The sequence below is a fragment of the Bradyrhizobium sp. MOS003 genome, from assembly GCF_003020125.1.
Taxonomy (GTDB): Bacteria; Pseudomonadota; Alphaproteobacteria; order Rhizobiales; family Xanthobacteraceae; genus Bradyrhizobium.
On the sequence record NZ_PYFW01000002.1, the window covers coordinates 657,121 to 713,496 of the forward strand.

The 56,376-nt window shown below is 65.0% G+C and carries 51 protein-coding genes (2 of these 51 cut by a window edge); 29 read left to right on the plus strand and 22 right to left on the minus strand.

The window, feature by feature from the left end; genetic code table 11:
- Positions 1–892: the end of a translation elongation factor 4 gene (gene lepA / locus C7G42_RS13585; RefSeq protein WP_106949439.1), read on the plus strand. The gene continues 920 nt to the left of window position 1, outside the view; only the last 892 of its 1,812 coding nucleotides appear in the window; its start codon lies beyond the left edge, outside the window; it ends in the stop codon at positions 890–892.
- 317 nt (positions 893–1,209) lie between these two features.
- Here the strand turns inward: lepA and C7G42_RS13595 are convergent, their stop codons facing one another.
- Together C7G42_RS13595 and C7G42_RS13600 are read right to left on the minus strand one after the other, a co-directional pair.
- The gene (locus C7G42_RS13595) at positions 1,210–1,623 is read right to left on the minus strand and encodes an SRPBCC family protein (protein ID WP_106949441.1); all 414 of its coding nucleotides are present in this window, start codon (positions 1,621–1,623) and stop codon (positions 1,210–1,212) included.
- 145 nt (positions 1,624–1,768) lie between these two features.
- On the minus strand, positions 1,769–2,938 hold the full coding sequence (locus tag C7G42_RS13600; RefSeq protein WP_245427692.1) for a serine hydrolase domain-containing protein: 1,170 nt from the start codon (positions 2,936–2,938) through the stop codon (positions 1,769–1,771).
- A gap of 314 nt (positions 2,939–3,252) precedes the next feature.
- Between C7G42_RS13600 and C7G42_RS13605 the strand changes: the two genes are divergently transcribed.
- Both C7G42_RS13605 and C7G42_RS13610 read left to right on the plus strand, forming a co-directional pair.
- Positions 3,253–4,494, plus strand: a complete 1,242-nt coding sequence (locus C7G42_RS13605; protein ID WP_106949442.1) for an MFS transporter — start codon at positions 3,253–3,255, stop codon at positions 4,492–4,494.
- Between the two features lie 214 nt (positions 4,495–4,708).
- Positions 4,709–6,250: an FAD-dependent monooxygenase gene (locus tag C7G42_RS13610; RefSeq protein WP_106949443.1), complete on the plus strand. Its 1,542-nt coding sequence runs from the start codon at positions 4,709–4,711 to the stop codon at positions 6,248–6,250.
- A 52-nt stretch (positions 6,251–6,302) separates the two neighbouring features.
- On the opposite strand, the gene C7G42_RS13615 is transcribed toward C7G42_RS13610, so the two are convergent.
- A complete protein-coding gene (locus tag C7G42_RS13615; protein ID WP_106949444.1) occupies positions 6,303–7,049 on the minus strand; it encodes a hypothetical protein in 747 nt (248 codons plus the stop codon).
- 194 nt (positions 7,050–7,243) lie between these two features.
- Between C7G42_RS13615 and C7G42_RS13620 the strand changes: the two genes are divergently transcribed.
- Together C7G42_RS13620 and C7G42_RS13625 are read left to right on the plus strand one after the other, a co-directional pair.
- Positions 7,244–8,398 (plus strand): acyl-CoA dehydrogenase family protein, encoded by a 1,155-nt coding sequence (locus tag C7G42_RS13620; RefSeq protein WP_106949445.1) that lies wholly within the window; start codon positions 7,244–7,246, stop codon positions 8,396–8,398.
- 196 nt (positions 8,399–8,594) lie between these two features.
- The gene (locus C7G42_RS13625) at positions 8,595–10,559 is read left to right on the plus strand and encodes a methyl-accepting chemotaxis protein (protein WP_106949446.1); all 1,965 of its coding nucleotides are present in this window, start codon (positions 8,595–8,597) and stop codon (positions 10,557–10,559) included.
- Between the two features lie 188 nt (positions 10,560–10,747).
- Here C7G42_RS13625 and C7G42_RS13630 read toward each other — a convergent pair whose 3' ends face one another.
- Positions 10,748–12,916, minus strand: a complete 2,169-nt coding sequence (locus C7G42_RS13630) for an EAL domain-containing protein (protein WP_106949447.1) — start codon at positions 12,914–12,916, stop codon at positions 10,748–10,750.
- A 544-nt stretch (positions 12,917–13,460) separates the two neighbouring features.
- Here C7G42_RS13630 and mepA point away from each other — a divergent pair.
- The 4 genes from mepA to modC all read left to right on the plus strand — a co-directional run bounded on the left by mepA (position 13,461) and on the right by modC (position 16,800).
- The gene (mepA, locus tag C7G42_RS13640; RefSeq protein WP_106949449.1) at positions 13,461–14,408 is read left to right on the plus strand and encodes a penicillin-insensitive murein endopeptidase; all 948 of its coding nucleotides are present in this window, start codon (positions 13,461–13,463) and stop codon (positions 14,406–14,408) included.
- 232 nt (positions 14,409–14,640) lie between these two features.
- Positions 14,641–15,426, plus strand: coding sequence for a molybdate ABC transporter substrate-binding protein (modA, locus tag C7G42_RS13645; protein WP_106949450.1), 786 nt, complete (start codon positions 14,641–14,643; stop codon positions 15,424–15,426).
- A 13-nt stretch (positions 15,427–15,439) separates the two neighbouring features.
- Positions 15,440–16,135 carry a molybdate ABC transporter permease subunit gene (gene modB / locus C7G42_RS13650; RefSeq protein WP_106949451.1) on the plus strand — a complete coding sequence of 232 codons (696 nt, stop codon included), beginning with the start codon at positions 15,440–15,442 and terminating at the stop codon, positions 16,133–16,135.
- A gap of 2 nt (positions 16,136–16,137) precedes the next feature.
- Positions 16,138–16,800 carry a molybdenum ABC transporter ATP-binding protein gene (gene modC, locus C7G42_RS13655; RefSeq protein WP_106949452.1) on the plus strand — a complete coding sequence of 221 codons (663 nt, stop codon included), beginning with the start codon at positions 16,138–16,140 and terminating at the stop codon, positions 16,798–16,800.
- A gap of 156 nt (positions 16,801–16,956) precedes the next feature.
- Here the strand turns inward: modC and C7G42_RS13660 are convergent, their stop codons facing one another.
- Positions 16,957–17,697: a GntR family transcriptional regulator gene (locus C7G42_RS13660; RefSeq protein WP_106949453.1), complete on the minus strand. Its 741-nt coding sequence runs from the start codon at positions 17,695–17,697 to the stop codon at positions 16,957–16,959.
- A 197-nt stretch (positions 17,698–17,894) separates the two neighbouring features.
- On the opposite strand from C7G42_RS13660, the gene C7G42_RS13665 reads away from it, so the two are divergent.
- From C7G42_RS13665 to C7G42_RS13685, 5 genes are read left to right on the plus strand one after another with little or no spacing between them, the layout of a single operon-like run.
- Positions 17,895–18,929 (plus strand): extracellular solute-binding protein, encoded by a 1,035-nt coding sequence (locus C7G42_RS13665; RefSeq protein WP_106949454.1) that lies wholly within the window; start codon positions 17,895–17,897, stop codon positions 18,927–18,929.
- On the plus strand, positions 18,926–20,005 hold the full coding sequence (locus C7G42_RS13670; protein ID WP_106949455.1) for an ABC transporter ATP-binding protein: 1,080 nt from the start codon (positions 18,926–18,928) through the stop codon (positions 20,003–20,005). The genes C7G42_RS13665 and C7G42_RS13670 overlap by 4 nt, the downstream gene beginning before the upstream one ends.
- Positions 20,002–20,865, plus strand: a complete 864-nt coding sequence (locus C7G42_RS13675; protein ID WP_106949456.1) for an ABC transporter permease — start codon at positions 20,002–20,004, stop codon at positions 20,863–20,865. Before C7G42_RS13670 ends, C7G42_RS13675 begins: the two co-directional genes overlap by 4 nt.
- Positions 20,865–21,662, plus strand: a complete 798-nt coding sequence (locus C7G42_RS13680) for an ABC transporter permease (protein WP_106949457.1) — start codon at positions 20,865–20,867, stop codon at positions 21,660–21,662. Before C7G42_RS13675 ends, C7G42_RS13680 begins: the two co-directional genes overlap by 1 nt.
- Before the next feature lie 3 nt (positions 21,663–21,665).
- On the plus strand, positions 21,666–22,574 hold the full coding sequence (locus C7G42_RS13685; RefSeq protein ID WP_106949458.1) for a polysaccharide deacetylase family protein: 909 nt from the start codon (positions 21,666–21,668) through the stop codon (positions 22,572–22,574).
- 129 nt (positions 22,575–22,703) lie between these two features.
- Here C7G42_RS13685 and C7G42_RS13690 read toward each other — a convergent pair whose 3' ends face one another.
- On the minus strand, positions 22,704–24,497 hold the full coding sequence (locus C7G42_RS13690) for a potassium/proton antiporter (RefSeq protein WP_106949731.1): 1,794 nt from the start codon (positions 24,495–24,497) through the stop codon (positions 22,704–22,706).
- 208 nt (positions 24,498–24,705) lie between these two features.
- On the opposite strand from C7G42_RS13690, the gene C7G42_RS13695 reads away from it, so the two are divergent.
- The 3 genes from C7G42_RS13695 (at position 24,706) to radC (ending at position 27,832) form a co-directional block, all read left to right on the plus strand.
- Entirely contained in the window at positions 24,706–26,022 is a 1,317-nt protein-coding gene (locus tag C7G42_RS13695) for a mechanosensitive ion channel family protein (protein WP_106949459.1), read from the plus strand.
- A gap of 185 nt (positions 26,023–26,207) precedes the next feature.
- Positions 26,208–27,026: a type I methionyl aminopeptidase gene (gene map, locus C7G42_RS13700; protein WP_106949460.1), complete on the plus strand. Its 819-nt coding sequence runs from the start codon at positions 26,208–26,210 to the stop codon at positions 27,024–27,026.
- Between the two features lie 92 nt (positions 27,027–27,118).
- A complete protein-coding gene (gene radC, locus C7G42_RS13705; RefSeq protein ID WP_106949461.1) occupies positions 27,119–27,832 on the plus strand; it encodes a RadC family protein in 714 nt (237 codons plus the stop codon).
- Between the two features lie 6 nt (positions 27,833–27,838).
- Here the strand turns inward: radC and C7G42_RS13710 are convergent, their stop codons facing one another.
- From C7G42_RS13710 to C7G42_RS13735, 6 genes are all read right to left on the minus strand, one after another.
- Positions 27,839–28,543, minus strand: coding sequence for a tetratricopeptide repeat protein (locus C7G42_RS13710; protein WP_106949462.1), 705 nt, complete (start codon positions 28,541–28,543; stop codon positions 27,839–27,841).
- 164 nt (positions 28,544–28,707) lie between these two features.
- The gene (locus C7G42_RS13715) at positions 28,708–29,397 is read right to left on the minus strand and encodes an AprI/Inh family metalloprotease inhibitor (protein ID WP_106949463.1); all 690 of its coding nucleotides are present in this window, start codon (positions 29,395–29,397) and stop codon (positions 28,708–28,710) included.
- Positions 29,397–30,386, minus strand: a complete 990-nt coding sequence (locus C7G42_RS13720; protein ID WP_106949464.1) for a 2-hydroxyacid dehydrogenase — start codon at positions 30,384–30,386, stop codon at positions 29,397–29,399. Before C7G42_RS13720 ends, C7G42_RS13715 begins: the two co-directional genes overlap by 1 nt.
- Entirely contained in the window at positions 30,386–31,204 is an 819-nt protein-coding gene (locus C7G42_RS13725) for an ABC transporter permease (RefSeq protein ID WP_106949465.1), read from the minus strand. Before C7G42_RS13725 ends, C7G42_RS13720 begins: the two co-directional genes overlap by 1 nt.
- The gene (locus C7G42_RS13730; RefSeq protein WP_106949466.1) at positions 31,201–32,016 is read right to left on the minus strand and encodes an ABC transporter ATP-binding protein; all 816 of its coding nucleotides are present in this window, start codon (positions 32,014–32,016) and stop codon (positions 31,201–31,203) included. The genes C7G42_RS13725 and C7G42_RS13730 overlap by 4 nt, the downstream gene beginning before the upstream one ends.
- A gap of 10 nt (positions 32,017–32,026) precedes the next feature.
- On the minus strand, positions 32,027–33,049 hold the full coding sequence (locus C7G42_RS13735) for an ABC transporter substrate-binding protein (protein ID WP_106949467.1): 1,023 nt from the start codon (positions 33,047–33,049) through the stop codon (positions 32,027–32,029).
- 164 nt (positions 33,050–33,213) lie between these two features.
- On the opposite strand from C7G42_RS13735, the gene C7G42_RS13740 reads away from it, so the two are divergent.
- From C7G42_RS13740 to C7G42_RS13750, 3 genes are all read left to right on the plus strand, one after another.
- On the plus strand, positions 33,214–34,020 hold the full coding sequence (locus tag C7G42_RS13740) for a creatininase family protein (RefSeq protein ID WP_106949468.1): 807 nt from the start codon (positions 33,214–33,216) through the stop codon (positions 34,018–34,020).
- A gap of 139 nt (positions 34,021–34,159) precedes the next feature.
- On the plus strand, positions 34,160–34,423 hold the full coding sequence (locus tag C7G42_RS13745; protein ID WP_162308326.1) for a hypothetical protein: 264 nt from the start codon (positions 34,160–34,162) through the stop codon (positions 34,421–34,423).
- Between the two features lie 398 nt (positions 34,424–34,821).
- Positions 34,822–36,786, plus strand: coding sequence for a carbohydrate porin (locus C7G42_RS13750; RefSeq protein ID WP_199580884.1), 1,965 nt, complete (start codon positions 34,822–34,824; stop codon positions 36,784–36,786).
- A gap of 9 nt (positions 36,787–36,795) precedes the next feature.
- Here the strand turns inward: C7G42_RS13750 and C7G42_RS13755 are convergent, their stop codons facing one another.
- On the minus strand, positions 36,796–38,871 hold the full coding sequence (locus C7G42_RS13755; protein ID WP_106949471.1) for a methyl-accepting chemotaxis protein: 2,076 nt from the start codon (positions 38,869–38,871) through the stop codon (positions 36,796–36,798).
- Positions 38,872–39,101: 230 nt separating this feature from the next.
- Here C7G42_RS13755 and C7G42_RS13760 point away from each other — a divergent pair, with 230 nt between their 5' ends.
- A complete protein-coding gene (locus C7G42_RS13760; RefSeq protein ID WP_106949472.1) occupies positions 39,102–40,397 on the plus strand; it encodes a hemolysin family protein in 1,296 nt (431 codons plus the stop codon).
- Between the two features lie 36 nt (positions 40,398–40,433).
- Here C7G42_RS13760 and C7G42_RS13765 read toward each other — a convergent pair whose 3' ends face one another.
- From C7G42_RS13765 to C7G42_RS13775, 3 genes are all read right to left on the minus strand, one after another.
- On the minus strand, positions 40,434–40,673 hold the full coding sequence (locus C7G42_RS13765) for a PilZ domain-containing protein (RefSeq protein WP_106949473.1): 240 nt from the start codon (positions 40,671–40,673) through the stop codon (positions 40,434–40,436).
- Positions 40,674–40,777: 104 nt separating this feature from the next.
- Complete coding sequence (locus C7G42_RS13770) at positions 40,778–42,490, minus strand: FMN-binding glutamate synthase family protein (RefSeq protein ID WP_199580885.1); 1,713 nt, start codon at positions 42,488–42,490, stop codon at positions 40,778–40,780.
- 205 nt (positions 42,491–42,695) lie between these two features.
- Positions 42,696–43,469: a ferredoxin--NADP reductase gene (locus C7G42_RS13775; protein WP_106949474.1), complete on the minus strand. Its 774-nt coding sequence runs from the start codon at positions 43,467–43,469 to the stop codon at positions 42,696–42,698.
- Positions 43,470–43,852: 383 nt separating this feature from the next.
- Between C7G42_RS13775 and C7G42_RS13780 the strand changes: the two genes are divergently transcribed.
- Positions 43,853–44,656, plus strand: a complete 804-nt coding sequence (locus C7G42_RS13780; protein WP_106949475.1) for an ATP-grasp domain-containing protein — start codon at positions 43,853–43,855, stop codon at positions 44,654–44,656.
- Between the two features lie 98 nt (positions 44,657–44,754).
- On the opposite strand, the gene C7G42_RS13785 is transcribed toward C7G42_RS13780, so the two are convergent.
- On the minus strand, positions 44,755–45,696 hold the full coding sequence (locus C7G42_RS13785; protein ID WP_106949476.1) for an amino acid ABC transporter substrate-binding protein: 942 nt from the start codon (positions 45,694–45,696) through the stop codon (positions 44,755–44,757).
- A 9-nt stretch (positions 45,697–45,705) separates the two neighbouring features.
- Complete coding sequence (locus tag C7G42_RS13790; protein ID WP_106949477.1) at positions 45,706–47,004, minus strand: dicarboxylate/amino acid:cation symporter; 1,299 nt, start codon at positions 47,002–47,004, stop codon at positions 45,706–45,708.
- A 211-nt stretch (positions 47,005–47,215) separates the two neighbouring features.
- On the opposite strand from C7G42_RS13790, the gene C7G42_RS13795 reads away from it, so the two are divergent.
- The 6 genes from C7G42_RS13795 to C7G42_RS13820 all read left to right on the plus strand — a co-directional run bounded on the left by C7G42_RS13795 (position 47,216) and on the right by C7G42_RS13820 (position 52,783).
- Positions 47,216–48,217 carry an NADP-dependent oxidoreductase gene (locus C7G42_RS13795; protein ID WP_106949478.1) on the plus strand — a complete coding sequence of 334 codons (1,002 nt, stop codon included), beginning with the start codon at positions 47,216–47,218 and terminating at the stop codon, positions 48,215–48,217.
- Between the two features lie 157 nt (positions 48,218–48,374).
- Positions 48,375–49,217, plus strand: a complete 843-nt coding sequence (locus C7G42_RS13800; protein WP_106949479.1) for a cysteine rich repeat-containing protein — start codon at positions 48,375–48,377, stop codon at positions 49,215–49,217.
- Between the two features lie 16 nt (positions 49,218–49,233).
- Complete coding sequence (locus C7G42_RS13805; RefSeq protein WP_106949480.1) at positions 49,234–49,605, plus strand: hypothetical protein; 372 nt, start codon at positions 49,234–49,236, stop codon at positions 49,603–49,605.
- Positions 49,606–49,636: 31 nt separating this feature from the next.
- Positions 49,637–49,852 (plus strand): hypothetical protein, encoded by a 216-nt coding sequence (locus C7G42_RS13810; RefSeq protein ID WP_094973403.1) that lies wholly within the window; start codon positions 49,637–49,639, stop codon positions 49,850–49,852.
- A gap of 181 nt (positions 49,853–50,033) precedes the next feature.
- Complete coding sequence (locus C7G42_RS13815) at positions 50,034–51,173, plus strand: FAD-dependent monooxygenase (protein WP_199580886.1); 1,140 nt, start codon at positions 50,034–50,036, stop codon at positions 51,171–51,173.
- Complete coding sequence (locus C7G42_RS13820) at positions 51,170–52,783, plus strand: benzoate-CoA ligase family protein (protein WP_106949481.1); 1,614 nt, start codon at positions 51,170–51,172, stop codon at positions 52,781–52,783. Before C7G42_RS13815 ends, C7G42_RS13820 begins: the two co-directional genes overlap by 4 nt.
- A gap of 183 nt (positions 52,784–52,966) precedes the next feature.
- Here C7G42_RS13820 and C7G42_RS13825 read toward each other — a convergent pair whose 3' ends face one another.
- Together C7G42_RS13825 and maiA are read right to left on the minus strand one after the other, a co-directional pair.
- Positions 52,967–53,479: a MarR family winged helix-turn-helix transcriptional regulator gene (locus tag C7G42_RS13825; RefSeq protein ID WP_199580887.1), complete on the minus strand. Its 513-nt coding sequence runs from the start codon at positions 53,477–53,479 to the stop codon at positions 52,967–52,969.
- Positions 53,469–54,101, minus strand: a complete 633-nt coding sequence (maiA, locus tag C7G42_RS13830) for a maleylacetoacetate isomerase (RefSeq protein WP_106949483.1) — start codon at positions 54,099–54,101, stop codon at positions 53,469–53,471. Before maiA ends, C7G42_RS13825 begins: the two co-directional genes overlap by 11 nt.
- A 90-nt stretch (positions 54,102–54,191) precedes the next feature.
- Between maiA and gtdA the strand changes: the two genes are divergently transcribed.
- On the plus strand, positions 54,192–55,232 hold the full coding sequence (gene gtdA / locus C7G42_RS13835; RefSeq protein ID WP_106949484.1) for a gentisate 1,2-dioxygenase: 1,041 nt from the start codon (positions 54,192–54,194) through the stop codon (positions 55,230–55,232).
- Positions 55,233–55,353: 121 nt separating this feature from the next.
- Here gtdA and C7G42_RS13840 read toward each other — a convergent pair whose 3' ends face one another.
- Together C7G42_RS13840 and C7G42_RS13845 are read right to left on the minus strand one after the other, a co-directional pair.
- Complete coding sequence (locus tag C7G42_RS13840; protein ID WP_199580888.1) at positions 55,354–56,175, minus strand: ABC transporter permease; 822 nt, start codon at positions 56,173–56,175, stop codon at positions 55,354–55,356.
- On the minus strand, positions 56,168–56,376 hold the final stretch of the coding sequence (locus C7G42_RS13845; RefSeq protein WP_106949486.1) for an ABC transporter ATP-binding protein. 565 nt of this gene lie beyond the right edge of the window; the window shows 209 of its 774 coding nt (coding positions 566–774); the start codon falls outside the window, past its right edge; its stop codon occupies positions 56,168–56,170. The genes C7G42_RS13840 and C7G42_RS13845 overlap by 8 nt, the downstream gene beginning before the upstream one ends.

Sequence of the window (56,376 nt, forward strand, 5' to 3'; positions counted from 1 at the left end):
CCCGGTCGATGCCGACGACTTCGAGACGCTGCGCGCCGCGATGGGCAAGCTGCGCCTCAACGACGCCAGCTTCTCGTTCGAGATGGAAACCTCCGCCGCGCTCGGCTTCGGCTTCCGCTGCGGCTTCCTCGGCCTGCTGCATCTGGAGATCATCCAGGAGCGGCTGTCGCGCGAGTTCGATCTCAATCTGATCGCGACGGCGCCGAGCGTCATCTACAAGATGAAGCTCAACGACGGCACCGAGATCGAGATCCACAATCCGATCGACATGCCCGACGTGGTCAAGATCGCGGAGATCCAGGAGCCCTGGATCGAGGCCACGATCCTCACCCCCGACGAATATCTCGGCAGCGTGCTGAAGCTGTGCCAGGACCGCCGCGGTTCGCAGAAGGAGCTGACCTATGTCGGCTCGCGCGCGATGGTGAAATACGACCTGCCGCTCAACGAAGTGGTGTTCGACTTCTACGACCGCCTCAAATCGGTCTCCAAGGGCTACGCCTCGTTCGACTATCATCTCACCGACTACAAGCCGGCCGATCTGGTCAAGATGCAGATCCTCGTCAACAACGAGCCGGTCGACGCGCTCTCGATGCTGGTCCACCGCACACGTGCGGAGGGGCGCGGCCGCGCCATGGTCGAGAAGATGAAGGACCTGATCCCGCCGCACATGTTCCAGATCCCGATCCAGGCGGCGATCGGCGGCAAGGTGATCGCCCGCGAGACGGTTCGCGCGCTGCGCAAGGACGTCACCGCAAAGTGCTACGGCGGCGACATCACGCGCAAGCGCAAGCTTCTGGAGAAGCAGAAGGAAGGCAAGAAGAAGATGCGGCAGTTCGGCAAGGTCGACATCCCGCAGGAAGCTTTCATTGCCGCGCTGAAGGTGGATAGCTGAGGCAGGGCCTTCGATCGACAATCACCATCATGCCCGGGCTCGTCCCGGGCATTCACGTTTTGGGGCTTGTCGGAGACGTGGATGGCCGGGTCAAGCCCGGCCATGACGATGAAGCTGGATGGGTCCTGTCCGACCTGCTAGCCGCGGCCAAAGCAAAAATTGCGAAAACAACCCCATGCACAGTAGCCGACCCCTTGGCGGCATTCAGCTTTTTTGATCTTGCGAGGCCGGTTTGCACTGTCGGGCAAAACAGGGGGATGATGACATCGTCGCTGCGTGATTGATGCAGTCTCCGTCAGGTCAGCAGCTCGTTGCGATCACGCGCTCTGCTTCGCCTCGACGTATCGCTTGAAATTGTCGAGGATCGCCTGCCAGCCAGCCTGCTGCTGCTCGACCGAATGCGTCGCCTCGCCATCGAACACGACGCGGACCACGACAATGTTCGGGCCGGGCACGAACTCGACCTCGGCTTTGCGGTCGCCGAGCATATATTCAATCCGCTTATGCGTGACGATCTTCGTGTAGGTGCCCGCGAAGTCGAAACCCATGCTGCCGTCCTTGGCTTCCATCCGTGACGAGAAGGCGCCGCCTTCCCGCAGATCGACCGTCGCCCTGGTCGTATGCCAATCGTCGGAGGCCGCGTTCCATTTCACGATGTCGGCGGGCGTCGTGTAGGCCTGCCAGACCTGGTCGATCGGGGCTGCGACGCTGGTTTCGACGGTGATCCTCATGGGCATTGCTCCAATTCAATTTTTGGCGGTCGAGGCGACGGTCGGGGCCGTCCTCGCCCCTGCAGAACGTGTCCAACAAAGGACGATCAAAACCCGCCGGTGCCGACATGGTCCGTCGAATTTCCGGGCTTGGGGTGCCGTCAGATCATTTCCCGAGTTGTTGAAGCACGGCGGACCACAACGCGAGCGGTTCCCTGAGGCTTCCCGGCTCGGACGGCTTTTGGCGAACGGCGGTGTGCACCATGACGAGCCTGGAGACCGGATCGACCAGGATGACCTGACCGCGGATGCCGAGCAGGGCAAATCTGCGCTGCTCGCCCGGAAGGAGCCAAACCTGATAGCCGTAGCCAAAATAGGGTGTGGCCACGCGTGGCGCGAGATGATCATCCCCGGGTCTGACGGTCGTGGCATCGAGCAGCCATTGCCGGGGGATCAATTGACGACCTTCCCAGGCGCCGTCGTTTGCAAGCAAACGGCCCAACCGCGCATAGTCGCGCAAGGTGGCGTTGAAGCAGCAGAATGCAATCTCCTGCCCGCTGCCGTCGATCGCCCACGACGCATCCGCTTCGGTGCCGATGGCGCTCCAGATGCGATCGTGGAGATAGTGAGCCAGCGGCGCGCCGGTCGCCGAGCGCAGCACCAGGCCGAGGATCTCGGTCTCTACGCTGGCGTAGTGCCATTTGGTCCCCGGCGGCGTTGACCGCGTGTTGAATTGCGCGACGACGGATGCGGGGTCTTTCGGCTCACCGACGAACAGCGCGCGTCCAAGCCGGGCTATGTCGTCCCTGCCGTCGTAGACTTCAGAGAATTCCACGCCCGACGACATGTTCAACAAGGCGCGAATGGACGTGCCGCCATATTCCGTTCCTGCGAGGCCCGACACATAGGTGGAGACGGTATCGTCGATCGACTTGATCCGCCCCTCGGAGACCGCGATTCCCACCAGCATGGCCACAAGCGTCTTGGCCATGGACTGCGACAGGAAGCGGTCTCGGTCGGTCCGGGCATATTGATAATGCTCGTAGAGGATCGTGTCGTCCTTGGCGATCAACAATCCCGTCACCGGGTTGCGCTTGAGATAGTCCGCGATGCTCAGCCGCTGGTTATCGAAACTGTAGGCGATCGTCGGCTCCGGCGCGCGCTTGAACGACCAGGGCGTCGCGGCGCGGCCGACCCGGCGCGACGGATAGATGTCGCCGAAATGGCTGTAGGCCCCGACCAGCTTGTCGAGCTCGTTGGTCGCTCCCCGCGTGCCGGTCGGATAGCCGGACGCCTTGCCGTAGAGTTCGGCGTCGGGGCCGCTGTCCGAAAACACCGGCCCCGGCTCGTCGGGAGGGCTTCGGCTGTCCTGTGCGCCTGCAAGCGGCACTGCAACCGCGGCGGCGAAAATGACAGGGATGAAAAACCTGCAGCAAGCACGCAGTTTGCAGAGCGCTTCCAATGTCATTGGACTTGCTTCCTCACGCGTTGCTTTGCGTGTGCGCTTCAAGAGAACAACGTCGCAGAGCATGCTAGCATCGGAGCCAGACGGTGTCAGCATTCCGCCCGTCCCGCCTTGCCCTCCGCCGTCGGATGCGCCACCATCCCAGCGCGCACCATCAAAACATACCAAGAGCGCAGAGGAAACGCATGAGCAAGGCATCACGCTTCGACTATGGCTGGGTCGTGGTCGCCGCGGGCGCGCTGATGACCTGTGTCGGGTTCGGCACGATGCTGTCGCTGGCGGTGTTTCTGCAGCCGATCTCGGAATCGATGGGCTGGTCGCGCGCCGGCGTGTCGGCGGCGGCAACGCTGGATTTCCTTTGCATGGGCGTTGCCGCATTTTTTTGGGGCACGCTGTCGGACCGGTTTGGCACCCGCATCGTGGTCCTTTCGGGAAGCATCTTGCTGGGCCTCGGTCTCGTGGCCGCAAGCCAGGCCGCACACTTGTGGCAGTTCCAGCTTTTCTTCGGCACGCTTATCGGAATTGCCGCGGGCAGCTTCTATGCGCCGATGATGGCACTCGCCAGCGCCTGGATCGAAAAGAACCGCAGCCTTGCGGTGGCGCTGGTCTCGGCCGGCATGGGCGTGTCGCCGGTGACGATCGCGCCGACCGCAAGCTGGCTGATCACGGCCTATGACTGGCGCACCGCGATGCTGGTGATCGGCATCGCCGCATGGGCGCTGCTGATCCCCGCCTGCTTCCTGGTGCGTCCGGCACCGGCCGCACCAGGCAACGCGAATGCAGACGCCGCACCGGAAGTCGAACTGACTGCGGCGCAGGCGCTGCGCACGCCACAATTCATCGCGCTCGCGGCGGCGCATTTCGCCTGCTGCGCGGCGCATTCCGGTCCGATCTTCCACATGGTGTCCTATGCCATGGTGTGCGGCATCGCCCCGCTCACGGCGGTGACGGTCTACAGCGTCGCCGGCGTCTCAGGCCTCGGCGGCCGCCTGCTTCTGGGTGCGGCGGCCGATCGCATCGGCGCAAAGCCGGTGCTGGTCGGCGGACTGTTCGTGCAGGCGATGTGCATCGCGACCTATCTCGCCGTGGCGCAGCTCGGCGAATTCTATGCGCTGTCGGTGGTGTTCGGCCTCGCCTATGGCGGGGTGATGCCGCTCTATGCGGTGCTGGTTCGCGAATTCTTCGGCGCGCGCATCATGGGGACCGTGTTCGGCGCGGTGTCGGCATTCGCCAGCCTCGGCATGGCGCTCGGGCCCTGGGCCGGCGGACTCGTGTTCGACAATTTCCAGCGCTACACGTGGCTGCACGCCGGCTCGTTCGCGATCGGGCTCGCCGCCGTCGCGGTGGCGCTGAGCTTCCCGACCAGACGTGGGGTGTCATTCGGTTCCGGTCGCGAGCCGGAGTCATCGGCACTCCCCACCCGTTGACGAAGCCGCGATCCCGACGCTAAATGGCCGCGTCGGAAAAGGCAGACTTGGTCTGGTAAGCCCAAGTCCTTTCGGTAACGAAAGCTCTGGTCTTTGGCCTCGCGCCAGGGATCCCCACGACGAACAACGGTCGCTGTTCAAGCGGCCCATCGTTCGTCCGTGAGGCTCCCAGGTCGGGAAACGCTCCGGTCGAGTCTCGACAACGGAGCCGTTCATGCAAACCCCCGACCCTGCACTAGATCCCGTCCCTGTCCTTTATGACGTCATCGTCGCCGGCGCCGGTCCCGTCGGGCTTTTCCTGGCTTGCGAGTTACGGCTTGCGGGCTGTTCGGTGCTGGTGCTCGAGAAGGCGCAAGATCCGCACTCGCCGCTCAAGCGCCTGCCGTTCGGGCTGCGTGGTCTTTCGGTACCCACCATCGAGAGCTTCGACCGCCGCGATCTGCTGAATGATCTCAAGCTCCGTGTGCCCAGCCGTGACGTGCCGGCGGCTGCGCACTGGATGCAGGAGCAGCGCAACCCGGGCGGACATTTCGCCGGCATCCAGTTCTTCCAGGATCAGATCGACGGCACGCAATGGCCCCACCGCTTGACGGGCCAGATCGGCAGCGTCGCGGCCGACATGGCGAGCATCGAGACGGTGCTCGCGATCCGTGCCGCGGCGCTCGGCGTCGAGATCCGGCGCGGCTGCGGCGTGGAGTCTCTCGCGCAATCAGACGATGACGTCACCGTTGCCGCAGGCGGCGGAACGGTGCGAGGCCGCTGGCTCGTTGGCTGCGACGGCGGGCGCAGCCTTGTGCGAAAGACAGCCGGCATTGGTTTCATCGGCACCGATGCCGAGTTCACCGGCTATTCGGCGCAGATCGAGCTGGCCGATACGGCCGCGCTCAAACCAGGCCGCCATTACACGGCGTCGGGCATGTACACCTATGCGGCACCCGGCACGATCGCGATGGTCGATTTCGACGGCGGCATGGCTCACCGCAGCGAGCCGCAGCGCGACCAGATCGAGACGGTGCTGCGCAAGGTCTCGGGCCTCGATGTCACGGTGACGCGCCTGCTGCGCGCAACCACATGGACCGATCGCGCCTGTCAGGCGACCGACTACCGCGCGGGCCGCGTGTTGCTGGCCGGCGATGCCGCGCACATCCATTCGCCGCTGGGAGGCCAGGGCCTGAACCTCGGCCTCGGCGATGCCATGAACCTTGGCTGGAAGCTCGCCGCCACCGTTCGCGGCGACGCGCCGGCCGCCCTGCTCGACACCTATGCGGCCGAGCGGCGGCCGGTGGGCACACAAATCCTCGACTGGTCGCGCGCTCAGGTCGCCCTCATGCGGCCCAGCCGAAGCTCGCGCGCGCTCGAAGCCATCATCCGCGATCTCATCGACACGCGCGACGGCGCGACCTATTTCGCCGAGCGGGTCTGGGGCGTCTGTCTCCGCCATGACCTTGGCGAGCACCATCCACTGGTGGGGCGCAGCGTGCCCGACTTTGCATTGTTCGATGGAACGCGACCAAGCGAGTTGCTCAGGACAGGAAGAGGGCTGCTGCTGGACTTCGATGCCGGGCCGTCGCTTCAAGCCCTTGCGCGGCGCTGGCGCAAGCGGATCGATTATGTCGCGAGCGACGCGAGGGAGCGACTGGGCCTGACCGCCTTGCTCGTGCGCCCCGACGGCGTCGTCGGCTGGGTCAGCGAGGGGCACCCGGACATCGAGACAGCGGCTCGCGCAGCTGCGCGGTGGTTCGGCCAACCCGATTGAGGGTCGAATGCCTGCCAGGATCGATTACGGCCCGAGGCCGTGAAGATTTCACTCAATTCACCGCGCGTAGCGCGGCCGTGAACGCGGCGAGGTCGGTTCGTGCCGTCTCGTCCGGGGCCCATCTGGGAAGGTCGGCAAGCTGCGCGAGCACGCGGGAGCGGTCCTGCGGCAGCAGGAAGCTCGCCCAGACCTCGCTGGTGTCGCGGATGGCGGCGGCGACCAGGCGGGCGTTGGTGGATTTGCCCGCGCCCTGGATCGCCGCGCAGACGGTGGTCAGAATGAATTCGGCGGTGCTGCGGCGGAAGCCCGTAAACCCCTCCTCGCGGATGCGAGTGCGCTGCTCCGGCGCGAGGCTCGCCATGAACAACTCGCCCGCAACCGCCTCGCGCGCCATGCCGCGGATGACGAAGTTCATCGCCGCCGCGTACTGGTCGCCATAATCGGTCATGTTGCGCTGGAGCGTCGCAAGATCGGGCTGCGCCCCCGGCTGCGTACCATACAGCGCGAACAGCTTGCAGGTCGCGTTGGCCGCGTCCATCCAGTCCATCAGCCAGCCCATGTCGCTCGCCTGCGCCGGCGGCAGCGCCTGCAGAGCCTCGACATCGAAGACGCGGCCGAGCTGCGCGGCGGTCTCCGGCCGGGTCAGGTCGGGTCGACCTCCCTTTTTCGCCACGCCTTCGACATAGGCCCGGAACATCCGCGCGGCCTCGCCTGCGGCGGCCGCATCACGGGCGCCGTCATGTGCGAACGCCGGCGAAGCAAGCGCGAGCAGAACGATGAGGATTCGGACGATCGACATGGGCAACCTCATCCGGCGCGATACGCGGTGCCGTTGACGGCGACGGAGGTTGTTGGTCGCGCGGCGCGCCGCCAAGGTTCACGGGCGGGCCTTCACGCCGAGCGGGGGACGATGCCCGCACCTTGAACCGCTCCGCCAAATAGACCACCATCTCACTTCAGCGCTCACGACAGAAAGAAGGCGAGGACAGGCGAATGTCGGAGCTTCCCGGATCTGGTCTCGCGGAACGTGCCCGCGCCATCTCGCCGCTGATCGCGCGCGAAGCGGACGAGATCGAGCGGACGCGGCGGCTGACGCCTTCCGTCGTCGCGGCGCTGCTCGAGAACGGGCTGTATCGTGCGCTGCTGCCGCAGAGCCTCGGCGGCGCGGAAGCCGCGCCTGAAGCCTTCATGCAGATGCTGGAGGAGATCGCGAAGGCGGATGCATCAACGGCCTGGTGCCTCGGCCAGTGCACGGTCTGCGCGATGATCGCAGCCTCGCTCGACCACGACACCGCGCGCGAGATATTCAACACGTCGCCCGGCATCCTCGCATGGGGAGCGATCGCGCATGAGGCGCGCGCGGTCGAGGGCGGCTATCGCGTCACGGCACGCTGGGATTTCGCCTCGGGCTCGCGGCAGGCGAGCTGGCTGGGCGCGCATGTGCGCATCCTCAGGACCGACGGCACACCGCGCGTGAATGCCGACGGCTCGCCGGAGGTGCGCACGATTCTGTTTCCCGCCGCCAGCGCGACATTGCACGACGTCTGGCAGGCGATCGGGCTCGCCGGCACCGGCACCGATTCCTACGAGGTGAACGACCTCCTCATTCCCGAGCGCTTCACCGCTTTCCGCGACGTGCCATCCGGCTTGCGCGAGACCGGACCGCTCTACCGGATCGGCACCGGTGCAGCCTTCAGCCTCGGCTTTGCCGCGGTGTCGCTCGGCGTCGCGCGCGCCACGCTGGATGCGGCCATCGCGCTGGCGCGAGGAAAGCATCCCTCGCTAACGGCGAGTGCGATGCGCGACAACGGTGCGGTGCAGGGGCTGATCGGCCGCACCGAAGGCGATCTGCGCGCCGCGCGGGCCTATCTCTATACGACCGCCACGGCGATGTGGCGCGACCTGTCCGCGACGGGCGGGTTCAGCGCCGCGCACCGCCGCGCGGTACGGCTGGCCGCGACCTGGACCATCCATCAATCGGCGAAGGTGGTCGACACCGCCTATCACATGGCCGGCGCGACCGCGGTGTTCCGCCGCAACCCGTTCGAACGCCGGTTTCGCGACATGCACGCGATCGCCCAGCAAATCCAGGCGCGCGACACGCATTATGAGGACGTGGGAAAGGCGATCCTTGCCGAAACCCTCTAGTCGCCGGCGAGAACGGCTGCGACGCTTTGTCTATGCCCGCGACGAGCAACAGGCCCTCCATGCGCCGGCTGCATCGAGTCATGCAAAAGGATGGGGGCGACTCCGTTGAAACACGGTGGCGATCCCGCCCTTGTTGTTAAGCAATTTCTGGGACCTTTCCACCAAAGCAAGATTTGGAAATGCCTGGGAATTTTCGATGTTCAAACTCAAGTCGATTGCCGCCCGCCTGATTCTCGCGATCGCCCTCACCGTGGCAGTGGCATGCGCCATCGTCTCCGGCTTCTCGATCAGCCAGCAACGGGCGCTGACCCGGATGGCGCTCGATCAGCAGCTCAAGCTGCAATATGAGAGCGTGATCGCGGCGATCGACTATGAGGGACGCTCGGCACTGGCGGTCTCCGCCGTGATCGCGGCGCTGCCGCCGGTCGGCGACGCCATCGCCAAGGGCGACCGCGACAGCCTGGCCGCGCTGCTCGGCGAGGCCAACAAATCGCTGAAGGCGCAGGGTATCCCGCTCATCACCTTCCAGGTTCCGCCTGCCGTGGCGTTCTACCGCGTGCACGCTCCCAAAGTGTTCGGCGATGACGTCTCGGCGCGCCGCGAGACCGTGGTCGAGGCGATGAAGGGCGGCCGGCAGATCGTCGGCGTCGAGCCGGGCCGTGAAGCGCTCGGTATCTTCGGCATGACGCCGATCGTGCGCGACGGCAAGAGCATCGCCAACGTCGATATCGGCGCCGCCTTCGGCAAGGAGTTCGTCGACCGTGCCAAGAAACGCTTTGGCATCGACCTCGCGGTCTACTCGCTCGACGGCAAGAACCTGAACAAGCTGTCTTCGACGTTCGGCAGCACGGTCGTCACCACGATGGACCAATTGAAGAGCGCGATCGACGGTTCGGCGGTCCGGCACGAGGCCGAGCTCGACGGTCATCCGGTCGAGGTCTATGCCGGGCCGATCAAGAACTATGCGGGAGCGCCGGTCGGCGTGATCGAGATCATCAAGGACACGACCGAGTACGAGGCCGCGTTCGCCACGGCCGAGCGCAATTTGATCCTCGGCACGGTTGCCATCCTCGCCGTCGCGATCGTGCTGGCGCTGCTGCTCGGGCGCGGCCTGTCGCGGCCGCTCACCGCGATCACCGCGGTCATGAACCGACTGTCGAGCGGCGATACCAGTGTCACCATTCCCGGCAGCGAGCGCCCGGACGAACTCGGCACCATGGCCAAGGCGGTGGACGTGTTCCGCCGCAACATGCTCGAAGCAGGCACCATGCGCGAGGCGCAGGAGGCCGACAAGGCCAAGGCAGAGATCGAGAAGCAGGCTCTGCAGCGCCAGATGGCCGACCGCTTCGAAGCCGACGTCAAGGGCGTGGTGGCTGCCGTGGCCAGGGCGACCGAGGGCATGCAGAGCGTCGCCGGCGACATCACCAGCAGCGTCAACGGCACTTCGCAGCGGGCCTCCGCCGCAGCGACGGCCTCAGAGGAGGCCTCGACCAGCGTCAATGCGGTCGCAGCGGCGACCGAAGAGCTGGCATCGTCGGTCAGCGAGATCGGCCGCCAGGTCACCCATTCCAGCAAGGTCGCGAGCGATGCCGTGGGCAAGGCCGCGGAGACGACCGAGATGGTCACGAGCCTTGCCACCGCCGCCGAGCGCATCGGCGACGTGCTGCGTCTGATCAGCGAGATCGCGAGCCAGACCAATCTGCTTGCGCTCAACGCCACGATCGAGGCGGCGCGCGCGGGCGAAGCAGGCCGTGGCTTTGCCGTGGTCGCCTCCGAGGTGAAGGGGCTGGCGAGCCAGACCGCGAAGGCGACCGACGAGATCGCGAGCCAGGTCACCGCGATCCAGGCCGCCACCGGCAATTGCGTCACCGCGATTTCCGGGATCAGCGACACCATCCGCGAGATCAGCGGCATCGCTACCACGATCGCCGCCGCGGTCGAAGAGCAGGGCTCCGCGACGCGCGAGATCGCGCGCAGCGTGCAGCAGGCCTCGGCGGGCACGACGGACGTCTCGGCCAATGTCGCCGTCGCCAGCCAGGCCGCGGATCAATCGCGGGCGCTGGCAGGCAATGTCATGGCGGCCTCCGGCGAACTCGGGCAGCACGCCTCGGCGCTGATGCGAAGCGTGGATACGTTCCTGGCGGGGCTCCGGGCGGCGTAGGGTGATTTGATTTAGAAGGTTGAGCCCCAGACTCGGTTTACCTCTCCCGCTTCCGGGAGAGGTCGGCGCGAAGCGCCGGGTGAGGGTTCTATCCTCTTGGGGGTTCTCGATTGTGGAGATAACCCTCTCCCCAACCCTCTCCCGCAAGCGGGCGAGGGAGCGCACTGTCCTTGCGGCTCAGCCGGCGCTCACGCCACCAGCGCAGCGTCTTCTTCCTCGCCGTCGATCCCGCGCTGCGCCGCCAGCAGGCTCATGATCTCGGCATTGGGCCGGGCCTTGCTGAACAGGAAACCCTGGCCTTCGTCGCAGCCCTCGGTGCGCAGGCAGCTGAGCTCGGCCTCGGTCTCGACGCCTTCGGCGGTGATGGTGACGCCGAGGCCTTTGCCGAGGCTGACGATGGAGCGGATGATCGCCTGGGCCTCGCGGTTGGCGCCGAGATCGCGCACGAAGGACTGGTCGATCTTGATCTTGTCGAACGGAAAACTGCGCAAATAGCTGAGGCTGGAATAGCCGGTGCCGAAATCGTCCATCGAGATGCGCACCCCGAGCGCGCGCAAGGCGTGCAGCGTCGCCAGCACCTGCGCGCTCTTCTCCAGCAGCAGCGTCTCGGTGATCTCGAGCTCGAGCCGCCGCGGCGGCAGGCCGGAATGTCTCAAAGCGTCCGTCACGATCGAGAGCAGGTTGCCGCTGCGGAACTGCAGCGGCGACAGATTGACCGCGACGCGCACGTCGTCCGGCCAGGCGGCGGCGTCGAGGCAGGCCCGGCGCAGCATCAACCCGCCGAGCGGATTGATCAGGCCGGTGTCCTCGGCGACCGGAATGAACTCGGCCGGCGAGACCATGCCGCGCTCGGCATGCGGCCAGCGCACCAGCGCCTCGAAGCCGGTGATGCGGCCGCTCTGAAGGTCGATCAGCGGCTGGTAGTAGGGACGAAGCACGTCGTTCTGGATCGCGTCGCGCAGCTCGACCTCGATCTTGCGGCGGCTCTGCGCCTTGGCGTCGAGCGCGGCCTCGAAGAAGGCGAAGGTGCCGCGCGCGTCCAGCTTGGCGCGCGACAGCGCCATGTCGGCGCTCTTGAGCAGCTTTTCGGAATCATCGCCGTCGCCCGGCGCCATCGCGATGCCGATCGAGGCGCCGATCACCACGGAATGGCCGTCAAGCAGATAGGGATCGGCGATCGCCGCAAGCAGACGTTTGGCCAGCATCACCGCGTCCTCGGGACGCGCCAGGCCGCTCTGCACGATCGCGAACTCGTCGGAGTTGAGCCGCGCCAGCGCGTCTTCCTCGCGCAAGGTCGAGCGCAGCCGCTTGGCAACGCCGCGCAGCAGCTTGTCGCCGACCGCATGCCCGAGCGTGTCGTTGACCGACTTGAAACTGTCGAGCCCCAGCATCAGCAGCGCGACCTTCTCGGGGCTGCGCCGTGTGTGCAGCAGCATCTCGTCGACCTGCTGGCGCAGCAGGCTGCGGTTGGGCAGGCCGGTCAGGGTGTCGTGCTGAGCCATGAAGGCGAGCCGCGCCTCGGCGCGCTTGCGTTCGGTGATGTCCATCAGCGCCAGCAGCACCGCCGGCCGCTCGGCATAGGTCAATTCGCGGGAATAGATCGCAAGGTCGATCAGCCCGCCGTCGGCCTTGACATGCTTCCAGGTACGGCCGGCCTGCTCCTCGCAAGTCGGGTCCGCCATCCAGGGCGGTTCACTCTCGAAGGCCTGCAGGGAGCGGATCGTCAACCGCTCGAACTCGGCGCGGGTGTAGCCGTAATGCGCGACCGCGGCGTCGTTGACGCCGAGGATGCGCTCGTCGTCCAGCGCGCAGACGATCATGGGAACGGGATTGCCGTCGAACAGCAGGCGGAACGAGGCCTCGCGCTGCTTCAGTTCGGTGATGTCGACGCGCAGGCCGACCACGCCGCCATCGTCCGTCAGTCGCTCGTCGATCAGGATGACGCGGCCGTCCGACAGCTTCTGCTCGTGGCGGGCGCCGGGCTGATAGAGCCTCTGCAGGCGGTCGGCGATCCACTCGTCCTCGTGGCCGATGGCCTCGGGATAGTCGCCGCGGGTAACGCCGACGCGGAGCGTGTCTTCGAGACGCGCACCTTCCTCGAACAGATCGGCGGTCTTGCTGTAGATCTCGGCGTATTTCTTGTTCCAGAGGACGTAGCGGCCTTCCGCGTCGAGAAACACGATGCCCTGCGGCAGGATGTCGATGGCTTGGCGCAGCCGCTCATGGGATTTGCGCGCGTCCGCGATCGCAGCCTCCGCCTCGGCGCGGCTGCGCAGGACTTCCTCGCGTTCCGAAAGGGCGCGCGGGACGCGCGCGAAGCGCGGCTTGCGCGGCGGCTGGCCAGCCCGGGCAAGCACGCTTTGCTTTCGTCTTCCTGCTTTTCGAGACCCCAAACCCAACTTCACTCGTCCCAGTCACGCCCAACGGCGCAAGCTTTGGGGCAAGTGTCTGAAAGAAAAGTAATCTTGGGTGGCCGCGCCAGCCGAGGCGCCGCCTTGCGAGCATCGAGAACCCGGCGCGCGTGCCTGTTTACGAGGCGCAAGCAAGCCTTTTGGCGCATCAAAGCCGCGGCGTCGTCGCAATCGTCGAGCGAGATGATGCAAAAACGCCCGCTCTCCATGAATCAATTCCGCGCGCGGGTCCGATTGCATACGAGATGGAAACGAACCCGGCTCCGCGCACGAATTTTGGTCAATGCAGGATACGGTTATCGCACCGTTAAGAATACGGCTGGCCCCGTGAAAGAATCACGATTTTTGGACGACCTTGTTGAATACGGGGATCGTCATGCCAGGCGCGCCTTCGCGCCGGGGCAACGGCCGTCAAGACGCCGTGAGGTCGTCTGCCGCAGCACAGCCCGATTCTTAACCCCGACGCCGTGTTGGGCTATAAGGGCTGCGCATGAGTCTCCGCCGCCTCACCCCTCTCCTCCTCGTCATGACGCTCCTGGCCGCCGCCGGCGGCGCGCTGGCCCAGGACAAGGGCAGCGTCAACCCGAAGCCGCTGCCGCCGCTCGCCAATTCCAATGACCCAGACGTCGCCGCCAAGGAGCTGTTCGCCCGCAAGCTGCTGCCGTCGAAGGGGGCGACGCAAGTCATCGGTTCCTACACCAGGGGCTGCATCGCCGGTGCGGATCAGATGCCGGTCAACGGCGACCATTGGCAGGTGATGCGGCTGTCGCGCAATCGCAGCTATGGCCACCCCGACATGATCGCGCTGATCAAGCGGCTCGCGGCCAGGGCGCACAAGGACGCGGGATGGCCCGGCATCCTGGTCGGCGACATCGCCCAACCGCGCGGCGGCCCGGCGCTGTCGGGCCATGCCAGCCACCAGATCGGTCTCGATGCCGACATCTGGCTGACGCCGTCGCCGGACCGCCGCCTCTCGCGCGAGGAGCGCGAGGACATGTCGGCGGTGATGATGGTGCGCCAAGACCGACTCGACGTCGATCCGAAGGTGTTCACCCCGAGCCACGTCCTGGTGCTGCGCGACGCGGCGCGGGAGCCGGCGGTGCAGCGCATCTTCGTCAACGCCGCGATCAAGAAGGCGCTGTGCCGCGAAGCCAAGGGCGACCGCGCCTGGCTGTCGAAGATCCGCCCCTGGTGGGGCCACGACTACCACTTCCACATCCGCATGCGCTGCCCCGCAGGGGCCGGCGAATGCGAGGGCCAGCCGTCACAGGCCGAGGACGAAGGCTGCAAGCCCGCCGATCTCGCCTATTGGTTCTCCGACGCCGTGCTGCACCCCAAGCCACCGCCGGAGCCGCCGAAACCGAAGCCACCGATGACGCTGGCGCAGATGCCGGCGGCCTGCAAGGCGGTGCTGCATGCGGCGGATGCGAAGCCGTAGGGTATGTGGCCCGCGCTGACGGCCCACCCAGTGTGATTGAGCCGCGCTTTTAGGATGACGACCCAGGTTTGACCTCGGGCGCCAGCCTGCTATCTTCGCGATTGCGATATCCCTGCCGGCCGTAAGCCGCAGCCGGGCCCCGTGGACAGCGCTTCCACCCGTCGCGACCTGACCCACCAACGCCAGACCTGTGTGTGCAACTTGCGCGCGCGGACTCGCACGGAGCGCTCACATGCTACGTATTTCAGGATTTTTCACCGCCCTCGTGATGCTCGCAAGCGCGAGCCTCGCGCCGGCCGCCGCCGAGGACAAGACCATCACCGTGTTCGCCGCGGCCTCGATGAAGAACGCGCTCGACGAGATCGACGCCGCCTACACCGCCAAGACCGGTGTCAAGTTCTCGGTCAGCTATGCCGCCAGTTCGGTCCTCGCCAAACAGATCGAGCAGGGCGCGCCGGCCGACGTGTTCGTCTCCGCCGACACCGACTGGATGGACTACGCGATCTCCAGGAAGACCATCAACGAGGCTTCCAAAGTCAATCTGCTCGGCAACAGCATCGTGCTGATCGCGCCGAAGGATTCCAGGATCGACAACGTCACCATCGCGCAAGGTTTCGACCTGGCCAAACTCGCCGGCGACGGCAGGATCGCGACCGGGGACGTCAAGTCGGTGCCGGTGGGCAAATACGCCAAAGCGGCGCTTACGAGCCTCGGGGCATGGCAGGCCGCCGAGCCGAAATTCGCCATGGCCGAGAGCGTGCGTGCGGCCCTGACGCTGGTGGCGCGCGGCGAGGCCAATCTCGGCATCGTCTATTCCACCGACGCCAAGGTCGAGCCCGGCGTCAAGATCGTCGGCACATTCCCGGCGGAGTCGCATCCTGCAATCATCTACCCGGTTGCCGCGACTACGATTGCGAAGGACGGGACCAGCGGCTATCTCGCCTTCCTGCGCTCCTCCGCCGCCAAGACCATCTTCGAAAAATACGGCTTCAAGTTCCTGGTCAGCCCGACAATCTGATATTCACCACGTGATGTCGGACATCTCTCCCGCCGAATGGACCGCGATCCTGCTCTCGCTCAGGGTCGCGATCATCGCAACGCTGGTGGCGACGCCATTCGGCATCGCGCTGGCGTGGCTGCTGGCGCGGCGCGATTTCTGGGGCAAGTCGATGCTCGACGCCATCGTGCATCTGCCGCTGGTGCTGCCGCCGGTCGTCACCGGCTATCTGCTCCTGCTGACGTTCGGCCGCCGCGGCCTCGTCGGCGGCTTCCTCGCCGACCATCTCGGCATCGTGTTCTCGTTTCGCTGGACCGGCGCGGCGCTGGCCTGCGGCGTGATGTCGTTCCCGTTGCTGGTGCGGCCGATGCGGCTGTCGATCGAGGCGATCGACCGCCGGCTCGAGCAGGCCGCCGAGACGCTCGGCGCCGCACCCTGGAAGGTGTTCTTCACGGTGACGCTGCCGCTGGCGCTGCCCGGCGTGCTCGCCGGCATGGTGCTCGGCTTTGCCAAGGCGATCGGCGAGTTCGGCGCGACCATCACCTTCGTCTCCAATATTCCCGGCGAGACCCAGACGATTTCCTCGGCGATCTATTCGCTGATCCAGACGCCGGATGGCGACGCCGCGGCCGGCCGGCTCGTGATCGTCTCGATCGTGCTGGCGCTCGGCGCCCTGATCGCCGCCGAATGGTTCGCCCGCCGCGCGACGCAGCGCCTGCACGGGAATTGACCATGCTGCGCGTCGACGTCGAGAAGCAACTCGGTGAATTCTCGCTTCAGGCATCCTTCACCGGCGAAGGCCGCGTCATCGGCCTGTTCGGCGCTTCCGGCGCCGGCAAGACGTCGCTGGTCAACATGATCGCGGGGCTGCTGCGGCCCGACCGCGGCACCATCGTGCTCGACGGCGAAACCGTCGACGACACCGCGGCCGGGATTCATGTCCCGGCCTGGCGCCGCCGCATCGGTTACGTGTTCCAGGACGCGCGGCTATTCCCGCATCTCAACGTCGCGCAGAATCTCGACTATGGACGAAAGATGAACCGCCTGGCGCCGGATCCGGCGCAGCACGCACGCGTCATCGACCTGCTCGATATCGGCACCCTGCTCGACCGCCGCCCCGGAAAGCTCTCCGGCGGCGAGCGCCAGCGCGTCGCGCTCGGACGCGCGCTGCTGGCAAAGCCGCGGCTGCTGTTGCTCGACGAGCCGCTCGGCGCGCTCGACGAGGGCCGCAAGCTCGAGATCCTGCCCTATTTGGTGCGGCTGCGCGACGAGGCCAATGTCCCCATGGTCTATGTCAGCCACGATGCCGCCGAGCTGCGCCAGCTCGCGACGCAGATCGTGATGCTGAAGCAGGGGCGGGTGACGAGTCTTGGCGGGGTGAGGCTGCTGGCGTAGAGCCGTAGCCCGGATGGAGCGGAGCGTAATCCGGGGCTCTCGCGCGCAGAAACGGCGGCCCCGGATTACGCTCCGCTCCGTCCGGGCTACGAATTGCCGCATGAAAGAGCGACTATCGCGCCCCCCGTCGCTGCGCTCGCAACGACGGTGGAGGGTTCAGCGCTTCCGCCGCTTCGGCTTGATTGCGCCGAACACGCTCGCCAAATCCTCGTTTGCCGGCACCGCATCGTCATCCAGATGCAGACGGCTCTCCACGTGCAAGAAATGCTCACGCGACACCGCAATTGCGCGCGACACATCGCGGGCGCGTAACGCATCGACGATCGCGCCGTGCTCATCGACGGCGCAGATCGAATCGGTGGCGGGCTCGTAGACCGAGACCATGACCGAGGAGCGGCTCAGCAGATCGGAAAGGAAGCGCGTCAGCTCGGCATTGCCGAGTGCCTCCACGAGATGAACGTGGAACGCGCCGGACAGCCGCACCGACGCCGCGCGATCGCCGCGCGTGGCGGCGGCGCGCTCCTCGGCGAGATGCGCGGTCAGCTTGTCGATCAAGGCATCGTCGACAAGGCGGGCGAGCTGCGTCAGCACGCCGGCCTCAAGCACGCGATGCGCCTCGTAGACGCTGCGGACGTCGTCGAGCGTCGGGCGCGGTACGCGGGCCCCGCGGTTGGGGATCATCTCCAGCCGCCGCTCAGCACCCAGCCTGTGCAGGACCTTCCGGATGCGCTCGCGAGACACGCCGAAGATATCAGCGAGCGGCGGCTCGGCGAGCTTCACACCCGCCTTCAGCTTGCCCTCCAGCAACGCATGCAGGATGGCCTCATAGACCGCTTCGTCCTCGGCCGGATTGGCCTTGCCGTTTCTCTTCCCGTTTCGCCCGCGCTGCGTCGCCATGGCCCATAGCTAGGCCCAAAGGATGCGCAGCGTCACCTCCAAAAAATGTGCACATTTGCTTCGTGCCTGTGCAGGTACGGTCGACAATCCACCCTGACTCATCTGATATCATTATCAAATCTTGAAATGTGCACATTTGGCATGGTGCTTGCTGCTGCTTCGATGCAAGCCTTACGCACAACATACGGGACACGCCCATGCACACCCCCTCCCGACGCAGCGTTCTGACATCCGGCGCGGCGCTTGCCGCGGTTCTGGCGGCCCCGGCACGGCTCCGCGCCGCGCCCAGGGAGATCGTCATCGGCGGCCCCGCGGGCGCCGCGAAATATTTCAACGCCGACCTGTTTCCGGTGCTGGAAAAGAAACTCGACTGCAAGGTGCTGTACGAGGGCACCAACTCGCTGACCAATCTCCAGAAGATGCAGGCCGACAAGGCCGCCCCGAAGATCTCGGTGGTGATCATGGACGATCCGGTGATGCTTCCGGCTGCGACCGAAGGCCTGATCACGAAGATGTCGGCCTCGTCGATCGCCAATCTCGGCAAGCTCGTTGACGGCGCGGTGCACCAGGACGGCATGTGGGCGAACTATCAGCGGCCCTGGGCGGGCATCGCCTATTCGACCAAGCGCATGAAGACCGCGCCCACCAAGTGGGCCGACCTGTGGGATGCGAAGTACGCCTCCCGGGTGATCGTGCCGTCGCTGTCCAACACCGAAGGGTTCTGGACACTGCTCGCAGCCGCGCATCTCGAAACCGGCAAGCCCTACAAGGAGGCGCAATACGAGATCGACGCGGCCTTCAAGAAGGTGAAGGAGCTGAAGGCCAACCTGCTCAACGTCTATACCAACGCGCCGCAGGCCATCAATCTGATGGAGCAGGGCGAGGCCTGGATGATCGGCGGACAGTTCTCCGCCTACACGCTGATCCGCAAAGCGGAGGGATCACCGGTCGATCTCGCCGTGCCGCAGGACGGCGGCTTCGCGATGCCGTCGGGCATCGCCAAGGTGGCTGGCGCGCCGGCTGGCGATCTCGCCGATGCCGTGATCGACTTCTTCCTCAGCCCGGAAGCGCAGACCATCCTCGCCGACAAGGCGTTTGTCGCGCCGACCAACAAAGGCACGCCGACGCCGGCAGGCTTCCCCGCCCCCGCCTCGCTGTTCGCGCCGGACTGGGCGTTCGTCGCCAAGAACCGCGCCTCCTGGGTCGACCGCTGGAGCAAGGAGATGACATGAGCGAAGCCGCCCAGCATCTGGTCGTCCGCGGCGTCTCCAAGCGCTACGGGCCGACGACGGTTCTCGATCACATCGATCTGACCATTCGGCGCGGCGAGCTCGTCACGCTGCTCGGCCCCTCCGGCTGCGGCAAGACCACGCTGCTGCGCGCCATCGCGGGGCTGGCGCAGCCCGACACCGGCAAGGTCGAGCTCGCCGGGCGAGACATCACCAACGTGCCGCCGCACAAGCGAAATGTCGGAGTCGTGTTCCAGAGTTACGCGCTGTTTCCGCATCTGACCGTCGCCGGCAATGTCGCATTCGGGTTGAAAGTGCGCGGCGCCCCCAAGGGCGAGATCGACGCCGCGGTCGAGCGTGCGCTGGCGCTGGTCAAGCTCGGTCATCTCGCGGGCCGCCGCATCTCTGCGCTGTCGGGCGGCCAGCAGCAGAGGGTGGCGCTGGCGCGGGCGATTGCCGTCGAGCCTGACGTGCTACTGTTCGACGAGGCGCTCTCGGCGCTCGATCGCAAGCTGCGCGAGGAGATGCAGGTCGAACTGCGGCGCCTACTCCAGGACGTGAAGGCGACCGCGATCTTCGTGACGCACGACCAGGACGAGGCTCTGACCATGTCGGACCGCGCCGCCGTCATGAACAAGGGACGCATCGAGCAGCTTGCCGAGCCGCGCGAACTGTATTTGCGGCCTGCCAGCCTGTTCGCGCTCAACTTCGTCGGGCTGTCGACGCGGATTTCAGGCACCGTGCTGGCGGCAAATGACGGCAAGGTCGACGTCGAGACCAAGCTCGGCCGCATGTCCGCACTGGGCAATTTCCAGGCCGGCTCTCCCGTCATCGTCGCAGCGCGCCCCGAGCAGCTTCGCCTGGGCGAACAGGGCGAGGCCAACTCCGCGGCCGGCCGCGTCCGCTCCGTGGTGTTCCAGGGCTCGCGAACGTTGGTCGAGGTCGATGCCGGCGCCGGCGAAAGCCTGCTGGCCGAACTCTCCGGGCGGGATGGCACGATCCCCCGCGTGCATGACGAGATCCGCCTGAGCTGGCCCGTGGCCGAGACCTTTGCGTTTCCGATGGATGCGCAGGCATGACCGAGGCAGCCCTTCCCGCGCCAGTGACGGCGCCCGCCGCGGACCGCGAGCAGCTCGTGGCGATCGGCTTCGTGCTACCGTCCTTCGTCATCATCGCCGGCGTGTTCGCGCTGCCGCTGGTGCTGCTGCTCGGCGTCAGCATCGTCGATGCCAATGGGCTGACCTTCACACACTATAAGCGCCTGCTCGGCATGCCCTATTATCTCGGCGTGATCTGGAATTCGCTGCGGCTCGGGCTACTGACGACACTGATCGCCTTCCTGATCAGCTATCCCGCCGCCTTCGCGCTGGCGCGCGCCCGCGGGCCCTTGCGCTCCGTGCTGCTGGCGACGCTGTTCCTGCCGCTTGCGGCCAGCGTCATCGTCAAGGCGTTTGCCTGGACGATCCTCTTGCGCAGCGACGGAATCGTCAACGAAACGCTGATCGCGCTCGGCATCATCGAAGACCCGATCCGGATGATCTTTACCGAGACCGCGCTGATCGTCGGCGCCGTCAACATCTTCCTGCCCTTCATGATCCTGCCGATCTACGCCATCGTCGCCCAGCTCGATCCGCGCTATGCGGAAGCGGCTGCCACGCTCGGCGCCTCGCCGGTTGGAACGTTCTTCCGCGTCATCCTGCCGCTGACCTTGCCCGGAATCATCGCGGGCGTCGCGCTGGTGTTCTCGCTGTCCGTCTCGGCCTATGTGGTGCCGACGCTGCTGATCGGCGAAAAATATCCGACGCTCGCGACCACGATCGCAAAAGCCTATCTGCTGGCACGCGAGCCCGGCTTCGGTGCAGCCGCCGGCGTCGTGCTGCTGGGAATTGCGATCGCCGTCGTCACGCTGAGTGCGCGCCTGTCGCGGGAGCCGAAGTGATGAATCGCGCCGCAATCGTCGTCTGCTGGATCATGGCCATCGGGCTCGCATTGTTTCTGGTCATCCCGTTGCTGGTGATCGCCGCCGCAAGCTTCTCGCCGACACCGGTGTTCGATCTGCCGCTGACCGGCGCATCGACACGGTGGTATGGTCGGATCGGACGCCTCGACGGTTTCTGGCCGTCGCTGCTGCTCTCCCTCCAGATCGCGCTGTTGTCGACCGCGATCTCGCTGGTCTCGGGCACGCTCGCGGCCATCGCGATCGCGCGGGGAAAACTGCCGGGCGCGGGCATCTTCGCCACCGCCCTGGTCTCGCCGCTGATGATGCCGGGCCTCGTGCTCGGCATCGCGCTGCTGCAGGGCTTTCGCGCGGTCGGCTTCACCGCGCCCTGGGCCACACTGCTGGTCGCCCATCTCGTGATCACGCTGCCTTACGTCGCGCGTACGATGATCGCGGGACTGGCGCGGTTCGACTTCACCCTGATCGAGGCGGCGCGCACGCTTGGCTGCACCTATCCCGGCAGCGTTTTGCGGGTGATGGTGCCGGCGCTGGCGCCGTCGTTCCTGATCGCGGGGATCTTCTCGTTCCTGGCCTCGTTCGACAATTATCCCGTCTCGATCTTCCTCGCCGACGTCCGCACCAAGACGCTGCCGATCCGGATGCTGCAATATATCGAGGAGGCGCCCGACCCGACGCTGGCTGCACTCTCCACCCTCATCCTCCTGGGCACGGTGATCTTGCTGTTCGTCAGCGACCGCGTCGTCGGCCTGCACCGCATGGCCGGAACCTCGGACTGATCCATGAGCAACGAACCCAAATCGTCACAGCGCGACTTCGCCGGCTATCGTGGTAAGCCGCCAAACCCGCGCTGGCCCAGCGGCGCACGCGTCGCGGTGTCGCTGGTGGTGAATTTCGAGGAAGGCTCGGAGTTCTCCGTCAACGACGGCGATGCCGGCAACGAGGCGATCTACGAGGTCGTCCACAAACTGGACGGTCCGGATTCCTGCATCGACAGCCATTTCGAATACGGCACGCGCGCCGCGTGGTGGCGCATCATGGATCTGTTCGATGCCCACGGCGTGAAAGTGACGGTGAGTTCCTGCGGACGGGCTGTCGAGCGCTCGTCTGACCTCGCACGCGACGCCGTCGCGCGGGGCCACGAGGTATCGGCCCATGGCTGGCGCTGGCAGAGCCACGCCGACATGGACGAGGCGAGCGAGCGTGACGTCATCGCGAAGACGGTCGCCGCGATCGAACGCGTCACCGGACAGCGCCCGGTCGGCTGGCACACCCGCTCGGCGACCTCGCCGAACACGCGCCGTTTGCTGGTCGAGCACGGCGGCTTCCTCTACGACAGCGACGCCTACAACGACGATTTGCCCTATTACAGGGAGGTCGCCGGCAGGCAGCATCTGGTGTTGCCCTACGCGTTCGACACGAACGACATGCAATATTACAACGCCTCGCGCTTCAACGGTTCCGATTTCGCCGACTACGTCATCGATGCCTTCGAGTGGCTCAAGCGAGAGGGCGAGACGGCACCGAAGATGATGTCGGTCGGATTGCACCTGCGCATGATCGGCCGGCCCGGCCGGATCGGCGCGCTGGAGCGAATCCTGGCGCACATCACGGGAAGCGGCGCGGCCTGGGTGGCCCCGCGCGCGGCGATCGCTCGGCATTGGAAGGAGACGGTGCCAGCGGGGGTGTGACGCACACTCCGTGCCCGGGACGCGATGCAGCACGAAGTGATGCATCGCAGAGCCGGGGCCCACGGCGCCATGGGTCCCGGCTCTGCGGAGCAGCGTTGCACGCTGCACCGCGTCCGGGACACGAGAGCACTAAACCCCCGCCACCGACGTCCAGACGTCCGCGAGTTTCTTCCGCAGCGCTTGCCGGCGCGTCAATGGAAGCGGCGTCTCGTCGTCCTCCGGAAGGCGCAGGCCGACGACGCTGACGCGGCCGCCGGAGATGCTGCGCGCAACCAGCACGATCTCATCCAGCGGCAGCTCAGCGCCTTCCTTCGGCGCCTGGTCGAGATGGACGTCAAAATAGTCGGCCAAGGTCAGCTTGGCCTCGTCCTCGCCGATCTTCACGCCATAGATCTCGGTGAGCTCGGCGAGCGTGTGCTCGGCCGAGACCATGAAGTCGCCGAGCAGATGCGGATCGGGGATCGCGCTCGGCTGCATGTCGACGAAGAAGCGGTCGAGCGCCTCGGCTTTCTCCGGCGGCGCCAGCAGATAGATGTAGTCACCGGGCGCGATCGGATCGGCCTCCAGCGGCGTCAGGATGTTCTCGTTGCGGATCACTAGCGTCGGCTTGGACCAGGACGGGATCAGGCCGCGGCGGAAATACAGGCTCTTGGGCCGCACGGGATAACCGACCAGCTGCTGCTCGAGCTGGCCGGGCAGATCCAGTTCGACGCGGCGCGGACCGCGCTCGGCGCGCGGCAGCGCGACATGCAGCTTGCGCGCCGCGGGCGCCAGCGTCCAGCCTTGCAGCAGCAGCGAGATGATGACGACGACGAAGGCCACGTCGAAATAGAGATAGGCCTTGGACAGGCCGACCAGCATCGGGATCGAGGCCAGGAAGATCGCGACCGCGCCGCGCAGGCCGGTCCAGGCGATGAAGACCTTCTCGCGCCAGTTGAAGCGGAACGGCGCCAGGCACACGAACACCGCGATCGGCCGCGCCACCAGCATCAGCACGAAGGCGATCCCGACCGCCGGCAGTACGCTGCCGCCGAGCCGGCTCGGCGAGACCAGCAGGCCGAGCAGCACGAACATCACGATCTGCGCCAGCCAGGTCGCGGCATCGAGGAAGGTCACCACCGAATTATGCGCGCGGGTCGGCCGGTTGCCGATGATGATGCCGGCCAGATAGACCGCGAGAAAGCCGGAGGCGTGCATGATCTGCGAGCCGCCGAAGATCACGAGCGCCGCGGTCGTGACGAACGGCGCGTGCAGACCCTGCGGCAGCGCGACCTTGTTGAGGGCGAGCACGACCAGACGCCCGCCGATGATGCCCACGACGGCGCCCAGCACGGCTTCCTGGACGAACTCCATCAGAACATGGCCTGCGGAGCTCGATCCCAGCGAGATGTATTCGACCAGCATCAGGGTCAGGAAGATCGCGAAAGGATCGTTGGTCCCGGATTCGGCCTCCAGCGTCGCACCGACACGCGGGCGCAGGCGCAGGCCCTGGGTGTGCACCAGCAGGAACACCGCGGCGGCGTCGGTCGAGGCGACCACGGCGCCGACCAGGAACGACTCCGTCCAGTTGAGGTCGAGCGCGTATTTCGCGAACGGCGCCGTGATCAACGCGGTCAAGAGCACCCCGACGGTCGCGAGCACCACGGAGGGCGCGAGCACGGTGCGGATGCTTGCAAAGCGCGTCTTCAGGCCGCCGTCGAACAGGATCAGGGCCAGCGCGACAGAGCCGACCAGATAGGTGGTGCGGACGTCGTCGAACTGAAGCTGGCCGGGGCCGGAATCGCCCGCGAGCATACCGATCAAAAGGAACACGAGCAGCAAGGGCGCGCCGAAGCGCAGCGCAAGCAGGCTCGACAGGATACCGGCCATCACGAGGACGGCGCCGAGCAATATTGCGATGCTGACGGAGTCGAGGGAAGCCATCCACCTTCCGGGCAAAAACAGCTGGAATTGCATCCATATCGTCGCGACCGCGGCACGCCAACCCATTTCTCCCGCTCGCGGCAATCTGCCCGCGTTTTACGGCCTTAACGCCCATCACATGCCGGTGTATCGATGGCCCGGCCGCGGCCTTTGTGGGAATCTGCGGCTCCCTCGAATCAATTCCTCCCCCCGTTTGCCGACGAGACCAATGGACATGGACCTCAAGGACTTCATGGAGTTCGTGCAAACCACGGCGCGCAGCGTCGGGGCGGAAATCTCCTCGCCCTGGTTCTACCTGCAATTCGGTCTCATCCTGGCCGCGGCCGGCATCGCCTATGCCGCGGACGCCGCCATCCGCGCCCGGGTCGACATGACCACGCTGGCGATGCGCTGGCCGCTGCCGCTCCGGCACTTCGCCCGGGTGATGGTCTCCAGCGCCTCGACGGCGGTGTTCACGTTGCTCGTGATCGTCTCCCGTGTGGTGATGTACCACGCGACCTGGCCGAGCCGTTCCTACCTGCTGATGGTCGCAGCCAAGCTCGGCCTCGCCTGGCTCGTGATCCGGCTGGTGACGACGGTGCTGCGCAATGCCTTCATCGTCCGCCTGGTGTCGATCACGGCGTGGTTCGTCGCCGCGCTGTCCATTCTCGGCCAGCTCGATACGACCGTCGATCTGCTCGATGCCTACGCGATCGTGCTCGGTGGCCTCAGGCTGACCCCGCTGCTGGTCCTCAAGGCCGGCGCGCTGCTGCTGATCGCGCTCTGGGCCACCAACATCGCGAGCAATTTCGCCGAGAGCCGGATCAACGCAACCACCGATCTGACGCCGTCGGTGCAGGTGCTGCTGGTCAAGATCATCCGCATCGGGCTTCTTGCCATCGCAATCGTCATAGCGCTCGGCGCGGTCGGCATCGACCTGTCGGCGCTCGCGGTGTTCTCCGGAGCGGTCGGCGTCGGCATCGGCATAGGCCTGCAGAAGATCGTCGCCAATTTCATCTCTGGCATCATCCTGCTCGCCGACAAATCGGTGAAGCCCGGCGACCTCGTCACCATCGGCGACAATACCGGCCGCATCAGCGCGATGAAGACGCGTTATATTTCCGTCGCCGCCGGCGACGGCCGCGAATTCCTGATCCCGAACGAGGATCTGGTGACGCAGAAGGTCGTCAACTGGACCTATACCGACAAGAACACGCTGGTGAAGATCGCCTTCGGCACCAATTACGACGCCGACCCGAAGCTGGTCACCAGACTCGCCGCCGAGACCGCCGCCGCCCATCCCCGGGCCCAGAAGGGCAAGCCGCCGAACAGTATTCTGACCGAGTTCGCGGAGGCCGGGATGAAATTCTCGCTGACCTTCTGGATCGCCGATCCCGACGGCATGGACAACGTCAAAAGCGACGTGATGCTGGCGCTGTGGGACGCCTTCAAGCGCGAGGGCATCCGGGTTCCCTATCCGGTCCGCGAGATCCGCATCCGGGGCGGCGCGCTGCCGGTGGAAACCACCGTAGAAGTCCCGAATTAGGCCCGCTTTCGGGCGCAAGCCGCGGCCAGATTCCTGTTTTGACGCGTTTTCTTCACGCGAACCGGTAGCCACTTCGCTCGAAAACACTCTGCGTTGGCTTGCATGAAGGCCCGTGATCGTTAGATTAGGGCCTGAAATCAAGCCCTTCCGCCGACATCGACCCCTTTTCAGAAGATCGCGCCCGCATGAGCTACGTCGAAGCCTCCGATACCTCCCTGCGCAAGACCGGACAGATCAAGCTGCATGGACCGAGCGCGTTTGCCGGCATGCGCAAGGCCGGTGCACTGGTGGCGAAGTGCCTCGACGAACTCACCGACATCGTCGGCCCCGGCGTGCCGACCGACCGTATCGACCAGTTCGTCCGCGAGTTCGCCTTCAGCCACGGCGCCTTTCCGGCGACGCTGATGTATCGCGGCTATCGCTACTCGACCTGCACCTCGCTCAACCACGTGGTTTGCCACGGCATGCCCGGCGACCGGCCGCTCAAGGAAGGCGACATCGTCAACATCGACGTCACCTTCATCGTCGACGGCTGGTATGGCGATTCCAGCCGGATGTATGCGGTCGGCCCGATCGCACGCAAGGCCGAGCGGCTGATCGAGGTGACCTATGAGGCAATGATGCGCGGCATCGCCGCGGTGAAGCCCGGCGCCACCACCGGCGACATCGGTCACGCCATCCAGAGCTTCGTCGAGCCGCAGGGCATGAGCGTGGTGCGCGATTTCTGCGGCCACGGTCTGGGCCGCATGTTCCACGACGAGCCGAACATCATCCATATCGGCCGGCCCGGCGAAGGCGTGCAGCTCAAGCCCGGCATGTTCTTCACCATCGAGCCGATGATCAATCTCGGCAAGCCGCATGTGAAGATCCTCTCCGACGGTTGGACTGCCGTCACCCGCGACCGCTCGCTATCGGCACAGTTCGAGCACTCCGTCGGCGTGACGGCGACGGGCGTCGAGATTTTCACGCTGTCGGAGCGGCACGGCGAGAAGCAGGTCGGGTAAGCTCGCACAGGCTCGCTGGCGGGACGTAAACCGGATTTGTCTCCGCAATTGACGGTTGCAAAAACGCGGGTCCCCGGCAATGCTGGCGGCCGATGCCCGCCAAGCCGGACCACGACAAGAGCAAGCCTGACGACGAGCCGCATTATCTCGGTCATCGCGAGCGGCTGCGCGAGCGCTTCTACAGCGCGGGTGCGGATGCGCTCAGCGACTACGAACTGCTGGAGATGGCGTTGTTTCCGGCGCTGCCGCGGCGCGACACCAAGCCGCTGGCGAAAACGCTGATCAAGACCTTCGGCTCGTTCGCCGAGGTCGTGCACGCACCGGTCGCGCGACTGCGCGAGGTCGACGGCGTCGGCGACGCTGCGATCAACCAGATCAAGTTGCTTGCCGCAGCCGCGAGCCGCGTGGCCAAGGGCGAGGTCAACAGCCGCAACGCACTATCGTCCTGGAACGAGGTGATCGACTATTGCCGCTCCAGCATGGCCTTTGCCGACAAGGAGCAGTTTCGCCTGCTCTTCCTCGACAAGCGCAACCAGCTGATCGCCGACGAGGTGCAGCAGACCGGCACGGTCGACCACACCCCGGTCTATCCGCGCGAGGTGATCAAGCGCGCGCTGGAATTATCGGCGACCGCCTTGATCCTCGTCCACAACCATCCCTCAGGCGATCCCTCGCCCTCGCAGGCCGACATCCAGATGACGAAAGCGATCATCGACATCGCCAAGCCGCTCGGCATTGCCGTGCACGATCACATCATCGTCGGCAAAAGCGGGCACGCGAGTTTGCGCGGGATGCGGTTGATCTAGCATAGATCAGGTCGCCGGCTTCCTGGCGGCTTTGAGATGGTCTTCTGCAGCCGTGATGCCGGCGAACGCCTTGAGCGTCAGAGCAGTCGGCTGCGGCTTCCACCCGGAAACTATTTTCTCCGCATTCTCACGTTCCGATTTGGACAAAAGGCCGGCCATCTCATTCACGTTCTTGGCCGGCGCCACCTTCGAAAGTTTGAAGTACGCATATGACAGGGACAAATCCCTCGGCGTTCCCTTTCCTGCGGAATATGCCCGGGACAGGCTGAAGAGAGCCTCGGGCAGCCCTTGATCGCCGGCCATCTTCCACCATTTCAGCGCTTCTTCCGGATTGCCCCGCCGGTCGTACAGGAGGGCGACATCGTGCTCGGCGCGCGCATAGCCGGCCTTGGCGGACACAAGCTTGTATTTCAAGGCTTGATCCGGGTCGGCGGCGACGACGCCCGCACCTTGCCCGTCATAATAACAGCCGAGCTTGTAGGCGCCGAGCGGATCGTCGGCCGCAGCCGATTTCCGAAACCATTCGAATGCCTGGCTGCGATCCTGCTGCGTGCCGATGCCGTTATTGTACATCATGCCGACATGGTATTGCGCCTCGGCATCTCCCCGATGAGCCAAGGTCACCATTGCATTGAAGGTGCCCACATCGTCGGCATGGGCGGGCATCGCGAGAAGCAGCAGGCACGAAAAAGCCAGGGCAACGAATTTCATGTCAAAGCCCGATCGAGTTTTGAGCCGTCCTGTCTTGGTCACTCGACACGAAAGAAAAGTTCGAAACTGGCAAAAAACTGGGAAATCAGCGAATCCGGGCCTATCCGATTTTAACCTGTTCGGACTTGACCAGCGCTGCACGTCCTCGGCGGTATCGGCGCCGCCTACTGCCGCAGCATGATCAGGGGATCGGCAGTATCTGGGACACGCCGCCACTGCGCGTTGTCGTCGGCCTCGAACTGCCAGACGTCGCCCGATTTCGACATCAGGATGATCTGGCCGCGCTCGAGCCGCCATTGCGTCGGGTTGAACTGCGCGACGGCCGGGTCGCATTTCGGCTTGAGGAAGACCTGGAAATTGTCGGGGCTCGCTTCCGTGTTGGTCAGCGTCAGCCCGCAGACCGGCTGGCCGTTGCCGCGCACCATGGCCCAGTCGCCGATCATCTGGTCCATCGACTTGGCCATCGAGCGCGCGGCGGCGAGATCCTGCAGGATGTAGACGCCCTCGCCCTGACGCAGGCCCTCGAAGATGCCGGCCTCGACCTCGGTGAAGTCGATCACGGCTTCACCGGTCGCGTCCTGCAAGCGAACGATGTCGAGACCCCTGACGCTCCAGGCCACGATATCCTTGGTGAAGGGCAGTGCGGTCTTGCAGGCCGGCTCGAGTTCGAGCTTGAATCCTTGCGCGACCGGGTCGCCCTTGATCGTGACGACGCAAGTCTTGCTGCGTTCGGTGGTCGAGAGCTCCCACTGCCCAAGCATCTCCTTCTTCAGGGTCGTCGCATCCTGCGCATGCGCAATGCCGATCGCGGCCAAGGCCGCGACGGCGAATACGACGACCCGACGTGCGATCATCAGCGCCCCTTGAATGGCGTTTCGGCAACCGGCGTCAGCGGCGCCTTGCCTGAGAACCATGATTTGAGGTTGTCGACCACGAGCTGGTCCATGGCGTTGCGCGTCACCACCGAGGCCGAGCCGATATGCGGCAGCAGCACGACGTTCTGCATCGCCTTGAGCTCGTCCGGCACGGTCGGCTCGGCCGCGAACACGTCGAGACCGGCGGCGAGGATGGTGCCGGATTTCAGAGCCTGCACCAGCGCCGGCTCGTCGACCACGGAGCCGCGCGCGACGTTGATCAGCACGCCGCGCGGGCCGAGCGCCTTCAGCACCTCGGCATTGATCATCTTGTTCGTAGCCGCGCCGCCGGGCACGATCACCATCAGCGTGTCCACCGCCTTCGCCATCTCGATCAGATCGGGATAGTGCTTGTAGGAGACGTCCTTGGACGGATTGCGCGAGTGATAGACCACCGGCACCAGCGAGGCGTCGAGCCGGCGCGCGATGGCCTGGCCGATCCGGCCCATGCCGACAATGCCGACCTTGCGGTCGCGCAGCGAGCCGACGCTGAGCGGATAATTCTGGGTCTGCCAGAGCCCGGAGCGCACGTAACGGTCGGCCTTGATGAATTCGCGCAAGGTGGAGATCAGCAGGCCCATCGCGACGTCGGCGACCTCCTCGGTCAGCACGTCGGGCGTGTTGGTGACGATGATGTTGTGCTCGGCCGCGTATTTCGCATCGACGTGGTCGTAACCGACGCCGAAGCTCGCCACCATCTCGATCTTGGGCAGCTTCGACAGCGAACCCTTGTCGGCGCGGACGGTGTGATAGGTCACCGCCACGCCGCGGATCTTCTCGCGAATTTCCGGCGTCAACCGTTCGAGGTCGCCATGCGTCTCTGCCTTATGCACGACGAAATGATCGGAAAACCCGTTCTCGAGGATCGGCCGCACCGGCCCATAGATCAGAAGGTCGATCTTCTCGGACGAAATCGAACCGGCAGCCATCAGTTTTCCTTTCCAAGCGCGCTCTCGTGCCAGCGCCGTAAAACGAGGTGGGAAACTACCGCCAGCACCCCATAGATGACAATCCCGGCCAGCGACAACAAAAGCAGCGCTGCGAACATGCGGGGTATGTTCAATCGATACCCGGACTCGGCGATCCTGTAGGCAAGCCCGGAGCCGGCACCGGCCGTTCCGGCCGCGATCTCGGCCACGACCGCGCCGATCAGCGACAGGCCGCCGGCGATGCGCAGGCCGCCGAGGATATAGGGCAACGCCGCGGGCAGCTCGAGAAAGCGCAGCGTCTGCGGCTTTGAGGCGCCATAGAGCTGGAACAGGCCGGCGAGGTTGCGATCGACCGAATTCAGCCCGAGCGTGGTGTTCGACAGCACCGGGAAGAAGGCGACGATGAAGGCACAAGCCACCACCGCGGTCTGCTGCTCCAGATAGATCAGCAGCAGCGGCGCGATCGCGATGACAGGGGTAACCTGGAGCACGATGGCATAGGGGAACAGCGAATATTCCACCCATTTCGACTGGTTGAACAGCAGCGCCAGCGCGATGCCGCCGATACTGGCCGCGGCAAAACCTTCGAGCGTGGTCAGAAGCGTGGTGGCGAGCGATTGTGACAGCACCGCCCAGTCCTTGATCAGCGTCAGGACGATGACGGAGGGCGCCGGCAGCACGTAAGGCGGGATGCCCTTGATGCGGACCAGGAGTTCCCAGGCGAGAATGCCGGCCGCGAACACGATGACGGGAAGCACGAAGCGCAGCGCGGCTTGCGCAGATCGCGCTTTCGCGGTGACGGTCGCCTGCGCGCTCATAGCGTCGACTGCCCCGAATAGGATGGCGCCAGCGCGGCCGACACCTTCCGGCAGTAATCGGAATAGGCCGCGGACGTGCGAAACGCCTCGCCGCGCGGCTCGACCGTCTCGATGCGGATGTCGGCCTGGATGCGGCCGGGCCGTGCCGTCATCACCACCACGCGCTGCGACAGATAGACGGATTCGAACACCGAATGGGTGACGAAGATGACGGTCTTGCCGAGGCTGCGCCACAGCGCGAGCAGATCGTTGTTGAGCCGGAAGCGCGTGATCTCGTCGAGCGCGGCGAACGGCTCGTCCATCAGCAGGATATCGGGATCGGTGACGAGCGCGCGCGCCAGCGACACCCGCATCTTCATGCCGCCGGACAGCTCGCGCGGAAAGGCATCGGCGAAATCGGCTAGCCCGACGCTGGCCAGCGCCGCGTCGGCACGCCCGCACGCCTCCGCCTTCGGCACGCCGGCGAGCCTCAGCGGCAGCCGCACATTCTCGCGCACGCTGGTCCAGGGCATCAGGGTCGGCTCCTGAAACACGAAGCCGATCCCGTGACCTGGCTGCACCATGCCCTCGTGATGGGCCACCCGCACGATGCCGGAGGACGGCGCGCTGAGTTCTGCAATCAACCGTAACCCCGTCGACTTGCCGCAACCGGACGGGCCCAGCAGCGAGATGAACTCGCCCTTGCGGACAGTGAGGTCGAACGGCCCGAGCGCCATGACGCCATTGTCATAAGTCTTCGTCACGCCGCGCAGGCTGACGGCGAGATGCGTCAGGCCGGCGTCGGCCGCGGGCGGGTTTTTGCCTGATGACATCGACCTTGCGCTACGGCTTGTTCGGGCGCAGCTCGACGCCGACGCCCTTGTTGACGAAGCGCAGCGTGTAGGATTTGCGGAAGTCGAGATCGCCCTTCACGACGCCGGCCTTCACCATCTTGTTGAAGAAGGAGGTGTAGCGCTCGTCGCTCATCGCGCCGATGCCGTTCTTCAAGGAGTCGCCGGAATCGACGATCCCGTATTCCTTCATCTTCGCGACGGAGTATTTCAGCAGATCGTCGGTCATCTCCGGATTGAGCTGCTTGATCATGGCATTGCCGGCGGAATTGTCGCCGTAGATATAGTTGTACCAGCCGATCATGGAGGCATCGACGAAACGCTGCACCATATCCGGCTTCTTCTCGACGGTGTCGCGGCGAGCCTCTATCAGGGTCGAATAGGTGTTGAACCCGTAATCGGCCAGCAGCAGCACATTGGGCTTGAAGCCGGCGGCCTTCTCGACCGCGAAGGGCTCGGAGGTGACGTAGCCCTGCATTGCGCTCTTGGGGTTGGCGATGAAGGGTTGCGGATTGAAATTGTAGGGACGAACGTTTTTCTCGTTGAAGCCGTATTCGGACTTCAGCCACTGGAAATAGCTGCCCATGCCTTCCTTGGAAACGAACAGCGTCAGCGGCTTGAGATCCTCGATCTTGCCGACCTTGGCATCCGGCTGCGTCAGCATCACCTGCGGATCCTTCTGGAAGATCGCGGCGATGGTCACGACGGGAACGTTGTTGGCAATTGCGTCGAACGACATCAGCGTGTTCGCGGCCATGAAGAAATCGATCTTGCCGGCAATCAGCAGCATCCGGTTGTTCTCGTTGGGGCCGCCGGGGACGATGGTGACGTCGAGGCCGTATTTCTTGTAGGTGCCGTCGGCGACCGCCTGGAAGAAGCCGCCATGCTCGGCCTCGGCGACCCAATTGGTGCCGAAGGTCACCTTGTCCAGCGTCTCGGCGCGCGCCTCGACGCCACAGACGAAAGCCGACATCAAGCCTGCAATGAGCGCTCGCCGCAGATGGAAGGGGGTCATAATGGCACTCCGTCGATCGCTTCCGGCCAATCGCGTCTGGCTCATGTGAACGCAACGCGATAAAACCGCATGACATCAGGGGACGCGAGCCGGCCGGGCCCGCATCCCCTGATACCCCAAATTACGTGACAAATTCGGGCAATGAAACCTCCAAAGACTCCTCAATGATGCCATCCCGCGACTGGACCGAAATCCGCTGGGCCGATGCGCCCCCCGCGGACACGTCGCGCTGGATCGCGGTGCTGCCGCTGGCGGCAACCGAGCAGCACGGCCCGCATCTGCCGTTTGAGACCGACGTGCTGATCGCGGACGTCTATCTCGCACGTGTCCGCGAGCTGTTGCCTCTGAGTGTTCCGGCCAGTTTCCTCCCCGTTGAACCGGTCGGGATTTCCACCGAGCATATCGACTATCCGGGCACGCAGACTCTGGCGACTGAAACCGCCTTGAAGCGATGGACCGGGATCGGCGAGGAGGTCGCGCGTCGCGGCGTAAAGAAGCTCGTCATCATCACCAGCCATGGTGGCAACAGCGCGGCCATGATGCTGATCGCGCAGGATCTGCGCGCGCATCAAAAACTGTTCGTGGTGACGACGTCGTGGTCGCGGCTGTCAGGCGCCGACAAACTGTTCCCGGCCGACGAAGTGCGCCACGGCATTCATGGCGGCGCGGTCGAGACCTCGATCATGCTGGCGCGCTATCCCGAGCAGGTGCGCAAGGATGCGATCGCGGATTTTCCCGCGAGCAGCGTCGCGCTGGAACGGCAATATCGCTGGCTGTCGACGCAGCGGCCCGCGCCGTTTGCCTGGCAGGCGCAGGATCTCAACCCCAGCGGCGCCGTCGGCAATGCGACATTGGCCGTGGCGGCGAAGGGCGAGCAGCTCATCGATCAGGGCGCCCGTGCTTTTTGCGAGCTGCTGGGCGAAGTCGATAACTTCGACGTGAACAGGCTCGCCAAGGGGCCTCTCGGCTAGCCTTTATCCTCCTGGAAACACTTGCGAAAACTCCTCGCTCCGGGAGCGGATTTGCCGCATTCGAACCGGACGCGAGGCGCCTCCGTCAAACTGGGCACGCGGGCCACAACGGACCGCCTCAACCCGGATGGAGTTGCACATGTCGATCAAGACCAAGATTGCCGCTCTCGCGCTCGCGACCCTCGCCGTCACCGGCAGCATCGTGTCCACCACCTCCTCGGCCGAGGCCAAGCCGCCCGGTTGGGTCTGGGGTGTCGGTGCCGGCATCGCCACCGCCGCCGTCGTCGGCTCCGCGATCGCCGCCAACAACGATCCCTATTACCACGGCTATCACCGCTGCGGCTGGGTCGCCCAGTACAACGCTTTCGGCCAGTACATCGGCCGCGTTCGTACTTGCTACTGATCTGAGTACCTGAGGCCTATCTTACGTGGATCCTGCGTCCGACACGGGCGCCTCATCCACCCCGTGTCGTGCCCCCGACCCCGCCCGGCTGTCCCCCCGGGCGGGGTCATTCCTTTGGGCCGCGAGAATTTGTTGCCGTCCCGTCACACAGAGGTGCGAACCATCCTGTGCAATAAACTGCACCAGTTGCTATTGCGAATTAATCGCAATAAAGTCCGCAACGGGTTCAGGAACTTGGGACGATATCGCGTCGAATCGGGGTCATATCGATTGATGACGCGAGCCACCAAGACCTGATGACAGGACCACCGCGAATCGGCAGGGATATCGCGGCGGATGGATACATTCGTGTTTTGGGGGCGTGCGTTTTGACGTTGAGAGGTCACCGTTACCAGCACTTGCGGACGGCTGCGGCGATTGCCTCGGGTGTGCTGGCTTTTCCCGCCGCAGGCCGCGCGGCCGATCTGCCGCTGAAGGCACCGGCGCTGAAAGCGGTCTATGACTGGACCGGCCTCTATATCGGCGGGCATGTCGGTGTCACCCGCGGCACTTCTTCGGCGACGTTGACCGATCCCACGCTCGCAACCGACGACAACGTCTTCACCGGCGCGACCGGCGGCGTCCAGGCCGGCTACAATTGGCGCCTCAATTCGGGCCTGCTGCTCGGCGTCGAAGGCGACATCTCGTTTCCGAACTATATGCCTTCCAACCACGTCGTATCATCGGCGGCGACCGCGTTGTCGGGCGCGGAAGAACGCTGGGACTATGTCGCGAGCTTGCGCGCGCGGCTCGGTTACGCCACCGGCAACTGGCTGCTCTATGCCACCGGCGGCGCGGCCTTCGCCGGCGAGCGCTTTTTGTCGACGCCGACGGGCGGCGTTGAAGAGAAGGTGCTGCACACCCGGTTCGGGTGGACCGCTGGCGGCGGCGTCGAATACGCCTTCGCGCCGCATTGGACCACGCGGCTCGAATATCTCTACAGCAAGTTCGAGAACGCCAGCGTCACCTTTCCCTCCGGCGGGCAATATTCATCGTCGATGGATTTTCACAGCCTGCGGATCGGCCTCAATCGCAAGATCGATTGGCCGGGCCTGCCGACCTACAATCCGAAGTCTGACGTCACCGATACCGAGTCGAGCCGCTGGGAGATTCACGGCCAGTCGACCGCGCTGGGACAGGGCTATCCCGCCTTCCGCGCGCCCTATACCGGACCGAATAGCCTGCTACCCTCGCCCGATTTTCAGCAGACCTGGAGCAATTCGCTCTATCTCAACGCGCGGCTGTGGGACGGCGGCGAGGTCTATTTCAATCCCGAGCTGCTGCAGGGTTTCGGCTTCAACAATACGACGGGCGCAGCAGGCTTTCCCAACGGCGAAGCGCAGAAGTCCGGCTTCCCCTATCCGCATTTCAATGCCTCCCGGCTGTTCGTACGCCACACCTTCGGCTTCGGCGGCGAGCAGGAAGAGTTGGCCTCCGGCCAGCTTCAGCTCGCGAACAAGGTTGACGTCTCGCGCCTGACCTTGCAGGTCGGAAAATTCTCCGTGGTCGACGTGTTCGACGGCAATTCCTACGCGCACGATCCGCGCAAGGATTTCATGAACTGGTCGATCTGGGCGTCCGGTGCCTTCGACTATGCCGCCGACAAGCTCGGCCTCGGCTACGGCGCCACCGCCGAATTGAACCAGAAGCAATGGGCGATACGCGGCGGCTACTTCCTGATGGATGCCGTTTCCAACTCGAGCAATTTCGACATGAACGTCGGCCGGCGCGGCGAATATGTCGTGGAGCTCGAGACGCGCTATTCGCTGTTGGGCCAGCCCGGCAAGCTGCGCACGCTCGGCTTCCTCAACAGCGCCTATTCCGGCAGCTATCGCGAGACGCTGGACAATCCCGCCTTCGGCGTGGACATCAGCCAGACCCGCCGCGGCCGGATCAAATACGGCTACGCCCTCAACCTCGAACAAGCCATCACCGACGATATCGGCGTGTTCGGCCGCTGGAGCTGGAACAACGGCCGGACCGAGATCATGGCATTCACCGACATCGATCGCAGTCTGTCCGGCGGCGTCTCCGTCAAGGGAGCAAAATGGGGTCGGCCCGACGATGTCGTCGCCATCGCCGGTGCCGTCAACGCGCTGTCGCAGGACCATCGCGACTTCATCGCAGCCGGCGGACTCGGTCCCCTGATCGGCGACGGCCAGCTCAACTACCGCCGCGAGCGCGTGCTGGAGACCTACTACGCCTATGCGCTGAACAAGGCACTCACCTTCACCGCCGACTACCAGCTCATCGTCAACCCCGCCTACAACGCCGACCGCGGACCGGTGTCGGTGTTTTCAGGGCGTCTGCACGGCGAGTTCTGAGCGAGCCCCCTACGCCGCCCGGATCGCGTCCAGGAACTTGCCGACCTCGACCTTGAGGCGGCTGCTCTCGCCGGACAGTGATCTGGCCGAGGCGAGCACGTTGGAGGAGGCCGATCCGGTCTGACTCGCGCCGCGCTGCACGTCGACGATGCTGGCGGAGACCTGCTGGGTGCCGCGTGCCGCCTGCTGCACGTTGCGGGAAATCTCCCGCGTCGCTGCGCCCTGTTCCTCGACCGCCGAGGCGATCGCGGACGCGATCTCGGACATCCGGGTAATAGTGTCGCCGATCGCCTTGATGGCGCCGACGGACTCTTCCGTCGCTGTCTGAATGCCCGTGATCTGCTGGCTGATTTCGCCGGTGGCCTTGGCGGTCTGCTCGGCCAGCGCCTTGACCTCGGAGGCGACCACCGCGAAGCCGCGCCCGGCTTCACCGGCGCGCGCGGCCTCGATCGTGGCGTTGAGAGCCAGAAGATTGGTCTGGCCTGCGATCTGGCTGATGAGCTCGACGACGTCGCCGATCCGCCCCGCGGCCTTGGCGAGCTCCCCGACATGGTCGTTGGTCCGCCCGGCCTGTTGCACCGCCTCGCCGGCGATGCGTGCGGAGTCCTGCACCTGCCGGCTGATCTCGTCGACCGACGAGGCCATCTCCTCGGCCGCGGAAGCAACGGTCTGGACGTTGGTAGAGGCCTGTTCGGACGCTGCCGCGACGGTTGCGGTGACCTTCTCCGATTGATCGGCCGTGCTCGTCAGCGTTCCCGCGGACACCTCCAGCTCCGAGGAAGCCGACGATACCGTGTTGATCACGTCGCCGATCATGGCTTCGAACTCGCGCGCAATCTGGTCCATGCGCTGGCTGCGCCGGAGCTTCGCGTCGGCTTCGACCGCGGCTGCCTCGTCGGCAGCCTTCTTGGCGAGCAGCGAGTCCTTGAAGTGCTGCAGCGAGCCCGCCACCTGGCCGATCTCGTCATTGCGGCCCGTCGCGGGGATCTCGACCTCGTGCTGTCCGGCGGCGAGCGTTCCGATCACGTCCGCGATCCGGCCGAGCGGTGCCACGACGCGCCTGCGCAGCATCAGGGTCACGCCACCGAGCGTCCCGAGCAGCGCCAGCACCACCACGCCTGCGAGCGCGAGCATCGCCAGTGCACCATCGCGCGCGGCCGAGGCACGGTCGGCCGCTTCGGCCAATGCGGCATCGCGCACGCCGTAGAACATCTGGATGGCCGGCACGATGACCTTCGCCAGCTCGTCGGCGTCGACGCCGTACTTGCCGTCACCCCTCGCTGCGGGCATCTCCTTTTCGACGACCAGCGCTGCTTTGCCAAAATAGGACTCCGTCGCCGCCTTCAGCGCGGTGGCAATCCGGGGCGGATTGCCGAGCATCTCCATGCCGGCTTCGATACGCTGGCGGTCGGCGTCCACACGTCCCTGCATGCGATCCATGAGCGAGAATTCGGCCGCCACCAGAGGACGGCGGGCCGACAGCGCCGGCGACAGCGTGGCGGCGCGGCTGCCGGCCGAGACGCGGAGATCCTGCGCCGTTCGCGCCAGGCCCAGAAACGCCGCGAGCGAGGAATCGGCATTCACGACGTGTCCTTCGAGCCGGTTCATGATGGGCTCGATCTTGCCGATGACCTCGGCGACACCGGGCAGGAAGCCCTTGACCACGGCGCTGTCGCGCGCCGCCAAGGGCACGCTCATCGCGCGATCTGCCGTCGTATAGAGCTCCTTGAGCCGCCCGGCGGCACGATCCAGGGTTTCGACCATCGCTGCGCTGTCATCGAGCGCCATGATGGCGCGCCGGGCGGCCTCGAAGCCGGCATCGGCCGCTTTCGCAGCCTTCCCCGCAGCTTCGCTCTGGGCCTGCGTCGCGACGCCCTCCTGGAAGATCGGAGAGATATAGGGCGCACGAAGCCCGGCGACGTGCTGGCTGACGGTCAGCATGGCGCCAAAGGCATCGACGGTCTTGATCGCGTCGGAGCGGTTCGTGAAGATGCGGGTCTGGGGTATCAGCACCTCGGCGCCAAGGATGACTGCGAAAACCGTCACCGTCAGCATCGACAGCGCGAAAAGTTTCCCGATCCGCATCTTGGGTCTCCAATATATTTCTGCAATGTCGAAAACTAGCCGCCGGCCACTAAGAGCCCGTTAAACAACGGACATCCCGTAGTTCCACGGGGCGCAGGCGGTCGGCCCGTGATCGTCGTGCTGTTGCCGGGGACGCCAATGTGGGCAAAATTGGCGGCATTTGCGCCCGGAATACCTATATCAAAGGATACGGCGTCCATCCCGCCGCACTCCCATACCTCGGAACGTCAATGCTCTCGGTCGAACTCGTCATCGTCGTTGTCCTGATCGTCATCAACGGCCTCTTGTCCATGTCGGAGCTGGCCGTGGTCTCGTCCCGCCCGGCGCGGCTGTCGATGCTCGCCGCGAAGGGCGTGCGCGGCGCCGAGCGGGCGCTGACGCTGGCCGCCGATCCCGGCAAATTCCTCTCGACGGTGCAGATCGGCATTACGCTGGTCGGCGTGCTCTCCGGCGCGTTCTCCGGCGCGACGCTCGGGCAGAGGCTGACGCAATGGCTGCTCGAGCTTGGCCTGTCCGCGGGCATTGCCGACATCGTCGGCGTCGGCATCGTCGTCACGCTCATCACCTACGCCACCCTGATCGTCGGTGAGCTGGTGCCGAAACAGGTGGCGCTGCGCGATCCCGAAAGCATCGCGGTCAGGGTCGCGCCCGCCATGCACGTGCTTTCGAAGGTCTCGCTGCCGCTGGTCTTTCTGCTCGATCTTTCGGGCAAGCTGATCCTCTCGATGCTCGGCCGCGGCGGCAAGGCCGAGGAGAAGGTCTCGGAGGACGAGATCCATCACCTCGTCAACGAGGCCGAGAGCGCAGGCGTGCTCGAACCCGGGGAGAAGGAGATGATCGCCGGCGTGATGCGGCTCGGCGACCGGCCGGTCGGCGCGGTGATGACGCCGCGCACGGAGGTCGACGAGATCGACCTCAACGACGATCCCGCCGCCATCCAGGAGATCATCGCCAAGAGCCCGCATTCGCGCTTTCCCGTCTCCGACGGCGACCGCGACAAGCCGATCGGCGTGCTCCAGGCCAAGGACCTGCTGGTCGCCTATATGAGCGAACGGACGCCGGATCTGCGCGCGCTGGTGCGCGAGGCGCCCGGCATCCCGGCGTCGGCAGACGCGCGCGACGTGGTGACCATCCTGAGGGCCGCGCCGGTTCACGTCGGTTTCGTCTACGACGAATATGGCGGCTTTGAAGGCATGGTGACGGCCGCCGACATCCTCGAATCGATCGTCGGCGCCTTCCATTCGGAGGAGGGACCGCCGGAGCCGGCCTTCGTCAGGCGTGCCGACGATTCGCTCCTGATCGCCGGCTGGATGCCGGTCGACGAATTCGGCGAATTGCTCGGTGTCCAACTGCCGCCGCACCGCTACAACACGGTGGCGGGCCTGGTGCTGCAGCAGTTCAACGCGCTGCCCGACACCGGCGACGCCTTCGACTTCGGCGGCTGGCACATCGAGGTGGTCGATCTCGACGGGCGGCGGATCGACAAGATTCTGGCGAGCCGGTTGACTGAGGTCGAGACGGGATAGTTCGAGCGCGCGCTTGTGCGAGCGCCAACTCCATCCTCACCCGAACTTCACGCCGATCCGCTTCTCCTTGCGCCAGACCACGGTGCAGGCGAGATGCGTTCCGTCGGCCGGGATGAACAGGGTGAAGCGTTCGGGAATTCCGACAGGGCTGGTGACGTCGAGCGCCGCGCCGGTGTCCGAGAAATTGCGGACGGTGCAGTCGATCGCGCCGCCGCCGAACTCGATCGTTCCGGCCTTCAGCACACGGTGTCTGGCTTTGTCGCGTCGCTCGTCCATGGGGACAATCTACACCCAAAGCTGACACAGACATTAAGACACGGTGCATTCACGATGATTTTGTGCCACCGCAAAGCGCGGCGGTATCATGCGGTAGACGGCCCTTACAAGGCCGGCTGGAACGTGTCGGTCTGCGCCATCCGCCAGGCCTCGCGGAAGCGCGGGTCTTCGGTGCCTTCGAGCAGTTCACCGGGACGCAGCTCCGGATAGAGCCGCGAGAAGGATTGGACCTGCGTCGTGGACGTCCGTTGGCTGAAGTGAAGCGGGCGCAGCTGCTGCGGATGCTCGAGGCCCGCCGCGGCGATCAGCTCGGTCAGCGAATGCAGCGTCGCGTGGTGATAATTGTGCACGCGGTCGATCTTGAGCGGCACGTAAAGCGCACGCGCACGCGTCGGGTCCTGCGTCGCCACCCCGGTCGGGCAGCGGTCGGTGTGGCAGCTCAGCGACTGGATGCAGCCGAGCGAGAACATGAAGCCGCGCGCCGAGTTGCAATAATCGGCACCGATCGCCATGGCGCGCGCCATGTCGAAGGCGGTGGCGATCTTGCCGGACGCACCGATCCTGATGCGGTCGCGCGCATTGATGCCGATCAGCGCGTTGTGGACGAAATTGACGCCCTCGCGCATCGGCATGCCCAGATGATCCATGAATTCCAGCGGCGCCGCACCGGTGCCGCCTTCGTTGCCGTCGACCACGATGAAATCGGGATAGATCCCGGTCTGGAGCATCGCCTTGCAGATCGCCAGGAATTCCCAGGGATGGCCGATGCACAGCTTGAAGCCGGCCGGCTTGCCGCCGGACAGGCGTCGCATCTCGGCGATGAACTGCATCATGCCGACTGGGGTCGAAAATGCGCGGTGCGAGGCCGGCGAGATACAGTCCTCGCCCATCGCGACGCCGCGGATTTTTGAGATCTCCTCCGAGACCTTTGCCGCCGGCAGCACGCCGCCGTGGCCGGGCTTGGCGCCCTGGCTGACCTTGAGCTCGACCATCTTGATCTGGTCGTCGCCGGCGACGCGCGCGAACGCCTCGGGATCGAAACTGCCGTCGAGATGACGGCAGCCGAAATAACCGGAGCCGATTTCCCAGATGATGTCGCCGCCCATCTCGCGGTGATAGGGGCTGACGCCGCCCTCGCCGGTGTCGTGCGCGAAGCCGCCCTTCTTCGCACCGGCATTGAGCGCACGCACGGCGTTGGGGCTGAGCGCGCCAAAGCTCATCGCGGAAATGTTGAACACCGAGGCCGAATAGGGCTGCTTGCAGTCGGGCCCGCCAATGCTGATGCGGAACTTCTCCTCGGCGTGCTTCTTCGGCGAGACCGAGTGATGCATCCACTCATAGCCCTCGCGGTAGACGTCCTCCTGGGTGCCGAACGGGCGCTTGTCCAGCTCCATCTTGGCGCGCTGGTAGACCACCGCGCGCGTGTCGCGCGAGAACGGCATGCCGTCCTTCTCGCTCTCGAAGAAATACTGCCGCATCTCCGGGCGGATCTCTTCGAGCAGGAAGCGAATATGCGCCGAAATCGGATAGTTGCGCAGCACCGCGTGGCTCTTCTGCAAGAGATCGCGGACGCCGAGCAGCGTCAGCGCGCCGAAGATCAGGATCGGCACCAGCAGAATGTCGAAGATCTTGCGGTCGGCGATGCCGATGCCGATCAGGAGCGCGGTAACGACCGCGCAGATCGTCAGCACGATGAAGCGCGGCGAGAATGGCAGCAGCAGGGTTTCCATGATCCCCTCCTCCGCCAACGGCAGGCGCTTGTGGGACGCGTGTTGGGTGGAGTCCTGCGTCTTGGTGTCGTCGGCCACGATTCCCATCCTCTCGCCAGCATGAGGCGGTACGATACGCCCTTGCCTGTCATACGGATATGACGCGGCCCTTGTTTCAGGCTAGCGAATTCGGCCGGGATAAATCAATCAGCCGAGAGGATAGGCGTTTGCAGTGCAGCAGAGGCGGCCGAATTGAGCAGCCTGCATTGGGGGCGCTGCACTGCGTCCGGGGCACGAGAGCGTGGCTGGAGCTTTACCGCTCGACGAACGCCTTCTCGATCACGAAATGGCCGGGCTTGTTGCCGCTGCCTTCGATGAAGTCGCGGCCTTCGAACATCACCTTCAGCTCTTCCAGCATGCCGGGGCTGCCGCACATCATGATGCGGTCGGTGGCGATGTCGAGGGGAGATTGCCCGATGTCGTTGAAGATCTGCTCGGAGCTGATGAGGTCGGTGATGCGGCCGCGATTTTTGAACGGCTCGCGGGTCACGGTCGGGTAGTAGATCAGCTTGTCGGCAAGCAGCTCGCCGAACAGTTCGTCCTCGCGCAGGGAAGCGACCAGCTTCTCGCCATAGGCGAGCTCGGAGACCTGGCGGCAGCCGTGCACCAGCACGATGGACTCGAATTGGTCGTAGACCTCGGGGTCCTTGATCAGGCTCGCGAACGGCGCGAGGCCTGTCCCGGTCGAGAGCAGCATCAGCCGCTTGCCGGGAAGCAGATTGTCGGTGATCAGCGTGCCGGTCGCCTTGCGGCCGACCAGGATGGTGTCGCCTTCCTTGATCTTCTGCAGGCGCGAGGTCAGCGGGCCGTCCTGCACCTTGATCGAGAAGAACTCGAGCTCTTCCTCGTGGTTGGCGCTCGCCATGCTGTAGGCGCGCAGCAGCGGACGGCCGTCGATCTCGAGGCCGATCATCGCGAACTGGCCGTTCTGGAAACGGAAGCCGGAATCGCGCGTGGCGCGGAAGCTGAACAGCGTGTCGGTCCAGTGCTGGACGGAAAGAACCTTCTCTCGGTAAAACGCGCTCATGATTTTCGATATTCCGAATAATTGCGGTTTTAGGGCAAAAGCGTTACCCGGCCCTGAAACGGGGCGGACACCATTGCCATGGCGGAGGATTTCGCGTGTGTGATCTACGCCATTGAGACCAATAATCAACCTCGGCCCCGAGGCAATTGATGCCGGTCAAACCGGCATTTGCGGCGGAATTGATCATATTGTTAATGAATCTGCTGCCGAGCGCGTGGGGCGGGCAATTTCTTTTCCCTGCAGCGGTCGAATGCAGCACTTAATTTCCCTCGCGCTCGCGAGAATTTCATTAAGAATAGCTCTGACTTTCATCTCCTTTTGGCGCCGTTTCCGCATTTTTGCGGCTTCTGGCGCCAGGAACGCCTGAAACACGACAGAAGCACATGGCGGCAAGCGGCGAGCGAATCTTCGTCCAGGCGATCAGGCGCTATGGCGCGGAGCATGGCATCGCGGTCGATATCCGCGCCGATGGCTGGCTGATCGCGATGCGCCGCGGCGACGAGCAGCGCTTCGCCTTCGGCTACGACATCGGCCTCAACAGCGCCATCGCCCACCGCCTCGCCAACGACAAATCGGCGACATCAGAGGCGCTGGCGCTCACGAGCGTGCCCTGCGTTCCGCATCATCTCTTCCTCAACCCGAAGCTGGGCGAGAAGGTCGTTGGCGCCGGCTGGCGTCAGGCGATGCTCAAGCTGCTTCACGACCATCCGCAAGGCGTGGTGGTGAAGCCGAACGAGGGAACGTCGGGGCGCTCGGTGTTCAAGGTGACGACGGAGACGGAGCTCGACCACGCGGCTGGCGAGGTGTTTTCGATGAGCACCGGGCTCGTGATCTCGCCCTATGTCGCGATCGAGGACGAAGTGCGCGTGGTGCTGCTCGATGAGCGGCCCCTCGTCGCCTACGGCAAGCAGCGCGGCACGGATTGGCGACACAATCTCGATGCCGGCGCAAAGCCGGTGTTGCTGGAGAACGGCGAGGTTCGAACGGCCTGCGTCAAGCTCGCGGCCGATGCCGCGCGCGCCATTGGCATCGCCTTTGCGTCGATCGACGTGGTGCGCGTGGATGGCGGGTGGCGCGTGCTCGAGATCAATTCCGGCGTGATGATGGAGGCGCTGGGGAAGCTTCATCCGGAGCTGGTGCAGGCGGCGTATGACGCGGCGCTGGACCGGGTGTTTGGAAAAGGCTGAAGCCAAGTGCTTGGTGCAAATCCTTCTCCCCTTGTTGGGAGGAAGGTGTGGCGCGAAGCACCCTCTCCCTGCGGGAGAGGGTGCAGCGAGTCCGCCCTTCAATTATTCGCGCTCGCTGAATCGTCCATCGCCTTGAACGCCTCTTCCAGCTGTAGCGAGATCGGCACGTTCAGACGTTCGCCGCTCGGAAGCCGTGCGGTGAACCATTTGTTGTAGAGCGGGACGAGGTCGCGGTTGGAGCCGAGCTTGCGGAAGGCGCGCTCGACCACGGCCGCGAGCTGCGGCTCGCCCTTTCTAAACATGATGCCGTAGGGGTCGTAGGACAAATAATCGCCGGTGACCCGAAACTTGTCCTGCGCCTTGTGGCGCGCGATCAGGCCGGAGAGCAGGATGTCGTCGGTCGCGAACGCATCGGCCTTTCCGTCGGCGAGCATCTGGTAGGACTGCTCGTGGTCGGGAGAGGTGACGATGTTGAGGCCCAGCGAGAATTTCTTGTCCGCCGCCTGGATCGCCTGCTCATTGGTGGTGCCCCTGGTCACCACGATGGTCTTGCCCTTCAGATCGGTCAGCGACTGAACGCTGGATGCCTTCGGCACCATCAGCTTGGTGCCCGCGACGAACATCAGCGGCGAGAACGCGACGCGCTTGCCGCGCTCCGCATTCGCGGTGGTCGAGCCGCATTCCAGGTCGATCTTGTTCCCCAGCACGGCGTCGATGCGGTCGTCCGAGGTGACCTTGACGTAGTCGATCTTCAAATTGAGATCATCGACCTCGACGCCGATCTCCTCGACGATGGCCTCACAGAGCTCGAGGCTGTAGCCGATCGGACGGCCCGACTGGTCGAGGAAGGAGAACGGCGGCGAGCTCTCGCGATAGCCGAGCCGCACGGCGTGCGCTTTCTTGACGGCCGCCAGCGTCGGGCTGAGCCCTTCGCCGCCGGTCTGCGCGAATGCCGAGGTCGCGACCAAGGTGGTCGCGAGCAACGATGCCGCAAGGAGCAAGCCGCCTGAGGTCAGTGACCTCGCCGATATCTGGCCCATGGTTCGCTCCTACCCATGGCCGGCCATCGCGGGCACTTCACCGGGTATCATGTCGTCAGGCACGGCGTCGCCGGGTCCCATGGCATGCTCCGGCCCGAGCTCGCCTTCCCATTTGGCCACGACCGAGGTCGCCAGCGTGTTGCCGATCACGTTGGTGGCGCTGCGGCCCATGTCGAGGAAGGTGTCGATGCCCATGATCATCAACAGACCCGCCTCGGGGATGTTGAACTGCGCCAGCGTCGAGGCGATCACCACGAGCGAGGCGCGCGGCACGCCGGCGACGCCCTTCGAGGTGATCATCAGGGTCGCCAGCATCGCGAGCTGGGTGCCGAGCGGCATGTCGATGTGGTAGCTTTGCGCGATGAAGACTGCCGCGAACGTGCAGTACATCATCGTGCCGTCGAGGTTGAAGGAATAGCCGAGCGGCAGCACGAAGCTCGAGATCCGCGACGAGGCACCGAAGCGATTGAGCGCCTCCAGCGTCTTCGGATAGGCCGCCTCCGAGCTCGCGGTCGAGAACGCGATCATCAGCGGCTCGCGGACCAGCTTCAGGAGATGGCCGTAGCGCGGCCCAATCACGATGAAGCCGACGATGACCAGGATGGCCCACAGGATCATCAGCGAGAGATAGAAGCCGCCCATGAAGACGACGAGCTTCCAGAGCACGGCGAGGCCGTTCTTGGCCACCGTCGCAGTGATGGCGGCCCACACCGCGAGCGGCGCGAACAGCATCACGTAGCTCGTCACCTTCAGCATGATGTGGCCGATATCGTCGATCATCGCCAGGATCGGCTTGGAGCGCTCGGGCATCGAGCCCATAGCCACCGAGAAGAACACCGCGAAGATCACGATCTGCAGGATCTCGTTCTGCGCCATCGCGTCCGCGATCGAGGTCGGAATCAGATGGGTCAGGAATTTCTCGATTGAGAAGGCCGAGACCGGCAGGCCGGTCGATTGGCCCGCCGCAGGCAGCGTGCCGGGGAAGTTCGCGCCGGGCTGCAGCAGATTGACCATGATGAGGCCCAGCAGCAGCGAGATGAAGGAGGCGCTGATGAACCAGCCCATGGTCTTGGCGAAGATGCGGCCGAGCTTGGAGCCCGAGCCCATATGGGCGATGCCGCCGACTAGGGTTGCGAACACGAGCGGCGCGATGATCATCTTGATCAGGCGCAGGAACATCATGGCGATCAGGTTGATGGCAGAGGCCCACTCGCCGCGGGTGTCCGGCAGGAAGTTGTAGATCGCCGTCCCCATGACGATGCCGAGCACCATCGCCGCCAGAATGTATTGCGTAAACCTGTTCGACATCGCTTACCCCCACGTACACCGGCGCTTCATGATGTCGCAGATGTCACAGCGACGCAACACGCTTTGCGTGTGATCGTGTTTTCAGGATGTTCCCGTTGTGAAATGGAACGCCGCGCTCTAGCCTTCACGCAGCGCACAACGCATGCGGCTTGCACGTTTTGTTTGCGGCAGCTGCTTCAATAATCGTCAAAACAATCAAAAAGGGAACGCCATGAGCGGCAACGTCAATCGCCAGATTTTGCTGGTCGAGAAGCCCAGCGGCAAGCTTGGCCCCGAACATTTCAAGATGGTGGAAGGCACAGTGCCGGCGCCGAAGGACGACGAAGTCCTGTTGCGGGTGCGATACATTTCGCTCGACGCCGCCAACCGCGCCTGGATGCACGGCGCGACCTATCGCTCCGCCGTCGAAGCGAACAGCGTGATGGCCGGAGGCGCCATTGCCGAGGTCGTCAGCTCGAACGCCGAGGGGTTTGCGGCGGGCGACATCGTGTTCGGTAACACCGGCTGGCAGGAGTTTGCCGCGGTGCCGGCAAAGCATCTCACCAAAATGCCGAAGCTCGAGCCGATGACACATTTGCTCAGCGTGTTCGGCATCGCCGGCCTCACCGCCTATTTCGGTCTGCTGGAGATCGGCAAACCCCGGGAGGGCGAGACCGTCGTGGTCTCCGCGGCCGCGGGCTCGGTCGGCTCGATCGTCGGGCAGATCGCCAAGATCAAAGGCTGCCGCGTGGTCGGCATCGCCGGCGGCGCGGACAAGTGCAGTTGGCTGACCTCCGAGCTCGGCTTCGACGCCGCCGTCGACTACAAGGACGGCGGGGTGTTCAAGGCCCTGCGCGCGGCGGCGCCAAAAGGCATCGACGTCTATTTCGACAATGTCGGCGGCGACATTCTCGAAGCCTGCCTGCCGCAGATGAACAATTACGGCCGCATCGCCTGCTGCGGTGCGATCTCGCAATATGACGGCGTACCTGCCGCACACGGACCGCGCGGCGTGCCGGGTCTGATCGTGGTGAAGCGGCTCGTCATGCAGGGCTTCATCGTGATGGACTATATGAAGGACAGCCAGCGCGCGCTCGCCGAGCTGCAGGGCTGGGTGAAATCCGGCAGACTGAAGGTGCAGGAGGACATCATCGACGGCCTCCAGAACACGCCGAAGGCACTGATCGGATTGCTCGCGGGCGAGAACCGGGGCAAGCGGATGGTCAGGCTCTGACGATTTCGGCGCGTCGCATCGGCGCCGGCATAATCTACTTGCGGTAGCGGCTGAAGCGGCCAATGATATCGCTCGCCAGGCATCACTCGCGAGCGATTGCGATTGCGCGACTTTGATTAAGCATCGAGCGATATCGACAGGGCAGGAATTCATTCAGATGTTCAACACGTTGAAACGAGTCTCAACGCGCAAGGCGTTGCTCGCGGCGGCATTCTTCGCAACTGCAACAGGGGCGTTTGCGCAAGCACCGACCGATGCGCAGAGGAGCGCCATCCGGTCCGCATGCCGCTCGGACTTCATGGCGCGCTGCTCGAGCGTAAAGCCCGGCGGCGTGGAAGCGTATCAATGTCTGCAAAAGAACATGTCCAGCCTGTCGCCGGGATGCCAGACGGCGGTTCGCGCGGTCGAGCCCGCCGCGGCTCCGAAGACCGAAGCCGCTCCCGCGGCGAAGACCGAAGCCGCCCCCAAGGCTGAGCCGGCGCCTGCACCCGCGGCACCGAAGGCTGAATCGGCTCCCGCTGCGAAGCCGGCCGCCGCACCGGTGCCGAAGGCTGCTGCGCCCAAGCAGCCGAGCAGCGCGCAACTTGCCGCAATCAAGAGCGCGTGCCGGGGCGATTATCCCAAGGTCTGCGCCAGCGTGCCGCCGGGCGGCGCGCCTGCGCTGGAATGCCTGGAGAAGAACAAGGCCAAGGTGTCGCCGGCCTGCGGGAGCGCCGTCAGTGCGGCAACCGGCGGCGGCAGTGCACCTGCGACGGCAGCGCCCGCGGGCGCAACTCCCGCAGCAGCAGCACCCGCGGCCGCGCCAACCGTGATCGTCCTGCGCCCGTTGCGACCGCGCGAAGAGCTGTTTATCGTCCAGTCCGCATGTCGTGAGGATATCCGAACGCTGTGCGGCAGCGTGGCGCCAGGTGGCGGCCGTATCATACAATGCGTTGCCAGCAACGCCGCCTCGCTGTCACCCGCTTGCAAAGACGTGCTGGCACCGTTCGCGGCACGATAAGGCGCTAGGTTCTCCGATGACGTCTGTCAACGTCGAAGAGATCGAATTGCTTTCGCTCTTCGGGGGAGCGCCCAAGCTGAGAGACCCGGGAGCGCCATGGATTTACAACGATGCTCTGTACGAAGCATCCGTCGAAGGATTGAGCGTATCGTTTGCCCTGGCGCCATCTTACAAGGACGTTCGTCTTATCATTGCAAGCAATGAAACTGCAATCTACGAGTTCAATGGCGTTGGAGTTCGTGACGTCAGATATCACAGCGACGGAGGCCGAGAGACGCTGGAGGTCCAAATCAATGAGCGTGACCGCCTGTGGCTTAAGATCAGGCCATCCATTCGAGTCCAGCATGAATCGCGCGAGGCGACGTCGCACCAAATTCCAGACATTTAGATTTCATCGACGACAACACCGGGAGGACAACATGCGATCATTGCTGCTCGTTGCTTCTGCACTCTTCGCCTTCGCCGCAACCATGACGTTCGAGGCCACCGACGCCAATGCGGTGGTGTGCGCTCGCGGCGTCTATCGCGCCGGCTGCGCCGGACCGAATGCGGCCGTCGTGGTCCGCAAGCCGGTTCCGGTGGTCCGCTGCACCAGGGTCCTGGTAAACGGCGTGTACGTGAAGCGCTGCGTATGACACGCGAATAGCCAAGCCGGCACGGTTTGGCTATGATTCGGACCTGACGGTTTCGGACACACGCAAAAAGGTGTCGCTTCGGCGCGCCTGCGCTCGGCCGATAATTCCGCTGGCGCGGGCCAGCGGAGCACATTAGTCTACCCCTAGATAGTAAGTATACTGTCAATTAGGGAGGCAGAATTTGCGGATCGCCGTGATCGGCGGGGGGCCCGGCGGGCTCTACTTCGCCTATCTCTGGAAGAAGCGTCATCCCGAGGATCAGGTCGACCTGTTCGAACAGAACCCGGCCGACGCGACCTGGGGCTTTGGCGTCGTGTTCTCCGACCAGGCGCTGGAATTCCTGCGCGCCGACGACCCCGAGACGGTCGACGCGATCGCGCCGCACATGGAAAGCTGGGAGAACATCACGCTGAACCTCGGCGGCGACAGCGTCGCCATCGACGGGGTCGGCTTCTCCTCGATCGGGCGGCTCGAGCTGCTGCGGTTCCTGCAGCAGCACGCGATCGACGCCGGCGTCACGCCGCGCTTCGATACGCAGATTCAGGCCGTCGACCAGCTCGACGGATATGATCTGATCGTTGCCGCGGACGGGCTGAACTCGCTGGTCCGCCGCACCTTCGAAGGTGATTTCGGCACCTCGCTGTCCTACTCCTCCAACAAGTTCGTCTGGTACGGCACCTCGAAGCGGTTCGACACGCTGTCGCAGACCTTCGTGAAGACCGATCGCGGCGCCTTCAACGCCCATCACTACCGCTACTCGCCGGCCATGAGCACCTTCCTGGTCGAATGCGACCACGCGACCTGGCAGGCCTATGGTTTCGCGTACAAGGACGTCGAGCAGTCCAAGGGCGTCTGTGAAGAGGTGTTCGCGGACACGCTTGGCGGCCATTGCCTCGTCTCCAACAAATCGGTCTGGCGCAACTTCCCCTGGGTCTGGAACGAGCATTGGTCGTTCAAGAACATGGTGCTGATCGGCGATGCGCTGCATTCCGCGCATTTCTCGATCGGCTCGGGCACGCGGCTCGCGATCGAGGACGCCATCGCGCTGGTCAAGGCGCTGGAATCGGATGCGCATCTTGCGACCGCACTGCATCGTTACCAGGCCGCGCGCAAGCCGGTGGTGCAGAAGCTCGTCAACGCGGCGCGCACCAGCGCCTTCTGGTACGAGCAATTTGCCCAGCACATGCAGCAGGGCCTGATGGACTTCGCCTATAGCTACATCACCCGCTCCGGCCGCATCGACGATGCACGCCTGCGTCACATGTCGCCGGCCTTCATGGCGCGTTACGAGGCCGCCAGGAACGGCGGGGACGAGGCATGAGCAACGAGATCTTCGACCAGGTGCCCGTCGACAGCGACGGGGCGCGCGAGATCGGCTTTGCCGTTCCGGAGCTTTACAACGCCAGCCGCGTGCTGTTCGACAATCTCGCCAAGGGCAGTGGCGACAGGCTTGCGCTCATCGGTCCGGCAGGCATGCGGACCTATGCCGAGCTCTGCGCTGACGCGTGCCGCTGGGGCAACGGCTTTGCATCGCTCGGCCTAAAGCGCGGCGACCGCGTGCTGCTGTTTCTCGACGACACGCCGGCCTACCCGGCCGCATTCTTCGGCGCGGTGCGGGCCGGCTTCGTGCCGCTCCTGATCAACACACTGACGCCGCCGGACCTGCTGCAATTCTATCTCGCCGATTCCGGAGCTGAAGTCGCGGTGGCTGAGGCCGAGTTCTGTGGCCGCTTCGATGCAGAGGCTTGCAAGGGCACGCGCCTGCGCACGCTGATCGTCGTCAACGGCGAGGCGGGCAATCACGCCGCGCCGAACGCGCTTGCGGCTGCGGACTGGCTCGGGCAATTCCCGGCCGATCTGGCGGAGGCGGACACTCATCGCAACGAGATGGCGTTCTGGATGTACTCGTCCGGTTCGACCGGCCGGCCCAAGGGCATCGTGCATCTGCAGCACGACATGGCCTATAGCGAGCTCGCCTTTGCGCAGAACGTGCTGAAGCTGACGCCTGACGACATCTGCTTCTCCGTGCCGAAGATCTTCTTCGCCTACGGCTTTGGCAACTCCGTCACCTTTCCGTTCTCGGCGGGCGCGGCAACGCTGCTGTTGCCGGGCCAGCCGAAGCCGGCCACGATCTTCGCAGCGATCGAACAGTACAAGCCGACGGTCTTCTTCGGCCTGCCGACGCTCTACACCTCCCTGACCAAGGCCGAAGGCGCGCAACAGACCAACTTCTCGTCGCTGCGCATGTCGCTCTCCGCGGCCGAAGTGCTCTCGGCCGAAGTCTTCAACGGCTGGAAGACGCTCACGGGCCTGGAGATCGTCGAAGGCCTCGGGTCGACCGAGGTGCTGCACATCTATCTCTCCAACCGCCCCGAGCAGAAGAAGCTCGGCGCCGCCGGCTTGCGCGTGCCCGGCTACGAGGTCGCGCTGCGCGACAAGGACGGACGCGACGTCGCCGACAACGAGGAAGGCATTTTGTGGGTGCGCGGCGATTCCAACACGCCGCTGTACTGGAACAGGCCGGACAAATCCGCCGAGACGATTCGGCAGGGCGGCTGGATCTACACCGGCGACCGCTTCATCCGCGATGCCGACGGTTTTCATTTCTTCCGCGGCCGCGCCGACGATCTCATCAAGATTTCCGGACAGTGGGTCTACCCGCTCGAGGTCGAGCTGTGCCTCGCCGACCACCCTGACATCCGCGAATGCGCGGTGTTCGCGGCCGAACTGCCGGACCGGCGCATGACGCTGAAGGCGGTGGTGGTAATGAACAATCGCACCGCCGACCGGGATGAAGCGACGCGGCGGCTGCAGGATTACGTCAAGGGCAAGCTGTTGCCGTACAAATATCCGCGCGAGGTGATCTTCATAGACGAGCTGCCGAAGACGGGCACGGGGAAGATTGACCGGCAGGCGTTGCTGCGAATGTGAGGCGCCGCGGCGAGTAGCGCAACTCACGCCGCCACGCAACCGTGGTCATCGCCCGCGAAGGCGCGCGATCCAGTACTCCGAGACAGTTGTGATTGAAATGATAGGCTGCAGCATACTGGATTCCCCGCCTCCGCGGGGAATGACACCTCTATTCTTGCAACAGCGGCGCCTTCCTCGCTTCCCTCACCCCGCCTTCCCCAGATGCTCCAGCGCGTCCTCCGCGCGCAGCGGCACGCGCGAGGCCTCGTTGTTGAGATCGACGAGCTGCGACATCAGACCCATCAGCGTCTTGCGATCGGCCGGCTTGAGCGGCTCCAGCATCCGCGCCTGCGCGCGTTCGACCGCGGGGATGATCTCGCGCAGGATCGTAACGCCGGCCCTGGTGAGATAAAGCAGCTTGATCCGCTTGTCCTCGGGGGCCGGCTTGCGTTCGACATAGTCCTTGGCCTGCAGACGTTCGATCACGCTGCCGAGCGTGGAGCGGTCGAAGGCGATCACGGCCGACAGCCGCGTGGCGTCGATGCCGGGATGGGTGTGGATCGCGATCAGCGCCGCATATTGCACCGGGGTCAGATCGAATGCCTTGCACTCCTCCATGAAGATCGAGACCGCAATCTGCTGCATGCGCCGGAACAGATAGCCCGGCGCGGCATAGACCGCATCGATCGTGATCGGAGGACAAGCCTTACTCGGCATCGGGCTGCTTCTCCGGTGCGGCATTGGCAAACGCGGTGAGCGCCTTTGCGGCAGCTTCCGCCGCGAGCAGGCGAGGATAGGCCGAGACATCGACCCCGAAACGACGCGCATTGGCGAGCTGCGGCACCAGGCAGAGATCGGCGAGCGTCGGCGCATCGCCGAAGCAGAACGGCCCGGGCTCGTCCCTGATCAGCGTCTCGCAAGCCGACAGTCCCTCGCGGTTGACCCACGCCGCCCAGTCCTGGACCTTCTCTTCGGCAAGCCCGAGTTCGCGCAGCCGCGCCAGCACTTTCAGGTTCTGCACCGGATGGGTGTCGCAGGCGATCGCCAGCGCAAACGCCCTCACCTTGGCGCGCCTCAGCGAATCTTTCGGCAGCAGCGGCGGATTGGGATGGGTTTCGTCGAGCCATTCGATGATGGCGACCGATTGGGTCAGCACCGCACCGCCCTCGTTTTCCAGCGCCGGCACCAGGCCTTGCGGATTGATGGCGAGATAGGCGGGCGCGCATTGCTCGCCCTTGCGCAAATGATGCGGCAGATGCGCGGCCTTGAGGCCCTTGAGGTTCAGCGCGATCCGCACGCGATAAGCGGCGCTGGAACGGAAATAGCCGTGCAGCTTCATTGGAGCCCTCCCTTACGTTCTTGTCGGCGCATTGACGCTACCTAGATCGTCAGTATACTGTCAATCAACAAAACGAACGGGAGCGCCGCCATGGAAGCCGTGACCAAGACGCCGGAACGCGAGGCCTTTTACAAGAAGATCGACGGCGAAAACCTCACCGCGCTGTGGACGGTGATGAGCGATCTGATCACGCCGGAGCCGAAGAGCGCCTGCCGGCCGCACCTCTGGAAATTCGACGTCATCCGCGACTACATGACGGAGGCGGGCCGACTGATCACCGCCAAGGAAGCCGAGCGGCGCGTGCTGGTGTTGGAGAACCCGGGCCTGCGCGGCCAGTCCAAGATCACGACCTCGCTCTATGCCGGCGTGCAGATGGTGGTGCCCGGCGACGTCGCGCCGGCACACCGGCACAGCCAGTCGGCGCTGCGCTTCGTGCTCGAAGGCAAAGGCGCGCACACCGCGGTGGACGGCGAGCGCACCGCGATGGAGCAAGGGGATTTCATCATCACGCCGTCGATGACCTGGCACGATCATTCCAACGAGACCGATCAGCCGATGTTCTGGCTGGATGGCCTCGACATTCCGCTGGTGCAGTTCTTCGATTGCTCCTTTGCGGAAGGCTCCAAGGAAGACCAGCAGAAGATCACGAAGCCCGCCGGCGACAGCTTTGCGCGCTACGGCCACAATCTGCTGCCGGTCGACGTCAAGCGCAACTCGAAGACCTCGCCGATCTTCAGCTATCCCTATGCCTACACCCGCGAAGCGCTGGAGAAGGCCAGGACGAGCCAGGAGTGGGACGCCTGCCACGGGTTGAAGCTGAAGTTCAGCAATCCCGAGACCGGCGATTTCGCGATGCCGACCATCGGCACCTTCATCCAGCTGCTGCCCAAGGGTTTCAAGACCGCGCGCTATCGATCGACCGACGCCACCGTGTTCTGCCCGATCGAGGGCCGTGGCCGCAGCCGCATCGGCGATGTCGTCTTCGAATGGGGCCCGCGCGACCTGTTCGTGGTGCCGAGCTGGCACTGGGTCACGCACGAGGCGGATGAGGACGCCGTGCTTTTCAGCTTTTCGGATCGGCCCGTGCAGCAGAAGCTGGATCTGTTCAGGGAAGATCGCGGCAACGCGTGAAGCATAGGTCTCGTAGGGTGGGCAAAGGCGCAACGCGCCGTGCCCACCACACCTCCGCGAGTGATCAACCAAATGGTGGGCACGCTTCGCTTTGCCCACCCTACAGCAGCGGTGACTATGGCTACCGCCAGTGCAGCAACCGCGCCTCCAGCACATTGATCACCTTCCCGACCGCCAGCCCGAACACCGACAGGATCACCACGCCCGCGAGCAGCTGATCCGTCTGCATCAGATTGCCGGCCTGCAGCACGAAGGCGCCGATGCCGTATTGCGCGCCGATCATCTCGGCGCTGACGACGAGCAGCAGCGCCACCGATGCGGTGATGCGGAAGCCGGCGAGGATTGCGGGCAGCGCGCCGGGCCAGATCACCTTGCGCACGATGGTCGCGAACGGAACGTTGAAACTCTGCGCCATGCGGATCAAATTGCGCGGCACCGCGTCGACGCCGCTATAGACCGAGATCGCGGTCGAGAAGAACACCCCGAGCGCGATGGTCGCGATCTTCGGCTCTTCGCCGATGCCGAGCCAGAGGATCAGGAGCGGCAGCAGCGCGATCTTCGGGATCGGGAACAGCGCCGAGATGAAGGTGATGCCGACGCCGCGCGCCAGTCGGGAGAGGCCGATGGCAAAGCCGACTACCACACCGGCCGCGGTGCCGAGCAGCCAGCCGACGCCGATGCGCAGCAGCGACGCCGAGACATGCTGCCAGAGCGCGCCGGAGACCGCGAGCTGATAGATCGCGCGGACGATTGCAGCGGGCGTCGGCAGAAATAGCGCATTGACGAGGCCGGAGCTGCCCGCTGCCTGCCAGATCGCGATGACCAGAGCGAGCGCGATCCAGCCGCCATAGCGACTGCTCGCGGGCACGAAGCCGGCGCCGCGAAACCGCACGCGCCGCGTCGCTTCGTCCTTCGCAATGTCAGCCGCCGCGCGATCAAGCATGCTGGACCTCACGCTCGGCATCGATCGCTTCGTTGCGGATCAGTGACCAGATCTGGTTCTGCAGCGCCAGCAGCTTTTCACGCGCCGCGGTTTCGCCACGCTCGGCCCGCGTCATCGGCACGGTCACGACCTCGCGGATGCGGCCGGGCCGCCGCGACAGCACCACGATGCGGTCGGCCAGCCGCGCCGCCTCTTCGAGAT

Bases quoted from the DNA above. Each gene is read 5' to 3' on its own strand.
- C7G42_RS13715 (WP_106949463.1), bottom strand. From the start codon at position 29,397: ATGATCGCACGTCGGGTCGTCGTATTCGCCGTCGCGGCCTTGGCCGCG.
- C7G42_RS13805 (WP_106949480.1), top strand. From the start codon at position 49,234: ATGACGTCTGTCAACGTCGAAGAGATCGAATTGCTTTCGCTCTTCGGG.
- C7G42_RS13610 (WP_106949443.1), top strand. From the start codon at position 4,709: ATGCAAACCCCCGACCCTGCACTAGATCCCGTCCCTGTCCTTTATGAC.
- C7G42_RS13615 (WP_106949444.1), bottom strand. From the start codon at position 7,049: ATGTCGATCGTCCGAATCCTCATCGTTCTGCTCGCGCTTGCTTCGCCG.
- C7G42_RS13710 (WP_106949462.1), bottom strand. From the start codon at position 28,543: ATGAAATTCGTTGCCCTGGCTTTTTCGTGCCTGCTGCTTCTCGCGATG.
- C7G42_RS13690 (WP_106949731.1), bottom strand. From the start codon at position 24,497: ATGGCTTCCCTCGACTCCGTCAGCATCGCAATATTGCTCGGCGCCGTC.
- gtdA (WP_106949484.1), top strand. From the start codon at position 54,192: ATGGAAGCCGTGACCAAGACGCCGGAACGCGAGGCCTTTTACAAGAAG.
- C7G42_RS13785 (WP_106949476.1), bottom strand. From the start codon at position 45,696: ATGGGCCAGATATCGGCGAGGTCACTGACCTCAGGCGGCTTGCTCCTT.
- C7G42_RS13825 (WP_199580887.1), bottom strand. From the start codon at position 53,479: ATGCCGAGTAAGGCTTGTCCTCCGATCACGATCGATGCGGTCTATGCC.
- C7G42_RS13800 (WP_106949479.1), top strand. From the start codon at position 48,375: ATGTTCAACACGTTGAAACGAGTCTCAACGCGCAAGGCGTTGCTCGCG.
- C7G42_RS13660 (WP_106949453.1), bottom strand. From the start codon at position 17,697: ATGGCGACGCAGCGCGGGCGAAACGGGAAGAGAAACGGCAAGGCCAAT.
- C7G42_RS13720 (WP_106949464.1), bottom strand. From the start codon at position 30,386: ATGGCTGCCGGTTCGATTTCGTCCGAGAAGATCGACCTTCTGATCTAT.
- C7G42_RS13840 (WP_199580888.1), bottom strand. From the start codon at position 56,175: ATGCTTGATCGCGCGGCGGCTGACATTGCGAAGGACGAAGCGACGCGG.
- C7G42_RS13670 (WP_106949455.1), top strand. From the start codon at position 18,926: ATGAGCGAAGCCGCCCAGCATCTGGTCGTCCGCGGCGTCTCCAAGCGC.
- C7G42_RS13730 (WP_106949466.1), bottom strand. From the start codon at position 32,016: ATGTCATCAGGCAAAAACCCGCCCGCGGCCGACGCCGGCCTGACGCAT.
- C7G42_RS13740 (WP_106949468.1), top strand. From the start codon at position 33,214: ATGATGCCATCCCGCGACTGGACCGAAATCCGCTGGGCCGATGCGCCC.
- C7G42_RS13820 (WP_106949481.1), top strand. From the start codon at position 51,170: ATGAGCAACGAGATCTTCGACCAGGTGCCCGTCGACAGCGACGGGGCG.
- modB (WP_106949451.1), top strand. From the start codon at position 15,440: ATGTCGGACATCTCTCCCGCCGAATGGACCGCGATCCTGCTCTCGCTC.
- C7G42_RS13605 (WP_106949442.1), top strand. From the start codon at position 3,253: ATGAGCAAGGCATCACGCTTCGACTATGGCTGGGTCGTGGTCGCCGCG.
- C7G42_RS13775 (WP_106949474.1), bottom strand. From the start codon at position 43,469: ATGAGCGCGTTTTACCGAGAGAAGGTTCTTTCCGTCCAGCACTGGACC.
- C7G42_RS13620 (WP_106949445.1), top strand. From the start codon at position 7,244: ATGTCGGAGCTTCCCGGATCTGGTCTCGCGGAACGTGCCCGCGCCATC.
- C7G42_RS13725 (WP_106949465.1), bottom strand. From the start codon at position 31,204: ATGAGCGCGCAGGCGACCGTCACCGCGAAAGCGCGATCTGCGCAAGCC.
- C7G42_RS13810 (WP_094973403.1), top strand. From the start codon at position 49,637: ATGCGATCATTGCTGCTCGTTGCTTCTGCACTCTTCGCCTTCGCCGCA.
- modC (WP_106949452.1), top strand. From the start codon at position 16,138: ATGCTGCGCGTCGACGTCGAGAAGCAACTCGGTGAATTCTCGCTTCAG.
- C7G42_RS13695 (WP_106949459.1), top strand. From the start codon at position 24,706: ATGGACATGGACCTCAAGGACTTCATGGAGTTCGTGCAAACCACGGCG.
- C7G42_RS13685 (WP_106949458.1), top strand. From the start codon at position 21,666: ATGAGCAACGAACCCAAATCGTCACAGCGCGACTTCGCCGGCTATCGT.
- C7G42_RS13760 (WP_106949472.1), top strand. From the start codon at position 39,102: ATGCTCTCGGTCGAACTCGTCATCGTCGTTGTCCTGATCGTCATCAAC.
- modA (WP_106949450.1), top strand. From the start codon at position 14,641: ATGCTACGTATTTCAGGATTTTTCACCGCCCTCGTGATGCTCGCAAGC.
- C7G42_RS13745 (WP_162308326.1), top strand. From the start codon at position 34,160: ATGTCGATCAAGACCAAGATTGCCGCTCTCGCGCTCGCGACCCTCGCC.
- C7G42_RS13595 (WP_106949441.1), bottom strand. From the start codon at position 1,623: ATGAGGATCACCGTCGAAACCAGCGTCGCAGCCCCGATCGACCAGGTC.
- maiA (WP_106949483.1), bottom strand. From the start codon at position 54,101: ATGAAGCTGCACGGCTATTTCCGTTCCAGCGCCGCTTATCGCGTGCGG.
- C7G42_RS13780 (WP_106949475.1), top strand. From the start codon at position 43,853: ATGGCGGCAAGCGGCGAGCGAATCTTCGTCCAGGCGATCAGGCGCTAT.
- map (WP_106949460.1), top strand. From the start codon at position 26,208: ATGAGCTACGTCGAAGCCTCCGATACCTCCCTGCGCAAGACCGGACAG.
- C7G42_RS13765 (WP_106949473.1), bottom strand. From the start codon at position 40,673: ATGGACGAGCGACGCGACAAAGCCAGACACCGTGTGCTGAAGGCCGGA.
- C7G42_RS13770 (WP_199580885.1), bottom strand. From the start codon at position 42,490: ATGGGAATCGTGGCCGACGACACCAAGACGCAGGACTCCACCCAACAC.
- C7G42_RS13625 (WP_106949446.1), top strand. From the start codon at position 8,595: ATGTTCAAACTCAAGTCGATTGCCGCCCGCCTGATTCTCGCGATCGCC.
- mepA (WP_106949449.1), top strand. From the start codon at position 13,461: ATGAGTCTCCGCCGCCTCACCCCTCTCCTCCTCGTCATGACGCTCCTG.
- C7G42_RS13675 (WP_106949456.1), top strand. From the start codon at position 20,002: ATGACCGAGGCAGCCCTTCCCGCGCCAGTGACGGCGCCCGCCGCGGAC.
- C7G42_RS13665 (WP_106949454.1), top strand. From the start codon at position 17,895: ATGCACACCCCCTCCCGACGCAGCGTTCTGACATCCGGCGCGGCGCTT.
- C7G42_RS13790 (WP_106949477.1), bottom strand. From the start codon at position 47,004: ATGTCGAACAGGTTTACGCAATACATTCTGGCGGCGATGGTGCTCGGC.
- C7G42_RS13795 (WP_106949478.1), top strand. From the start codon at position 47,216: ATGAGCGGCAACGTCAATCGCCAGATTTTGCTGGTCGAGAAGCCCAGC.
- C7G42_RS13755 (WP_106949471.1), bottom strand. From the start codon at position 38,871: ATGCGGATCGGGAAACTTTTCGCGCTGTCGATGCTGACGGTGACGGTT.
- C7G42_RS13735 (WP_106949467.1), bottom strand. From the start codon at position 33,049: ATGACCCCCTTCCATCTGCGGCGAGCGCTCATTGCAGGCTTGATGTCG.
- C7G42_RS13680 (WP_106949457.1), top strand. From the start codon at position 20,865: ATGAATCGCGCCGCAATCGTCGTCTGCTGGATCATGGCCATCGGGCTC.
- radC (WP_106949461.1), top strand. From the start codon at position 27,119: ATGCCCGCCAAGCCGGACCACGACAAGAGCAAGCCTGACGACGAGCCG.